The following is a 54,992-nucleotide window of genomic DNA, read 5'->3' on the forward strand; positions in this document are numbered from 1 at the left end:
AGGAAGGCGGGCATGGGCGGGGGCGGGCTCATTCGCGGCGCAGGCGGCGCTGCGCCAGCAGCAAGCATAGCGCCGCGATCACCAGCGGCACCGCCACATGCGCCCACGCCGCGCCCTGCGCCTGCAAGCCCACGGCCATGCGCGCCAACTGCCCGAGGTGCCACGCCGGCCACAGCGGCGCCAGCGTGGAGAACACCGGCGGCAGCACCGACAGCGGCATCCACAGCCCCGAGAGCAGCGACATCGGCAGGTACACCAGGTTCACCACGGCCGGCGCGGCGCTGGCCGGGGCGAAGCTGCCGACCAGCAGGCCAATGGCGCAGAACGGCAAGGCGGCGAACACGCCGACCGCCAGCAGCGCGCACGCCTGCATCGGCGCGAGCTGCACGCCGCCGAACAGGCCGCCCGCGATGATCAGCAGCGTGGCGATGGTCGCGGCGAACACCATCGCCATCGCCACGCGCGCCACCAGCCAGGCCGCGGGCGGCGCGGGCAGCGCGCGCTTGAGCGTGAGCAGGCCGCGCTCGCGGTCCAGCGCCAGGCCGATGCCGAAACCGAACAGCCCCGGCGCCATCGCGCCGAACACGGTGTAGCTGGCCAGCAGCGGCACGGACGCCTGCCCGTGGCCCAGCAGCACGCCGAACATCAAATAGAACACCAGCGGGAACGCCAGCGAGGGCACCACGAAGGCCGGGGTGCGCAGCACGCGCAACAGCTCGCAGCGCGCTTCGGCCAGGTAGATCGGCCACTGCGGTGCGTGGATGGATGAAGAGTTCATGCGGCCTCCGCTTCGCGGGTGAGATCGAGGAACGCGTCGGCGAGGCCGGCGCGACGAACTTCCAAGGCGCTCAACGCGGGGTCGGCCGCCAGCAGCCGCGCGACCACGCCTTCGGCCGGCTCGGCCTGGATTTCCAGGCCGGCCGCGTGCGCGGCCACCGCCTGCACGCCGGGCCAGCCGGCGACCTCGCCGGCGTCCAGCACGGTGCGGCAGCGCACCGTGGTGCGCGCGACGCGGCTGCGGATCTCGTCGATGCCGCCCTCGGCCACCACCGTGCCTTCGCGCATCACGATGACGCGGTCGGCCAGCGCTTCGGCTTCTTCCAGGTAATGCGTGGTCAGCAGGACGCCGCAGCCTTCGGCGACCATCTCGCGAATGGAGCGCCACAGCCGCTGGCGCGCCTCGATGTCCAGCCCGGTGGTGGGCTCGTCGAGGAACAGCAGGCGCGGGCGCCCGCAGATCGCCAGCGCGAACTGCACGCGGCGCTGCTGCCCGCCGGAGAGCTGGCCGTAGCGCCGGTCGAAGATGTCCTCCAGCCCGGCCAGCGCGACGCAGTCGGCGATGCTGCGCGGCGCGGGGTAATAGCGGCGGGTGAGGTCGAGCAGTTCGCGCACGCGCAGCATGTCCGGCAGGCCGCAGGCCTGCAGCATCACGCCGACGTCGCGGCGGGCGCGGCGGTCTTCGGCGGCGGCGCCGGAGAGCAGCGCCTGCCCGGCATCGGGCCGCAGCAGCCCGAGCAACAGGCCGATGCTGGTGCTCTTGCCGGCGCCATTGCCGCCGAGCAGGGCCACGACCTGCCCGGCCTCGACCGCCAGGTCGATGCCGCGCAGCGCATGGCGCGGGCCGAAATGCTTGTGCGCGCCGCGCAGGCAGGCCAGGGGCGCGGGAAAAGCGAGGGACATGACCGGCTCCGGTGGGTGGACGCCGCCAGCGTCGGGCCGCGCGCGCCGCGGCGGCAGTCACCGCTGTCAGGCATCGTCGGTGACAGCTGTCACTGGCCGGCGCGCGGCCGTGGGATCATGCTGCGCCCCGTCCCGTCGCAGCCCAGCCGGCATGAAGTGACTTCCGGCAACTTGCACCGGGGCGTCGCGGCGGTCACATTCCGTCCCATTCCACGTCACGTGTACATGATGAACACCTCTGCTGATCTGCTGAAGGAACTCAAGATCGACCGCAAGGCGCCCGCCGGGCGCGAGCCGCCCCCGTCGCGGCGCGGGTTGTGGATGGGCCTGGGCGTGCTGGTGGTGCTGCTGTTGCTGGCCGGCGGCGCGTGGGCGCTGTTCGGCGGCAAGCCGCCGGTGGAAGTGCGCACCGCGCCGGTGGTGGCGATTACCGCCGGCGGCAGCAGCGCCTCGGTGCTCGATGCCTCCGGCTACGTGGTGGCGCGGCGCATGGCCACGGTCTCGGCCAAGATCACCGGCAAGGTGCGCGAGGTGAAGATCGAGGAAGGCATGCGCGTGGAGGAGGGCCAGGTGATGGCCACCCTGGACCCCATCGACGCCGACGCCGCGCGCGACCTCGCCGATTCGCAGGTTTCCGCCGCGCGCAGCCAGGTGGAGAACGTCTCGGCGCAGCTCAAGCGCGCCGAAGCCGACGCGGTGCGCCTGCAGACCCTGGTCGACCAGCAGCTGGTCTCGCGCTCGCAGTACGACGAGGCGGTGGCGCTGCGCGACGGCCTGCGCGCGCAGCTGCAGACCGCCCAGCGCAACGTCAAGGTGGCCAGCAACAACCTCTCCATCTCCGACCTGGGCGTGGACAACACCATCGTGCGCGCGCCGTTTGGCGGCGTGGTCACCGCCAAGGCCGCGCAGCCGGGCGAGATCGTCTCGCCGCTGGCAACCGGCGGCTTCACCCGCACCGGCATCGGCACCATCGTGGACATGGAATCGCTGGAAGTCGAAGTGGAAGTGGGCGAGGCCTACATCGGCCGCGTGCAGCCGAAGATGCCGGTGGAGATCGTGCTCAACGCCTATCCGGACTGGAAGATTCCCGGCGAGGTCATCGCCATCATCCCCACCGCCGACCGCGGCAAGGCCACGGTCAAGGTGCGCGTGGCGATGAAGGTGAAGGACCCGCGCATCGTCCCGGAAATGGGCGTGCGGGTGAGCTTCCTGGAAGAAGCCAAGCCGGCGCAGGCGCAGCAGCCGCAGGGCGTGCGCGTCCCCGGCGGCGCGCTGGTCGAACGCGAGGGCGCCACCGTGGCCTTCGTGGTCGGCGAAGAGAACCGCGTCGCCGTGCAGCCGGTGAAGACCGGCATCGCCATGGGCGATGACCGCCAGGTCCTGTCCGGCCTCACCGCCGGCGATACCGTCGTGCTCGACCCGCCGCCCGCGCTCAAGGACGGCGACAAGGTCACCCTCGCCGGCGCGCAAGCCGAGTAAAACGCCACGCCCGCCGCCACCGTTCGTCGCTTTCGCATCGTTCGTCGCTGTCGCTTTCGCGTTGCCACAAGTCGCTGGTTTTGCCGTTACCCCGATCGCGGTCGCGCCGGGCCGGTGCGCGCTGTCGAAACGGCGCCGCGCCGGACGTCGCTGGCGTAAGGAACCGCGCCGTCCAACGAACCACCCTGCATCCGCCGCATTCATAGAGGAAAGCCCATGTCCGCCCTGGTTACCCTGCGCAATGTCACCAAGACCTATCAACGCGGCCCGGAGAAAGTGCAGGTGCTGCACGGGATCGACCTGGAGATCGAGCGCGGCGATTTCGTCGCGCTGATGGGCCCCTCCGGCTCGGGCAAGACCACCCTGCTCAACCTGATCGGCGGCCTCGACAGCCCCACGGGCGGCGAGATCGAGATCGAGGGCGAGCGCATCGACCGCCTGAGCGGCGGCCAGCTCGCCAGCTGGCGCAGCCACCACGTCGGCTTCGTGTTCCAGTTCTACAACCTGATGCCGATGCTCAACGCGCAGAAGAACGTCGAGCTGCCGCTGTTGCTCACCCACCTGGGCGCGGCGCAGCGCAAGCGCAACGCGGAAATCGCGCTGACCCTGGTCGGCCTGGCCGACCGCGCCAGCCACCGGCCGAACGAGCTCTCCGGCGGCCAGCAGCAGCGCGTGGCGATCGCCCGCGCGATCGTCTCCGACCCGACCTTCCTGATCTGCGACGAACCGACGGGCGACCTGGACCGCCACAACGCCGAGGAGATCCTCAAGCTGCTGCAGCAGCTCAACCGCGAGCACGGCAAGACCATCATCATGGTCACCCACGACCCGAAGGCGGCCGAATACGCCACCCACACCATCCACCTGGACAAGGGCGAGCTGGCCGATGCCCCGGCCGCGCACTGATCGGGGGATGCCATGAAATATCTTTCGCTCGTATGGGCGCAGCTGTTCCGCAGCAAGACGCGGACGATGCTGACGCTGTTCTCGGTGGTGGTCGCCTTCCTCCTGTTCGGCCTGCTCGACTCGGTGCGCGTGGCGTTCACCTCCGGCGGCTCGGTGGAAGGCGCCAACCGCCTGGTGGTGGCCTCGCGGCTGTCGATCACCCAATCCCTGCCGGTGCGGCTGGAACCGCAGATCCGCAGCATCCCCGGCGTGCGTGACGTCACCTACGCGATGTGGTTCGGCGGCATCTACCGCGACCCGAAGGACTTCTTCCCGAACTTCTCGGTGGCGCCGAACTTCTTCGACGTCTACACCGAGTACGACGTGCCGGCGGACCAGCTCAAGGCGTTCCAGAACACCCGCACCGGCGCGGCCGTGGGCGAGGCGCTGGCCAAGAAGTTCGGCTGGAAGGTGGGCGACACGATCCCACTGCAGGCGACCATCTTCCCGCGTGGCGGCAGCAACGACTGGCCGCTGGAGCTGAAGCTGATCTTCCGCGCCAAGGACCGCGCCAACGTGCAGGCCGAAAACCAGTTGATGATGAACTGGAAGTACTTCGACGAGTCCAACGACTACATCAAGAGCCAGGTCAGCTGGTACACGGTGAAGCTGGCCAACGCCGACCAGGCCTCGCGCGTGGCGCAGGCCATCGACGCGCTCTCGGCCAACTCCGACCACGAGACCAAGACGCAGACCGAATCGGCGTTCCAGCAGGCCTTCATCAAGCAGTTCGCCGATATCGGGCTGATCGTCACCTCGATCATGGGCGCGGTGTTCTTCACCCTGGTGCTGCTCACCGGCAACACGATGGCGCAGGCGGTGCGCGAGCGCATCCCGGAACTGGCCACGCTCAAGACGCTGGGCTTCAAGGACGGCACGGTGCTGGCGCTGGTGATGTTCGAATCGGTGCTGCTGGTGGTGCTGGGCGGGCTGCTCGGCATGGGCCTGGCCTCGCTGGCGATCCCCGGCCTGGCCAAGGCCTCCGGCGGCGCGCTGCCGGTGCATTTCGTGCCGGCGCAGACGTGGGTGATCGGCCTGGTGCTGATGGTCGGCATCGGCGTGGTGGTGGGACTGCTGCCGGCGTTGCGCGCGCAGCGGCTGAAGATCGTCGACGCGCTGGCCGGACGCTGAGGAGCACACGCACATGAAGAAGCAATGGATGTGGAACCTGCTGTCGATCGTGCTGCTGGCCATCGCGCTGGTGGTGTGGATCGTGCTGCCGTGGTTCGCGGTGCTCGGCGTGGCCGTGGTCATCGCGCTGTGGCTGCTGCTCACGCGCACCGGCCGGCTGTCGCTGGCGGCCGCGCGCATCGGCATCGCCAGCCTGCCGCAGCGCTGGGGCGCGACTTCGGTGATCGTGGTCGGCATTGCCGGCGTGGTCGGCGTACTGGTGGCGATGCTGGCGATGGGCCGCGGCTTCCAGGCCACGCTCGACAGCACCGGTGACGACACCACCGCCATCGTGCTGCGCGGCGGTTCGCAGGCCGAGACCAACTCGGTGATCATGCGCGACCAGGTGCCGCTGATCGCCAGCCTGCCCGGCGTGGCGCGCGGCGCGGACAACCGTCCGCTGGTGTCGCCGGAGCTGTCGCAGGTGGTGAACCTGGTCTCCAAGGCCGACGGCACCGACGTCAACGCGCAGTTCCGCGGCGTCGGCGAGCAGGCGTGGACGGTGCACGACAAGGTCAAGATCATCGAAGGACGGCAGTTCAAGCCGGGCCTGCGCGAGATCGTGGTCGGCAAGGGCGCGCAGTCGCAGTTCCGCGGGCTGGAGGTGGGCAAGTCGCTCAACCTCGGCAACCAGGCGTGGACGGTCGTGGGCGTGTTCACCAGCGGCGACGCGCATGACTCGGAAATGTGGACCGACACCGAGACCCTGGCCAGTACCTACAACCGGCGCGCGTACCAGTCGATCAGCGTGCGCACCACCGGCGCCGACGGCTACAGCCAGTTCAAGACCGCGATGGCGGCCGATCCGCGGCTGAAGCTCGATGTCTCCACCACCCGCGAGTACTACCGCAAGCAGGGCGGCAACCTGAGCAAGGTGCTGGAAGTGCTGGGCAAGTTCATCGGCACGATCATGGCGTTCGGCGCGGTGTTCGGCGCGCTCAACACCATGTACGCGGCGGTCGCCACGCGGGCGCGCGAGATCGCCACGATGCGCGCGATCGGCTTCCGCGGCCTGCCGGTGGTGGTGGCGGTGATGCTGGAGACGATGCTGCTGGCCCTGCTGGGCGGCGTGCTGGGCGGCTTGATCGCCTGGGCGATCTTCAACGGCTACAGCGTCTCCACACTGGGCAGCAATTTCAGCCAGGTGGTGTTCCAGTTCCGCGTCTCGCCCGAGCTGCTGTGGACCGGCCTGAAGTGGGCGCTGGGCATCGGCCTGGTCGGCGGCCTGTTCCCGGCCCTGCGCGCGGCGCGCCTGCCGATCACCGTGGCGCTGCGCGAGGTCTGACGGCCCGCACCTGCCCCGCGCCCCTGTCCGGGCGCGGGGTGAAGGCGGCGCCGACCTCGCCCAACCGTTCCCAACGGTCACATGGTTGTCATGCAAGCGCGGTAGAAGCCGCCCCGCGACGACGCTAGGCTGCGGCTTCTGTTGTTCCCTTCGGAATGCCCCCACCATGTCGCGCCCGTTCTTCGTGGCCGGCCTGCTGGCCCTGCTTTGCGCGTGGCTGGCCGGCACCGGCTGCTCCTCCACCTCGCTCAGCTCCCGCCTGGTCGCGCCCGGCGGCGCCTCGCCGCTGCTCGGCATGCTGGATTCGCAGGCCCTGCTCGCGCAGATCCCGAACCGCAGTGGCACCCTGCCCGGCCGCGACGACGTGCCGATCTTCTGGCGCGCGTTCGAGCCAGGCGACTACGGCTTCAAGTACCACTTCAGCCGCAGCCTCAACACCGGCGGCTTCACCCGCAACGCCTTCAAGTTCGATCTCAAGCCGCACCTGGCCGCGCAGCCGCGGGTGGCGCCGCGCGGCACGGTGATCCTGCTGCACGGCTGGATGATGGATGGCAACTCGCTGCTGCCGTGGTCGCTCACGCTGGCGCAGGCGGGCTATCGCACCATCGCGCTGGACCTGCGCAACCACGGGCAGTCCGGCAGCGGGTTGTCCGGCTACGGCACGCGCGAATCGGACGACGTGGTGCGCGTGATCGGCGAGCTGCGCGAACGCGGCGAAATCACCGGGCCGCTGTACCTGTTCGGCGTCTCCTACGGCGCGGCCACCGCGCTGTTCACCGCCGACAAACTGGGCGACCAGGTCGCCGGCGTGGTGGCGGTGGAATCCTTCGCCAACGCCGGGCGCGGCATCCGCGACATGATTCCGCACATGCTCGCCGAAAGCCCGCAGGGCTGGCAGGCGCGCGCGGTGTCCGGCTACATGCGCTGGCGCTATGGCCACCAGAACCTGGACCAGGTGATCGCCGCCGCCGACCAGCAGCTGGGCCTGGACCTGGACAAGCTCGACGTCGCCCCGGCGGTGATGGATGCACGCGCCTGCGTGCTGTTGCTGCATGGAGATGCCGACCACCACATCCCGGTGGCGCATGGCCGCCGGCTGGCGACCTCGGCGCCGCGCGCGCACTACCTGGAATTGCACGACGAGGACCACCTGAGCCTGCCGATGCGGCTGGACCTGCTGGCCCCGATGGTGGAGGAATGGTTCGAGGCCAACCCGTCCCCGCAGGCACAGTGCCCGGCGCCGCTGCAGCTGCCGGCGGGCGGGGAGATCCGCGCCTCGCTCAATCCGGCCTATCCAACCAGCCGAGGCTGACGGCTGCCGCGAGGTCGGCGGGGGTGTCGATGTCCAGCGCCAGGTCGGGGGCGGGCACATGGCCGAAGGCGCGCGCCGGATCGCGGGCGATCGTGCGCAGGCCTTCGTCGCCGGCAAAGCGCGCCTGCCGCCAGTCCTCGGCCGCGACCACCGCCGGCAGGCCACGCACGCCGGCATAGGCGCTGAAGGCGCCACCGGCGGGCGCGTGTTCGGCGGCGTCGAGCAACTGGGCCAGGTGCGATACGCCCAGCGCGGGTTGGTCGCATCCGAGCACCAGCACGCGACGGTAGCCGGCCTCGCCCAACGTGGCCTGCAGCCGCGCGAGGCTCGCGCCCAGGCCTTGCGGCCAATCGGCAACTTCCACGATCTCCACCGCGATGCCCTGTAGCTCTCCGCGCAGATGCGCGGCCTCGGCCCCGAGCGCCACGAGCACGCGGCTCGCCCCGCTGGCATGCGCCAGCCGCGCGCTTCGCCGCAGCAGCGTTTCGCCGTCGCGCCGCAGCAGCTGCTTGGGCCGGCCCAGGCGGGTGCTGCCGCCCGCGGCCAGCACCACGGCGACGAAGCCCATGCTCATGCGGGTGCGTCCGCCTCGTCGCGCCAGCGCTGCAGCTGCGCGGCGATGCTCAGTGCGATCGCCTGCGGCCCCTCGCCGCCCAGCGCCAGGCCGACCGGCGAATGCAGCCGCGGCAGCAACGCCTCGCGCTGCGCGGGCGAGAGCAGCTGGAACAGGTCCTGCTGGCGTCGGCGCGGGCCGAGCAGGCCGATGAAGGGCACCGGGTGAGTGACCAGGGCATCGAGGGTTTCGCGGTCGAGCTCGAAGTGGTGGTGCATCACCAGCGCCGCATCGGCCTGCAGGCCAGCGGCCAGCGCCTGCGAGGGCGTGGCCTCGATGGGGTGGTCGGCCAACGCGCCTTGGCCGCGCCAGCGCGGCCGCTTCTCCACCAGCGTGGTGATCCAGCCCAGCTCGCGCAGCCACGGCAGCAGCGTCGCGCTTTCCGGGCCGGCACCGAACAGCACCACCGAAGGTGGCGGGGCAATGTGCACTGCCAGCGATGCGGGCCGCTCGCCGCCGAACGGCAACGACCATGCGCGCGAGTGGCTGCCGACCCGCGCCTCGATGTGGCCTCGTTCGTCCAACCGCAGGTGCAGCCCACCCTCGCGCGCCAGCCAGCCACGCGCGAGCGCATCCCAGCCTGGCATCAGCGGCAATGGCAACAGCGCCAGGTGCAGGCGCCCACGGCAGCCTACCGCCGCGCCGGAGAGCAGGTCCTCGTCGCCGCGTGTGTCGATCTCCATCCATGCGGCTTCTCCGCCCTGCAACGCGGCGTCGGCGCGCAAGGCGATATCCGCTTCCAGGCAGCCGCCGCTGAGCCAGCCCTGGCGCACGTCCTCGCCGCCGAACAGCGCCAACGCGCCGGGTTTGACGTAGGTCGAGCCTTCGGTGGCGAACACCACCGCCAGCGTGGCGGGTTGCCCGGTGGCCGCGGCCGCCAGGCTGGCTTGAAGGGCATGTCGTGCAGCCGTCATCGGGGAAGCGTCCCCTCTCGCTATGCGCCAGCCGCCAGACTAACGCGCGGCCTGCATGCGCGGCGTGCGCGTGTCCCTAGGCGGCGGCGCGCCGGCGCGACTGCCACAGGCCTTCGCCGAGGAACAGCGCCAGGCCGATCCAGATGGCGCAGAAGCCCAGCGCCCGCTGCGGGTCGAACACTTCGTGGAAGACCCACACGCCGAGCAGCAGCTGCAACGTCGGCGCGATGTACTGCAGGATGCCGACCAGCGAGAGCGGGATGCGCCGCACGCCGTAGGCGAAGGCGATCAGCGGGACCGCGGTGACCACGCCGCCGAACGCCAGCAGCAGGTCGTCGCGCAGCGACCAGCCCTGCAGGAAGCCACCGCCGTGGCCCTGCTCGCTCCACAGCACGAAGCCGAGCGCGGGCAGGAACAGGTACAGGCTCTCCACGCCCAGGCCGGCCACCGCATCGACGGCGACGATCTTGCGCAGCAGCCCGTACAGCCCGAACGACAGCGCCAGGCCCAGCGCGATCCACGGCGGCGCCCCGGCCGACCAGGTGAGCCAGGCCACGCCCAGCGCCGCGCAGCCCACCGCCAGCCACTGCAGGGTACGCAGGCGTTCCTTGAGCACCACCACGCCCAGCAGCACGCTCACCAGCGGGTTGATGTAGTAACCCAGGCTGCTTTCGATGACGTGGCCGGCGTTGATCGCCCAGATGTACAGGCCCCAGTTGAAGCCGATCGACACCCCGCTCAGCGCCAGCAGCCCGAGCGCGCGCGGCTGCGCGGCGATGCGGCGCAGCCAGTCCAGCCGCGTGGTGAGCAGCAGCCAGCCGACCACCAGCAGCGTGCTCCACACGATGCGGTGGGCAATGATCAACGGCGAAGGCACCGCCTTGAGCAGGTGCCAATAGACCGGGAACAGGCCCCAGATGACGAAGGCGCCCGCGGTGATCGCCACGCCCTGGCGGCGCTGGCGCAGTGCGGTATCGGTCATGGCGGTCACTTGCGCGCGCGCGACAGGGTGACCACCACCACGCCGGCAAGGATCACCGCCATCGCGCCGAGGTCGCTGGCGCCGAAGCGCTCATGGCCCAGCCAGGCGCCCAGCGCCACCGCGATCACCGGGTTCACGTAGGCATAGCTGCCGGCCAGCGCCGGGCGCACGTGGTGCAGCAGCCAGACGTAGGCGGTGAAGGCGACGATCGAACCGAACACGCACAGGTAGGCGACCGCCAGCAGGCCCTGCCGGGTGGGCAGCGCATGCGGGCGTTCGCCGATGAGCAGGCCGGCGAGGAAGATCAGCACGCCGCCGCAAATCATCTGCCCGGCGGCGGTCATGAACGGCGACGGCAGGTCGCGGCCGCGCGACCAGATCGAACCGAAGGCCCAGCCAAGCGGGGCGATTAGCAGCAACACCAGGCCGGTGGGCGTGGCGGTCAGGCTGCTGCCGGCATTGAGCCAGACCACGCCGAGGAAGCCGATCACGATGCCCAGCCACTCGCCCCGGCTGGCGTGCTGGCCGCGCAATGCCGAGAACAAGGCCATCCACAGCGGCACCGAGGCGACCGCGGTGGCGGCCAGACCGGAGGACACGTCGCGTTCGGCCAGCACCACCATGCCGTTGCCGAGCAGCAGCAGCGTGGCGCCCATCATCGCGATGTTCGGCCACTGCGCGCGCGTGGGCGCGGGCACGCCGCGCCAGCGCAGCACCGCGTACATCAGCGTGCCGGCGATGATGAAGCGCCCGCCGGAGACCATCGTCAGGGGCAGCGCGCCGCCCTCCAGCGCGAGCCGGATGCCCAGGTAGGTCGAGCCCCAGACGAGGTAGACGATCAGCAGGGCGAGGACGACGAAGCCGCTGCGCGCGCCATGCGCGCCAGCGTCGGCGGGGGAGGACATGCGAACCCGTGGGAAGGCCGGAAAGGAGGGAAATTCTAGTCCTTTTCCCCGGCCTTACAGCGCGCGCGGTGGAACGACGCGCGACGCCGTTGCAACGCTGCCGCGCTCAGCGGCGCGCGGCGGCGCTGCGCTCGCGGGCGTCCTTGAACTCGCTACCCTCGCCCCATGCCGGCCAGGTGCGGCCATTGGCCAGTTCCAGGCCCAGGTCGTGGACCAGCTGGGTATCGGCGGCATGGCCGCGCGCGTCCCACTGGGCGGTCCAGCGGTCACAGGGCTGGTGGTAGCAATCGCGGAAGTACGCATCGCGCAGGGCCTTGCCCGCCGCCACGCCGCCTTCCACGCGGTCCAGGCCGGGGCCGATGGTGATCGCCGGCACGCCGACGCGGGCGAAGGCGAAGTGGTCGGCGCGGTAGAAGAAGCCGGCTTCCAGGTTCGGATCCGGGCTGTACTGGCGGCCATGGGCTTCGGCCACGCGCTTGAGGTCGCCCTCCAGCGAGACGCGGCCCAGGCCCCAGGAGGCGATGTCGCGGGTCGGGCCGTCGGGGCTGAACATCTCCATGTTCAACACGGCCACGGTGCGGTCCAGCGGCGCCAGCGGGTGGGCGGCGTAGTAGCTGGCGCCGAGCAGGCCCTTCTCCTCGGCGGTGAGCGCGATGAACAGCAGGCTGCGCTGCGGGCGCGGGCCGGCCGCGAAGGCGCGGGCCAGTTCAAGCACGCTGGCCACGCCGGTGGCGTTGTCCACGGCGCCATGGCGGATGCGGTCGCCGTCCTTGTCCGGCTCGCCGATGCCGAAGGCATCCCAGTGCGCGGAGAAGATCACCGTTTCGTCCGCATGCGTGGTGCCCGGCAGGCGCGCGACCACGTTGTGGGTGACCACGCGCTCGCGCTTGAGTTTGAACTGCGCGCTCAGGCGCGCGTCGCCCAGCGGCACCGGGCGGAAATCGGCCTGCATGGCCTGGCGCTTGAGTGCGTCGAAATCCAGCCCGGCGTCGCGGAAGATCGCCACCGCCTGCTCGCGCTGCAGCCAGCCGCGCAGCGGCGTGTGCATCGCGCGGGCCTGCGCGTCGTCGCGCTCGATGTCGAACAGCGGCGACAGGCCGGAGCTGCGCACGGTGTTCCAGCCGTAGGCGGCCGGCGCGGCCTCATGGACGATCAGCACGCCGGTGGCGCCGCGGCGCGCGGCTTCCTCGAACTTGTAGGTCCAGCGGCCGTAGTAGGTGACCGCCTTGCCATCGAACGCGCCCGGGGTGGGGGCTTCGAAGTCGGCATCGTTGATCAGCATGACGGCGACCTTGCCCTTCAGGTCGACGCCCTTGTAGTCGTCCCAGTGGCGCTCCGGCGCGCTGATGCCGTAGCCGACGAACACCAGCGGCGCGTCCTTCACCGCCACTTCGGTGCCGGGACGCAGGCTCTGCAGGGTGATGTCCTCGCCGTTGCGCAGCGCGCGGGTCTTGCCGCCCTGCTGCAGGCTGGCCTCGACCGGGCCCTCCACCGACACGCGCACCAGCGGCACCGCCTGCGTCCAGCCACCGGCGTCGCCACCGGGCTGCAGGCCGGCCTGCTTGAACTGCGCGCTGAGGTAATCCAGCGTGCGCTGCTCGCCGGCGGTGGCCGGCGCGCGGCCTTCGTACGCGTCCGAGGCCAGCACCTGCACGTGGCGCGAAAGTGCCTCGGCATCGATCTGCGTGGCCGCATCGTTCGCCGCGTGGGCGACGCCTCCGACGAACAGGCAGGCGGAGAGCAGCAGGATGCGCATCGGATTCACGGCAGTGGCTTTCTTGGACGGGGGACGCACAGTGTAGTGCGCGCGACGCCCCGCGCCGAGCGTCATCAGGCCGCGCGGCGTGCGCGATCGAGCCAGCTGGCCAGGCCCTGTGCATTGAGCTCTATGTCCATCGCCAGCACGCGCGTCACCGCCTCGTCGTCGAGCGGGATGCCGTGCGCGTGCGCGCGTTCGAGGTACAACTCGGTGAGCGCGGCGACCAGGCAGCGGTGGCGGTCGGGGCGTTCGTCGCAACTGCGCGCCAGCGCGGCCATCGCGTCGATCTGCTCGATGAGCGCGCGGCCCAGCGCCTCGGGCGGCGCCACGCGGCCGTAGTGCGTGAGGTACATCGCCTCGGGGTCGTAGGACAGCAGGCGTTCGATGGACGCGCGCATGGCCTCGGGCTCGAACTGCACCGGCGAGGAGGTCGGCACGATGAAGGGCCCCTGCGCCGAATCGAGTTCGCGATAGGACAGGCCGAAGGTATCGCCGGTGAACCAGCTGCGGCTGCGCGCATCCCACACGCACAGGTGGTGGCGGGCGTGGCCGGGCGTGTCGAGCGTGAGCAAGGGGCGGCCAGCCAGCGAGATGCTGCCGCCGTCCTCGGCGATGACCACGCGCGCTTCCGGCACCGGCAGCACTTCGCCATAGCTGCGCGCGATCTCCTCGGCGCCATAGACCTCGGTGGCGCCGGCGAGCAGCCGCGCGGGGTCGATCATGTGCGGCGCGCCGCGCGGGTGCACCAGCAGCTTCGCGTTGGGCAGGTGCTGGATCAGCGCGCCGGCACCGCCGGCGTGGTCGAGATGGACGTGGGTGAGGACCAGCCAGTCCACGTCCCCGGGTGCGAGGCCCGCGGCCGGCAATGCGGCCAGCATCGCCGGCACGGCGAGCGCGGTGCCGCAATCGATGAAGGCGCCGCGCCCCTGCTCGACGAGCAGGTAGGCGGCATCGAAATCCGGCCGCTGGAAGCCGGTGTCGAGCGTATGGATGCCGTGGTCGGCCATCTGGCGTCCTGTGGGGTCGCTGGATGGCGCCATTCTAGGCGGTATGGGCGCGGGCTGCGGATGCGGCTTTCGTCGCAGGGAACTCAGCCTGCCTCGCGCAGCGCCTGCAGCGCTTCCAGCACCGCATCGGTCTCCGCTTCCAGCTTGAACAGCGGCGACTCCAGCGCATCGGCCGCGGCCGCCTGCTTGAGCACGGCGATCGTCTGCCCCGCCTCGCGCGGCGAATCGAAGCCCTCGCTCTGGATGAGCAGCACGCCGGCGTCGTCGGTCAGCTTGAAGTAGAAGCGGCCATCCGCCTCGCGGTACTGCTTGAACACCGGCAACGCGGCCTTGGCCTTCTTCTGCTTGCCTTCCTCGCCGCCCTGCGCGGAAAGATCGCGCAGGCCCACGGCATGGCGCAGCTCGGCCAGGAACGGCTTGGCGAACTGCTCGCGCAAACGCTCGCCGCCGCGGCGCAGCGTGGCCTCGATCGCGGCCGGGTCGGCCATCAAGGCCTCGTAGCGCTCGCGCAGCGGCGCGATTTCCGCATCGATGCGCTCGAACAGCTGCTGCTTGGCATCGCCCCAGGAGATGCCGTCGGCGAAGGCCTGGGCGAACGCGGCGGTTTCCCCGGCGCTGGCGAAGGCCTGGTAGAGCTGGAACAGCGCCGAGCCTTCGGTGGTCTTCGGCTCGCCGGGCGCACGCGAATCAGTGAGGATCGAGAACACCAGCCGGCGCAGTTCCTCTCGCTTGGCGAACAGCGGGATGGTGTTGTCGTAGGACTTGCTCATCTTGCGGCCGTCCAGGCCCGGCAGCGTGGCGACCTGCTCGTCGATCAGCGCTTCGGGCAGCACGAAGAACTCGCGACCGTAGACATGGTTGAAGCGCTGCGCGAAATCGCGCGCCATCTCGATGTGCTGCACCTGGTCGCGGCCCACCGGCACCTGCTTCGCATTGAAGATCAGGATGTCGGCCGCCATCAGCACCGGGTACATGAACAGCCCGGCGGTGATGCCGGCATCGGCGTCCTCGCCCTCGGCGGTGTTCTTGTCCACCGCGGCCTTGTAGGCGTGCGCGCGGTTGAGGATGCCCTTGCCGGCGATGCAGGTCAGGAACCAGTTGAGTTCGTTGATCTCCGGGATGTCGCTCTGCCGGTAGAACCACACCTTGTCCGGATCCAGGCCGCAGGCCAGCCAGGTGGCGGCGATCTCCAGCGTCGAGCGCTGGGTGCGCCCCGGGTCCTGGGCCTTGATGAGGCTGTGCAGGTCGGCCAGGAAATAGAAGCTCTCCACGTCGGTGGCGCGGCTGGCCGCGATCGCCGGGCGCACGGCGCCGACGTAGTTGCCCAGGTGGGGCGTGCCCGAAGTGGTGATGCCGGTGAGGACGCGGGTGGTCATGTGGGGATTGGCCAGGGGAACGAGATACCCCGCCAGTTTAACCGCAGGCCCGGATTCCCATCGCCACATGCGGGCCGGAAAGCCGGGTTCCGGGCATGGAAAAGGCGGGCTGCCGGAGCAGCCCGCCTCTGGAACAACGCCGGGCGCAAGCCCCGCGCCGGACTCAGTAGTCCTTGTATTCCTTGCGCAGCGCGTCGTCGAAGTCCTTGACCTCTTTCTCCGCGCGGTCGCGATCCCAGCCATAGCGTTCCTGCAGCTTGCCGGAGAGGTACTGCGCGTTGCCCTCGGCGACGTCGAAATCGTCGTCGGTGAGGTCGCCCCACTTCGCCTGCATCTTGCCCTTCAGCTGGGTCCACTTGCCGGAGATGATGTCTTTGTTCATGGCGCACTCCTGTGTGTCGTTGTCGTCGATGAACGGCCCACCGGCCGCGTGCGATCAGATTCGCGGGAGCGGCGTTGGCATCAGGTCAACCGGCGTCAAGGGCTTCCTCATCGCCATGAACAATTCAATGCGAAGGTGAAGCGCGCGCAAAAATCTTCGCGCAAAAGAAAAGCGGGCCGAAGCCCGCTTCTCCCCCTCCCACGCGTCGACTTACTTCGCCGCGTCCTGCACCTTCTCACCGGCCTTCTGCACGTCCTTGCCGGCGCCAGCCACGGTGTTGCAGCCGGACAGCACGGCCATGGAGAACATGCCCAGGACCAGCAGGGTCATCACTCGCTTCATTGCTTCTCTCCTCGGTTGGATGGCGACGTCACCGTCGCGCTTGCATCGGTTGGTATGCGTTGGATCGGGTTAACCGGTCAGCACTTGCCGTCGCTGCACTTGTTGGCGGTGTCTTCCACCTTTTCGCCGGCCTTCTGCACATCCTTGCCGGCACCGGCCACGGTGTTGCAGCCGCTCAGCAGGCCCACGGAAAACAGCGCAAGCATCGCCAGGGTGATCAGTCGCTTCATGTCCTTCTCCGGTCGGCGCGGCCCTGCGGAAAGTCAGGCGGGCCGCTTGGCGCACAATCTGACTTTCCGACCGTCGAGCGGATGTGAACGCGGTCGGCTTCGTCAAAGCCCCGGGCGGGAAGCGTTCAGCCAGCGGCGTCAGTCGCGCATCAGCGTCGATTTGCCGAACAGGCTTTCCACCAGGTCCACCGCCAGTTCCGCGGTGAGGTTGCGGTTGTCGATGACCGGGTTGAGTTCGACGATGTCCAGCGAACCCAGTCGCCCGGTGTCGGCGATCATCTCCATCACCAGCTGCGCCTCGCGATAGTTCGGGCCACCGGGCACCGTGGTGCCGACGCCGGGCGCGATGCTCGGGTCGAGGAAATCGACATCGAAGCTGACGTGCAGGTGGGTGTCCTCGTCGAGGCCGGCGAGCGCGGCTTCCACCGTGCGCTTCATGCCGTTCTCGTCGATGTAGCGCATGTCGTAGACATCGATGCGGTGCTGCTTGATCAGCCGCTTCTCTTCCGGGTCCACCGAGCGGATGCCGATCTGGCGGACCTGCTCGGGCTGCAGCGCGGGCGCATCGCCGCCGAGATGGGTGAGCTCGCGCGGGCCCAGGCCGCACAGGCAGGCCACCGGCATGCCGTGCACGTTGCCCGAAGGCGTGACCTCGCTGGTGTTGAAATCCGAGTGCGCGTCCAGCCACAGCACGCGCAGTTTGCGGCCCTGCGCGCGGCACCAGCGCGAGACCGCGGTGATCGAGCCCATCGCCAGGCAGTGGTCGCCGCCGAGCATGATCGGCATGCGGCCGTCGGCCAGCTCGGCGTAGGTGGCCTCCATCAGCGCGCGGTTCCAGTCCACCACTTCCTGCAGATGCCGGTAGCCGGCGACCGGCGCGGCCCACGGGTTGCGCGGGCCGTCGATGTTGCCGATGTCGCGCACGTCCACGCCGCGTGCGACCAGCGCCTCGCCCAGGCCCGCGATGCGCAGCGCCTCGGGCCCCATGCGGGCGCCGCGATGGCCGGCACCGATGTCGGTGGGCACGCCGATCAGGGACACGGGGGGATAGCGGGTGGACATTCCTTGGCTCCGTTCAGTGCGATGCGGGACAAGGAGTCTAGACGCCGGGCGAAAAAGCGCCTGCGGCGATGCAGCAGCGCGGGGCGTTGAAGGGCGCGTTTTGCGGGCGGGGGAAGTGGTGCCGCTTATCCGAATCGAACGGATGACCTACTGTTTACAAGACAGTTGCTCTACCAACTGAGCTAAAGCGGCACGTCGCCTGCGACGGGCGCGGGCATTCTAGCGCAGCGCCGCGCAGTCCAGCGATCGCTGGCCGAGCACGGACAGCGCGCGTAGCCGGGCCTCGTCCGCGCCGGCGCGCGCTTCGATCCACCAGCGCGAGCCGGTGGCGCCGCCACTGGGCACCACCTCGGCGCGGAAGCCGGCCGCGGCCAGTTCGGACTGGCGCCGCTCGGCGCCCTCGCGGCTGCGGTACTGGCCGAGCGCGATGTCGTTCTGCGTGCCGTTGCCGACGATGTAGTAGTCGCTCAGCCCCGCCGCCTTGATCTTCGCCACGGCGGCCTGGGCGGCCTCGCGGTCACCGACGCCGGTGAGCATCACCTTGAAGCTGCTGGCCTCGGCCACCTCGCGCACGCGCGGCGTGCGCAAGGCCTCGCCGGCGGCATTGCGCGCGGCCTCGGCGGCGGCCTGGTTCGGGAACGGCCCCAGGCGCAGGCAACGCTCGGCAGGCGACGGCACCACCGGCTTGGCCGGCGCGGCAGCCGCTTGCGGAGTGGGCGCGGCCGGTGCGGCGGCGGCCTGCACGCGCGGCGGATCGATCTGCTGCAGCGAGGCCACGCCTCCGCTGACGGCCGGCGGCGGTGCGGGCGGGCTCGCGGCCGGTCGCGTCGCCCACCACAGGGCGACACCGGCGTTGAGGATGGCGAGCACGACGATCAGGGCGCGGACATACATGCGGCGATTCTAACCAGCCCGGGCCGCGTGGCGACCAGCCAGGTCAGTCGGCGGCGGTCGGATGATGCGCGGCCCATACCGCCAGGCCGTCGAGCACCAGCGAAGGATGATGTTCGGCGCCGGGCAGCAGCGGCAGCAGCGCCGGCGCGCCACCCCCATGCAGCAGCAGGCGTACCGGAGCCAGATCGAGGCTGGCCTGCTGCAGGCTGCGTTCGATCAGGGCCACCGCCGCGCCATCGCAACCGGACGCCAGCGCGTCGGCGGTGTCGTTGGCGAACTCGGCGTAGTCGCCGCCGCTGGCCGGCAACTGCGCGGCACGCTGGTGCAGGGCTTCGCGCATGGTGGTGGGCGAGGCACTGATGCGGCCGCCGCGATGCAGGCCGTCGGCGTCCATCAGGTCCACGGTCAACGCGGTGCCGACGCCTGCCACCAACACCGAGCCGAGCGCGCGCGCGCCAAGCAGGGCGAGGAAGCGATCCACGCCGAATTTTTCCGGCTGCGCGTAGGCCACGCGCACGCCCGCGCATTCGGCCAGCGTGCGCGCGATGCGGACATGGGTGAAGCGTTCGCGCAGGTGCGCGATGACATCGGCGGTGAGCGCCGGCGCGGCGACGCTGGCCACCCAGGCGGTGCCGCCGGAAGGCAGCGCGGCGGCGATGTCGGCCGACATCGCCTGCACGCCGTGCGCCCAGGCCTGCACGTCGCCGGCGCGGCCATCGCTGCGCAGCGGCGCGAATTTGAAACGGGAATTGCCCAGGTCGAACAGCCAATCGCTCATGCGGGTCTCACGCTCACTTCGCCGGCATGGAACAGGCGTTCGCCGGCGTCCAGGCGCACGCGCAGCGCGCCGTCGGGCGCCAGGCCCTGCGCGATGCCTTCATGGAAATGTCCGGCCTCCTCCACGCGCACGCGCCGGCCGGCCAGCACGTCGAGCGCGGCGTAGCGCGGCAGGAACGGCGCCAGCCCCTGGACTTCGAACAGCGCCAGCGCCGGCAGCAGCTGCGCGAGCAGCGCGGCGACGATGTCGTTGCGCGACACCGGTGCGCCGGCCAGCGTGTCCAGGTCCACCCAGGGCTGGCCGATGCCGGTGGCGAAGGCTTCGGGCATATGCACGTTGACGCCCAGGCCAATCACCGCACGCGCCGGGCCGGCCACTTCGCCGCCGCCTTCGATGAGCAGGCCGCCGAGCTTGCGGTCGCCGGCGAGCAGGTCGTTCGGCCACTTCAACCCGACATCGGCGAAACCACAGCCGCGCAGCGCCTCGGCCGCGGCCACGCCAACGGCCAGGCTGAGGCCCGCCAGTTGCGCCAGCCCGCCGCCGAAGCCACGCGACAGCGAGAGATAGATATGCGCCGCCAGCGGCGAGGCCCATTGGCGGCCCCGCCGGCCACGGCCACCGGTCTGGCGTTCGGCCAACAGCACCGCGGCGCCCTGCGCCGGCACGGGCCGGGCGAGGAGTTCGGTATTGGTGGAGTCCACGGTCCAGGCGATTTCGAGGCGGTCGAGCGCGGCGGCGGCCTCGGCCGGCAGCGCGGCCACGATGCGGTCGTGGTCGAGCAGTTCGACCGGATAGCCCAGGCCATAGCCCTCGCCGGCCCGGCCCTGGATATCGATGCCGGCCGCGCGCAGGTTCTGGATACGCTTCCATACGGCGGCCCGGGTCAGGCCGAAATCGCGCGCCAGGGCATCCCCGGACAGGCGGCCGAGGGCTAGCCGGGCCAGTAATGCGCGATCGTCCACGACCTCTCCGAAACACTCCGCCCGCAGGGCAAACGGCGGAATTATGGGGCAAGCGACCGGGGTCGCCCAGCGCCGCTTGCCAGCCGGCGTGAAAAGCGCGTTAGAATCGGGCGCTTGGGCCCCCCTTCCGGGATGTCGACGATGCGCCGATCCGCCTGCTTGCTCCTCCTGCTGACCCCGGCCGTGGCCTGGGCGTCCGGCGGCATGGCCGCGGCGGACCATGGCACCTGCGTGACGCCGGGCTCGGCGGCACATGGTCCTGCGCCCGACGTCGTGCCCGTGCCGCCATCGCATTCGCCGGGCCATCGCCCGACGACGATCACGCCCAGCGGCGGTGGCGATGACAGCGAACTGCTGCCGCCGCGCGGCCGCATGCCGAAATGGCACAGCTTCCTGCCGGGCATGTTCCGCTGATCCAGCGTTTGCTGGGCTGGCTGCGCCGCCCGCCTCCGACGATCGACGACGCAACGTGGGCCCAGGCCCGCGCGCACTGTCCGTGGATCGACGCCCTCGATGCCGCACGCGAAGAGAAGTTGCGTGCGCTGGTCGCGCGGTTCCTGCACGAGAAGACGATCTCGCCAGTCGACGGGCTGGCGCTGGAGGCATGGCAGGTCGTGCTGCTCGCCGCGATGTGCTGCTTGCCGCTGCTGGAAGTCGGCCCGGGCGGATGGCGCGGCTGGTCGCAGCTGATCATCTACCCGGATGCCTTTCGCGTGCACCGCAGCCATGTCGATGCAGCCGGCGTGTTGCACGAGTGGGAGGACGAACTGATCGGCGAGGCGTGGGACCAGGGGCCACTGATCCTGTCGTGGGCCGACGTGCAGGCCGATCTCGCCGAGCCGCATGCCGGCTACCACGTCGCCGTGCACGAGATGGCGCACAAGCTCGACGTGCTCGATGGCGCGCTGGATGGCACCCCGCCGTTGCCGCGCGAGTGGCAGCGGGAATGGGCGAAGGATTTCCAGGAAGCGTACGACGCATTCTGCCAGCGCGTGGATGCCGGCAAACGCACGCGCATCGACGCGTATGCGGCCGAGGCGCCGGAGGAATTCTTCGCGGTGGTCAGCGAATACCACTTCTCCGCGCCAGGCGTGCTGGCCGAGGCGATGCCGAAGGTCGCCGAGCACCTGCGCAGGTATTACGGCGCGTCGCCATTCGAAGGGCGCGGCTGAAAGACCCTGCGTTTACAGCCCCGGCGGCAACGTCACTTCGAACCGCGCGCCACCCAGTTCCTGCGAGCGGGTCACGTGCAGCTCGCCGCGATAACCCCTCACCAGGTCCTGCACGATCGACAGCCCGATGCCGTGGCCCTGCACGCGCTCGTCGCCGCGCACGCCACGCTGCAGGATCTTCGCCACCGCTTCCGGCGCGATGCCCGGGCCATCGTCGTCCACCGCCAGCATCAGGCCCGCCCGCTTGCTGCTGCCCGCACCGGCCGTCGGCCTGGCGGTGAGCAGCACGCGGCTGCGCGCCCACTTGAAGGCATTCTCCAGCAGGTTGCCGAGAAGCTCCTGCAGGTCGCCTGGCTCGCCGTAGAAACGCGCGTTCGGGTCGATCTCGAACTCGCACAGCACGCCCTTGGTCGCATAGACCTTCTCCAGGCCGCGTACGATTTCCTCGGCGTTGGATTCGATCGGCACGGGCGCGGCGAACAGCTTGTGGCCGCTGGAGGCTGCGCGCGCCAGTTGGTAGGAGACGAGATTGTTCATGCGCCGCAGCTGCACGTCGAACTCCTCGCGCAGGTCGGCATCGCCGGCGCCGCTGTCCAACTGCGTGCGCAGTACCGCCAGCGGCGTCTTCAGGCTGTGCGCGAGGTCGGCCAGCGTGTTGCGCTGGCGGTCGAGGTTCTCGCGCTCGCTTTCGATGAAGGCGTTGATGCTGTCGGTGAGCGGCTCCAGCTCGCGCGGATGGTGCTCGGTCATGCGCAGCGCTTCACCGCGCTGCACCTTGCTGAGCTCGTTCACCACGCGTCGCAGCGGCCGCAGGCTCCACTGCAGGATGAAGGTTTGCAGCAGCAGCAGGAAGATGCCGGTGATGCCCAGGTAGAACCACACCGCGCTGCGGAACACGCGCAGCTGCGCCCCCAGCGAGCGCGCATCCTCCATCACGTAGATGGTGTACGGAATCTCGTGGCCGGGCTCGGGTTCGTAGATCACGCCCTGCCCGTAGCGATAGACCTGGCCCTTGCTGCCGTCGATCTGCACCATGTCCAGCGGGCCGGTGAACTCTTCCTGGCGCGGGCCGAGCATCGGGCCGGATACCGGCAATACCGGGCCTTCGGCCGACATCGACGACCAGCGTTCGTCCGGACGGATGACTTCGGCATACAACCCGCCGCCGGGGACGTCGAAGCGCGCGTCCGGCGACTGCTCGCGGATATACAGCGAGCCATCGCGCAGGAAGTCGATGCTGCCGTTGTAGGCGGTGGCGTAGTTTTTCAGGCGGCTGCGCAGGTTATCCATCGCCGTGTCGGCGAAGGCGGCATCCAGCGCGTAGCCGGCCAGCGCGAGGAAGGCCACCAGGCTGATACTGGCGGCCAGCAACTGGCGTGCCTGCAGCGAGCGCGGCCGCCAACGCTTGAACCACCGAAGACGGACGCTCACGCTGCTGTCTGTTCCGTGACGCGAGGGATCAGCCCTCGGTGCGCGGGATCGCGAAGCGGTAGCCGCGGCCGCGCACGGTCTCGATCGGCTTCAGTTCGCCGTCCGGATCCAGCTTCTTGCGCAGGCGGCCGATGAAGACCTCCAGCACGTTCGAGTCGCGGTCGAAGTCCTGCTGGTAGATGTGCTCGGTGAGGTCGGCCTTGGAGACCAGTTCACCGGCATGCATCATCAGGTACTCCAGCACCTTGTACTCGTAGCTGGTGAGGTCGACATTGCTGCCGTTGACGCTGACCGTCTGCGCGGCCAGGTCCAGCGCGACCGGGCCGCATTCCAGCGTGGGCTTGCTCCAGCCGGCGGCGCGGCGCAGCAGCGCGTTGACGCGGGCGAGCAGCTCTTCGACATGGAACGGCTTGACCAGGTAATCGTCGGCGCCCTGCTTGAGGCCTTCGACCTTGTCCTGCCAGCTGGAACGCGCGGTGAGGATCAGCACCGGGAATTTCTTGCCCTCGTCGCGGAGCGCCTTGATCAGCTCCATGCCCGACATCTTCGGCAGGCCCAGGTCGATGATGCCGACGTCGAACGGCACCTCGCGGCCCATGTACAGGCCCTCCTCGCCATCCTGCGCCGCATCGACCGCGAAGCCTTCGCGCTTGAGGCGCGCGGCAAGGGTCTCGCGCAGGGGGGCTTCGTCTTCGACCAGAAGGATACGCATGAACTCTCCCTAGTTACGTTTGGCTGGCCGGCGGCCAGGGGAAACTGAAGTGGTTAAGCCACTATCGCCAGTCACGGGTTATCGCCGCGTGGTGGCGTCGCCGGTTCGACCGGGCGTGGAGCGCGCGGCGGGGCGCGGTCCGGTGCCGGATCGTCCATGTAGCGGACGCGGCCACGGTCATCCATGTACTTCACACGGTTGATGTTGCGTCCGTCGAAAGGCACCTGCTCGGCGCCGAGGATCTGCCCGCCGGTCGTGCGCTGCACGCGGCGGATGGCGTCGGACAGCGAACGGCCGTCCGCATTGCCGGCGCGCCCGCCACTCCGGGGAAACGCATCGCGCGCCTCGGGGGGGCCGCGGTCCTGCGCCGCCACGGCAGGCAGGGCGGCCAGCGCCAGCGCGGCGGCCACTGCGAGACTCGAAAGGCGGAGGGAAGCAAGCGTCACGGCCAGAATCCTAGCGGAGCGGGAGAAATCGTTCAAAAATCGTGAAAGCCGGATTCCGCGGCAGTGCCGAGGAACCCCAGAAAACGAGGCAAATTCTTGATTTTTCGGGGTGAATCCGATCTGAACTTTTCTGACCCGTCGCTCGCCTCGTTCAGACAAATGAACGATCAAGCATAGCCATTCTGTGACGCGTTGCAAGCTTCCGGCCTTGGCCGGAAGCCGCCTCAGGCCGCGACGCGGCGGCCCTGGGCTTCGGTGACGGCGAGCGCCTCGGCGACCAGCGACCAGTCGGCGCCGGGGCGATGCGCGCCTTCGCTGAGGATCTGGCGGAACGCGCGGCCGCCGGGTTGGCCGAGGAACAGCCCGAGGATATGGCGGGTGATGTGCTTGAGCGCGAGGCCTTTTTCCAGCTGCGCTTCGACGTAAGGACGCAGCGCGAGCAGCAATTCGCCGCGCGGGCGCGGCGCGGTGCCGGTGAGCGCGGCGTCGAGGCGATGCAGCACGTAGGGATCGTGATACGCGGCGCGGCCGAGCATCACGCCATCGACGTGCGTCAGGTGCGCCTGCGCGGCTTCAACTTCGGCGATGCCGCCGTTGAGCACGACCGGCAGCTGCGGGCGCTCCTGCTTGAGGCGATAGGCCCAGTCATAGCGGAGCGGCGGGATTTCGCGGTTTTCCTTGGGCGAAAGCCCCTTCAGCCATGCATTGCGCGCGTGCACGACGACCATGCGGCTGCCGGCACGGACGACCTGGTCGACGAAGTCGGCGAAGACGTCGTAGTCGTTGTCCTCATCCACGCCGAGGCGGCATTTCACCGTGACGGGAATGGTCGTGGCTTCCGACATCGCCGCCACGCACTCGGCCACCAGCGACGGCTCGCGCATCAGGCAGGCGCCGAAACGGCCGGCCTGCACGCGGTCGGACGGGCAACCGCAATTGAGGTTGACCTCGACGTAGCCCCACTCACCGGCGATGCGCGCGGCCTGGGCGAGCAGTTCCGGTTCGCTGCCGCCGAGCTGCAGGGCCAGGGGCTGTTCTGTGGGGTCGAAGCCGAGCAGGCGCTCGCGGTCGCCATGCATCACCGCGTTGGCGTGGACCATCTCGGTGTACAGGCGCGCCGACGGCGCCAGCAGTCGGTGGAAGACGCGGCAATGGCGGTCGGTCCAGTCCATCATGGGGGCCACGGACAGGCGCAGGGAATCGTCGTAGCGCTGCGCGGCGCTGGCAGGGGAGAGCGAGGAAGCCATGCCGCCATTCTACCGGGACGTACCCGCATCGCCCGACCGGGCCGTTCAGCCGCCCCGTCTGTAGGGCAACGCCGCGCACCTGCGTCCTGCTCAACCTGCATTCGAACGATCGCATGGAGGCCGCGCGCCGCCGACACGAAAGTCTCTCCGTCGTCGCGTGCCACGGCGGGGCAGGCATCCCGGCGGCAATCCTCGAAGAATGCATAAGGAGCAATGCAATGCGAGTACTGAGCAAACAGGACATCGCCGCGGTGGCGGGTGGCAAGCTGGAGTGCAGCGTCGGCATCCCGTCCGGCGTGTCCTGCAAGGGTAGCCCCGGCGATTTCAGGAACGCCGGCATGCGGCTGTGGGCCCTGAGCGCCACCAACCCCGTCAGCGGGCCCGGCATCGTCATGCGGATCTACAGGCGCCTGAGCTGACCCTCCTGGCCCGGGGCCTCGGCCCCGGGCTTAACGGATAGGCCTGATGCGTGTTGCGTTTGATTCCAGGAACGTCGAATCACGCCGCCGCAGCGTCGTAAGCCACCCGTGCCTCGCGAATCTGCGGATGCGCCTGCTTCGCCCATTCGATCAACGCACCCAGCGGCACCAGCATCGAACGCCCCAACGGCGACAGCTGGTACTCCACGCTCGGCGGCTTGGTCGGGTGCACGTGGCGGGTCAGCAGGCCATCGCGCTCGAGATCCCGCAGGCCCTGCGTGAGCATGCGCTTGGAGATATCAGGCAACGCGCGATGCAACTCGCCGAAGCGCAGCGGGCCCGTGCCCAGTGCCTCCAGGATCAGCGTGGTCCATTTCGCGGCCACACGGTCGAGCACATCGCGTACGGGGCAATCGTTGATGTCCATGTCGGCGAACAATGGGCGGGCGCGGAGCGGGGAAACAGCCATGGGTGGTTCCTTCTGGGTAACCAGGGGCGGAGAAACTGCCTTCTTGCGCCGCCCGATGCGGTCTCTATTCTAGACCAACACCCGCTTTCGACCCCACTGGAGCTCCTCATGGCCACTCCCCGTTACCTCGTCACTGCCGCTACCGGCCAACTGGGCCGCCTCGTCGTCGCCGAACTGCTGCAACGCGTTCCCGCCACCGAGCTGGCCGTTGCCGTGCGCGACCCGGCCAAGGCTGCCGACTTCGCCGCCCAGGGCGTAAGCGTGCGCCAGGCCGACTACACCGACCCGGCCTCGCTGGAAGCCGCCTTCGCCGGCATCGAGCGCGTGTTGCTGATCTCTTCCAATGCCGTCGGCCAGCGCCGTGAACAGCATCGGCAGGCCATCGATGCCGCCAAGCGCGCCGGGGTGAAGCATGTCGCGTACACCAGCCTGCTGCATGCCGATACCAGCCCGCTGGGGCTCGGTGAGGAACATCGCGATACCGAAACCGCGCTGCGCGAGTCGGGCCTGGCTTACTCGCTACTGCGTAACGGTTGGTATACCGAAAACCTCACCGGCACGGCCAAGCAGGAAGTCGAGCATGGCGTGCGGGCAGGCAGCGCGGCGCAGGGCCGTTTCAGTACGGCATCGCGCGCGGATTACGCGGCGGCCGCGGCCATCGTGCTGACCAGCGCGCACCCGGCACAGGTCTACGAACTGGCAGGCGATGACAGCTTCACTTTGACGGAATACGCAGCGGCGCTGTCGCGCCTTTCCGGCAAGACGGTGCAGTACCAGGACCTGCCGGAAGCGGAGTACCGCCAGCTGCTGGAGCAGGTCGGCCTGCCGCCGCCGGTGGCCGCGTTGCTGTCCGATTCCGATGCCGGCGCCGCGAAGGGCGGGCTGTTCGATGACAGCCACACGTTGAGCCGGCTGATTGGGCGGGCGACGACTTCGCTGGATGCCACGTTGAAGGCTGCGCTGCAGTAAGGAGCTCGCGCTAACCGATCACCCTGCGGAACGGCGGCAGCGCATCGATGATGCGGCGGCCATAGCGTCGCGTCAGCAGGCGCGAATCGAGGATGATCACGCGGCCGTGGTCGCTGGACGTGCGGATCAGGCGGCCAGCGAACTGCGTCAGCGTCCGCAGCGCGTGCGGAATCGCGATCAGGTTGAACGCATTGTGGCCGCGGCTTTCCAGCCACTCGCCCAGCGTCGCGGTCTGCGGATCGGTCGGCACCGCGAACGGCACCTGCGTGATCACCACCGTCGTGCAAGCCTCGCCCGGCAGGTCCAGGCCTTCGCCGAAAGAGTTGAGCCCGAACAGCACCGACCCCTCGCCCGCGGCGATGCGCCGCAGGTGCTCGGCGATCACCTGGGACTTGTTGCCCTCGCCCTGCACCAGCACGCGATTGCGCTGGGTGATCGGCAGCAGGTCGGCGACCTTCTCCATCTTCCAGCGCGAAGTGAACAGCACCATGCTGCCCTTGCCCCAGTCGAGTTCGCGCACCAGGTAACGCGCGACTTCCTTCGGATGTCCTTCGCGGTCGTCCGGCGTCACCGGGAAATTCGGTACGACCAGCTCGGCCTGGTTGAACAGGTCGAACGGCGAATCCAGCGACACCATCTCCGCGTGCTCCGGCAGGCCGGTGTCGATGGCGAACGACTGGAAATCACCGCCGCCGGTCAGCGTGGCGGAGGTCATCACCACCGAATCGACTTCGTTCCACAGCAGCGAACGCAGCACATGCGCGGCCGAGACCGGCGAGCAATGGCAGATCAGGTCGCCTTCGCGCGAGAGCGTGACCCAGCGCGCCATCGGCGGCTGGCCTTCCTTGTCCTCGCGACGCCAGCCACTCCACAGCGCGTGCTGCTGTTCCACCATCTCCAGCGCCAAGCCGAAGCTGCGCTGCAGGCGCTCGCGTGCGGTGTCTTCCGGCTTGCCCTTGGCCACCAGCCCATGCGCGGCATGCACCCAGTTGAGCAGCGCACGCGTCTGCTCGCCGAGTTCCTCGATCGCCGGCCCCCAGGCCGAAGGCAGCTGGCCGTTCGGGGCGCGCCACATCGGGTCGCGGTCCGAAGCATCCGGCGTCCAGGTCCGGCTGACCTCGCCATGGAAGGCCTTCAGCCGCTTGGCGACATCGGACGCCAGCTCCACCGCCTCGTTCGGCAGCAGCGTGCCGATGCGATCCTTGTCCACCGCGCGATACGCGGCGGCGATGAGGATCTGCAGGCGGCCGGTGCGCTTGGCCATGTCGTCCAGCGGCAGGTTGGCCGCGCCCTGGTCGATGGCCACGCCGGCGACGTGATGGCCTTCGTCCAGCACCAGCAGCATGTCCGAGGGCGCGGCGATCAACGGCTGGCCGTTCTCCGCATCGCCCAGCTGCAAGGTGGAGAGCAGCAGCGCATGGTTGGTGACCACGATCTGCGCTTCGCGCACATCGGTACGCGCACGCAGCACGGGGCATTGCGTGGCGAAGCTGCAGCGACGCCCCGCGCAGCCGGAGGCCGGCGTGGTGATGCGCAGGCGCAGCGGCACCGAGACCGGCTCGGGCGCCTGGTCGAGGTCGCCGTTCCACGCCTGTTGCGTATAGGCCTTGGCCAGGCGCCGCGCGACTTCGGTATCGGCCGGGCTCAGCGGGCGGTCGTAGACGGCATGCGCGTCCTCGAACATCGCTTCCTGGCTGGTCTCGCCCTGCAGCTCGGCGGCGTTGCGCGTGCACAGGTACCGGGTACGGCCCTTGGCCAGCGCCACGCTCGCCTGCAGGCCGGTGGCCTTGAGGAAGGCCGGGATATCGCGCTCCACCAGCTGCGATTGCAATGCCACGGTGCCGGTGCTGATCACCAGCTTCTTCTTCGACGCCAGCGCGATGGGCACGCCGGCAGTGAGGTAGCCCAGGCTCTTGCCGACGCCGGTCGGCGCCTCGGCCACCGCCACGCCACCGGAGGTCGCGAGCGCGCGCGACACCACGCCGATCATGCGGCTCTGCGAACGGCGCGTGGTGAACCCGGGGGTGTTGGCCTGCAGGCGCGTATAGGCGTCGCGGATGCTCGCCTTGAGGGTTTCGTCGAGTTGGCGATTGCCGGCGGGCTTGGCCGCGGCGTCCGCCGTCGGTGCGGCCACTGCTTCATTCATGCGGGCATTTTCTCATGCCCGCGTCGCAACGCGTGGGACAAACGGTTCAGTCGAGCACCGGCGCGGCCGGCGGCGTACGCGCCAGGGCCCAGCAGAGCAGCAGCAGACCGCCGGCCAGCAGCAGGTGCACCACCAGGCCGCAGGCCCGCATGATCGGCGCCAGCTGCACCAGCGAAGTCGCCCCGCCCTGGCTCAGCAAGGCCATCGGCAACATGTTCAGCAGCGCATCGACGAGCACGCTGGCCAGGCACAACGACAGCCCGAAGAACCCCATGCGCCGCGACGGCGTGCCGCGCGCACGCAGCAGCAGCGACATGCCCACCGCGATCGCGACGAACATCGGCAGGCGCCAGAGCAGGGCATCGACCAGGGCGAGCAGGGCGGCCATCACCATCGGTCAGTCCTCCCCCACCAGCACGCGGCCATGCGCGCGCAGGTCGGCGTAGATCTCTTCGGTGCGCGGACGCGTCCCGTGCCAGAGCTCGAAGGCTTCGGCCGCCTGCTCCACCAGCATGCCGAGGCCGTCGATCACGTCGCGGCACTGCGCCGCACGTGCCCAGGCCAGGAAGCCGATCGCCGCCTCGCCGTAATTGAGGTCCACCGCGGCGGTCAGGCTGTCCACCAGCGAGAGCGGCAAGACGAAGGCGCCCTCCTCCTGCCGGCCAGCGGCGGTGGCGTTGACGATCAGCTCGAAATCGCCGAGTTCGTGCAGGTCTTCCCAATAGCGCGTGTAGGCGCGGCCCGGCTCGCCAAGCGCATCGGCCAGCGCGTCGGCGCGGGCCGGGCTGCGATTGACGATGACCATGTCGCGCACGCCGGCATCCAGCAGCGCCGGCGCCACGCCGCGCGCGGCGCCGCCGGCACCGAGCAGCAGCACCCGGCGGCCGCGCAGGTCCAGGCCATGGCGCTCGGTGAGGTCGCGGACCAGGCCGGCGCCATCGGTGTTGTCGCCGAACCAACCGTCTTCGCGTCGCACCAGCGTGTTCACCGCGCCGGCACGCACCGCCCGCTCGCTGCGGCTGGCCGCCAGCGCATGGGCGTCTTCCTTCAGCGGCAGGGTCACGTTGGCGCCCTGGCCGCCGCGCGCGGCGAACTGCGCCAGCGCCTGCGCGAACTGCGAAGGCTCGGCGTCGATGGCCACGTACTCCAGGGCGATGCCGAGCTGGCGCCCGAACGCGGCGTGGATGCGCGGCGACAGCGAATGGGCGACGGGGTGGCCGAACACGGCGAAGCGGGACGGGGTCATGGGGCCTCTCGGGTTGGCTAGACTGGGGCGCTTCGACTTCGGGGAAACGGACATGCGCTTCCGGCTGCCACTGCTCGCGCTCGCAGCGAGTCTACTCTGTGTGTCCACGGCCTCGGGGCTGTCCGAGTTCGGGATCGAGGGCATGGGCGTGGTCTCCACGCCGGCCAACGAGGTCCGCGGCACGGTCGCGCCGGACGGCCAGCGTATCGTCTGGGGCAGCACCGACCGTACCGGCGGCGCCGGCGGTTGGGACCTGTGGCAGGCCACGTTGCGCGATGGCCGCTGGCAGGACGCCAGGCCGCTGCCGGTCAACTCGCCGGCCAACGACTTCGACCCGTTCTTCAGCCCGGACGGCCGCTGGCTGTACTTCTTCTCCAACCGCAAGGGCGGCCGCGGCGGCGATGACCTGTATCGCGCGCCCGTGCTGGCCGACGGCGGCTTCGGGCCGGCGGAAAACCTCGGCGCGGGCGTGAACACGCGCGGCGACGAGTGGGCGCCGACGGTGTCCGCCGATGGCCAGCGCCTGCTGTTCGCCAGCGATGGCCACGGGGGCGCGGGGCGGCATGACCTGTTCGTGGCGCGCTGGGATGGCCAGGCGTTCGTTGACCCGCAACCGGTGCCCGGCCTGGCGAGCGCACAGGATGAGTTCGATGCGGCATGGCTGGCCGATGGCCGCGCCATCGTGTTCGCCCGCTCGGACGATCCGGCCAAGCAGCCGACACGGCTATGGATCGCGCAGTGCCAGCAGGGGCGTTACGTCGACCCGCAGCCGCTGGCGCTATCGTTCAACGACGCGCAAGGCACCACGCTGGGGCCGGTGGTCGATGCCAGCAAGCCGGGCGAGCTGCTGGTCAGCGGGAGTGCGCGGGCGCCCAAGGCCGGCAAGCTCGACGTCTATCGGATGAAGGCCCCCGCGGCCACGGGCGACGCGAGCTGCATCACCCGCTGAAGGCGGCCATGCGGCACACGGCAGTTTGAATTCGCATCGCAACCGGTCCGTGCCCGCCGACACATGCGTGATGCGCTGTGCGTCTCCTATCATGCTCCCTTGGGTCCACGTGCCGACCGGCCAGGATGGCCACGGGAAGGGTGAATGATGTTCTGGGATTGGCGCTGGTTCGTGGTGCCGGGCAGTGCGTTGTGCGTGCTGCCGCTGGTGCTGCTGTTTGGCGCGGCGCTATGGCCACAGGTGGAGGCGCGCCAGGCGGTGCTGCGCTGGTGGGCGGCGGTGGCAGTGGGCGTGCTGCTGGCGGCAGGCAGCAAGATCGCTTTCTACGGTTGGGGAACGGGCGTTCGCGCCTGGGACCTCACCTGCTTCAGCGGCCACACGGTGCTGGGGTTTTCGCTGTGGCCGGTGGCGGTGGCGGTGTTGGTGCCGGCGCGGCAGCTTCGCTTGCGCCAGCTGGCAGTTCTCGCTGGCGTGGTGTTCGCCTTGCTCATCGCCATCTCGCGCGTGAAGCTGCGGGCACATCCGGTATCGGAAGTGATTGCCGGCGTGATGCTGGGCGGCGTGGTGGCGGCCATCGGCCTGCATGCACTGTGGCGCCACGCGTTTGCACCGCGGATCACGGGCACGGTATTCGCGCTGCTCGTGTTGGGTGCAGGCCTCTACGCCCTCCCCGGCTGGCGCTTTCCCATGCTGCCGACGGAGCGTTGGCTTGCCCGCACCGGTGCGGCGCTTGCAGGTCGTGACGCGCCCGTGGACCGACGTCGATGGCGTGACGTGAGCATTCTTTCACCGGCGACGGAAACCTCTCTGTCACGATGATCCCCGACAGTGGCGCCAACGAAGCGCCGCCACGGGAGAATGACATGCTTTGGTTTTTTGCCGGGCTCTCGCTGGGAACCTGCTTGGGTGCAGTCGTTGTCGGCCTGTGCCTCTCGGCCTCGGGGCGCAGGCCCCAGCCTGCGCGCATCCGCCGCGTACCCGCGCATCCGTTCCAGACGCGGGTCTAGACCTTCGCCAGCCTCAGCCCGCGCCGCAGTGCGCGGGGCCCAGCGACCACGCGGGCTGGTCGCGATGCCAGCGCCAGGCGCTGTCGATGATCGGCGCCAGCGTGGTCCATGTCGGCTGCCATCCCAACACCTCGCGCGCCTTGCGGCTGGAAGCGACGAGTCGCGCGGGATCACCCTGCCGCCGCGGCGCCATCTCGAACGGCACCGGCGTTCCGGTCACTTCGCCGGCGGTCGCGATGACTTCGCGCACGGAAAAGCCCTGTCCGTTGCCCAGGTTGAACGCGTGCGCACCGGCCTCGCGCGCGAGGAAATCCAGCGCCAGCCCATGGGCCTGCGCGAGATCCTCGACATGCACGTAGTCGCGCACGCAGGTACCGTCCGGCGTGTCGTAGTCGTCGCCGAACACCTTCAGCGTGGCGCCGCTGCCGAGGGCTGCGCGCAGCACATTCGGAATCAGGTGGGTTTCGCACAGGTGTGCCTCGCCGATGCCGTGCTGCGGCAGCGCGCCCGCGGCGTTGAAATAGCGCAACGCCACCGAGCGCAAGCCATACGCATGCGCGGCATCGGCCAGGATGCGCTCCACCATCAGCTTGGTCGCCCCGTACGGATTGATCGGCATGGTGGGATGCGACTCATCGATCAACGCGGATTCGGGATTGCCGAACACGGCCGCCGTGGAGGAGAACACCAGGCGTTCGACCCCGTGCTCACGCATGGCTTCGAGCAGGTTCAGCGTGCCGGCCACGTTGTTGCCGTAGTACGCATAGGGCTGGGCGACCGATTCGCCCACCAGCGAGCTGGCGCAGAAATGGATGACCGCATCGAAGCGACGGCTCGCGAACACGCGCGACAGCGCCGCGGGATCACGTAGGTCCGCTTCGATCAGTTCGCCCCACTTCACCGCACCCCGATGGCCGGTGGCCAGATTGTCGAGCACGGCCACCTGTTGGCCCCGCGCGTGCAGCCATTGCGCCATGTGGCTGCCGATGTAGCCGGCGCCCCCGCAGATCAGAATCATCCCCTGTTCCCCTTGCTTGTTACCGCTACCGCTTCAAGCCGGACGCCTGGCCCCATGCCGACGTCCGGGCACGTCAGGCCGGCTTGACGCCGGTGAGCTTCCGCTTCAACAAACCCTTGGCCTTCTCGACCAGGTCCTCGCCTTCCAGGTTCACCACCGGCAGGTAGGCCACCCGTTCAACGGGAATGTTGTGCAGCGTCCACACGTTGAGCAGCCGCTCACCGAGGAAGCCGAACACGCGGCCCTGGTACGGGCCATATTCCTGCCACGCGATGCGCTTGCGCATCTCGAACAGGATGTCGAACAACCATCGGCAGTACGCGTCGAAATGGGCTTCGCGCATGACGAACATGTTGTAGAGCGAAACGCGCGTGCGCGAGAGCGTCTCGTCGAACGCATGCAGGTACTCCGGCGACCGTTCGCGGATCACCCGCTCCAGCGCCACGAGATCCTCGCCGTTGTGCGCATTCTGGTAATGCTTGCGCACCGACTCGATCCAGTAGTTGCGCGGCCGCGAGAGCACGATGTCGTGCCGCGCCAGCAGGCCGGAGAGCTCGGCGGACGTGGCCACGCGCTGGCCGGCCACCTCCACGCCCTCGCCCAGCGGGCGAAAGTGGCGCCGGTAGTGCGAGAGCCCATAGGCTTCGGCACGCACGTTCTTCCACATCCAGTACAGGCCGGTGAGCTCGCAGAACGAGCGGTTCAAGTCCGAGATGTTCTCGCCGCTATCGTCGCCGGCGAACGGCAGTGCGGCCGGGGCGATCGCGCGCCCGACCTGCACCGGCAGGTAGCCTTCGTCTGCCGGAAACTCGTAGGCCTTGTGCGCGGCCACCATGATGGCGAGCTTCTTCATGGTCAGATCGGCTCCACGAAGAACGCCGGCGCCGGCGTGCCCTGGCGCACGTGCTCCAGGAAGGCATCGGAGGCGGCCAGCGCTTCGGCGATGGTTACGTCCATGTCCAGGTAGCGATAGGTACCCAGGCGCCCCACGAAGGAGACCTTCTGCTCCTGTCGCGCCAGCTCGATGTAGCGGCGCAGCTGGGCCTGCTCCTCGACCAGGCGGATCGGGTAGTACGGAATGTCATCCGGCCCGCAGGCACGGCTGTATTCCTTGAACGCGATGGTCTTCTCGTGAGTTTCCCACGGCGAAAAATACTTGTGTTCGGCAATGCGGGTGAACGGCACGCCTTCCTCGCCGTAGTTCATCACCGCGCAGCCCTGGTAGTCGCCCTCTGCTCGGATGGGTTCGAAATCCAGCGTGCGGTATCCCAGGCGGCCCTCGCTGTAATCAAACCAGCCATCGATCGGGCCGCTGTAGAAGACATGGTCGTAGCCCGCGGCGGCATCACGTCCCAGGCGGGTATCCAAGCTGACGGTGATCAACGGATGCGACAGCATGCCTTCCACGAGCGAGGTATAGCCGTCGCGCGACATGCCCTGGTACTTGTGGTTGAAGTAGTTGTCGTCGTAGTTGAAACGCACCGGCAGGCGCTTGAGGATGCTCGCCGGCAACGTGCTCGGCGCCAGTCCCCACTGCTTCTGGGTGTAGCCCTTGAAGAACGCCTCGTACAGATCACGGCCGACGAAGCGCAGCGCCTGCTCCTCGAAATTGGCGGGATCGACGATGCTGCTGTCGCCCAGCGAGGCGAGCAGCTCGCGCGCCTGTGCGGGCGCAAGCGTCTTGCCGAAGAACTGGTTGATCGTATGCAGGTTGATCGGCAGCGAGTACACCGCGCCACCCACGGTCGACTTCACCCGGTTCACGTAGGGCATGAAGGTGCCGAACCGGTTGATGAACTCCCACACCCGCTCGTTGTCGGTATGGAAGATGTGCGGGCCGTACTTGTGCACCATCACGCCGGTTTGTTCGTCGCGCTCGGTGTGGCAGTTGCCCGCCAGGTGCGAACGCGCGTCGACGACGTGCGAGGCAATGCCGGCCTGGGCCAACTGGTGCGCGATGACGGCGCCGGAGAAGCCCGCGCCGATGACAAGAACCTTTTTCAAACCTCACCTCTCTCGGCGAATCTGCGCGAAGCAAGAACCAGGAATGCTGCCGAAAAGAAGGCCAGCGGAATGAAGTACTGGAACAGGAAGTAGGTCCCCATGAACGTCATGGAGAACAGCAGGAAGCAAAAGAAGTAGATCGAGAGATCGCCCATGTACGGGTCGGCGGCGCGCACGCGGCGGTAGCGGCGACTGAACCACATGAACGCCACCACGAAGCTCAACAGCGTAAGCGGTACCCCGTACTCGACCATCAACAACAACGGAATGTTGTAGATGTGGAACTTCCCGTTGTCGAGGTACGCCTGGATCTCCCAGTTGCCATAGGAGAAGCTGGGAACGTACTTCTCCACGCCCTCGTGGTACAGCTGGCGTCCCCAGCCCCAGATGGGGGCTTCATGGATCATGCCGAGCGCGACAATGATGCTCGCCGACCGCGTGTTGGTCGACGTGTTGTCCATGTTCGCCAGCTTCTCCACGTACTTGGTGTACATGTCCGAACCCATGATCGAGCCCAGGACCACCGGCAACAGGACCAGCACGCCGATCGCCAGTGCATTGATCGCCACGCGCCAGGACTTCCGGATCCACCAGATCCAGCCCAGGGCAAGGGCCAGCATCAGCAGGCCACTGGAAGACTTGCTCACGGCAAGGAACAACAGCACCAGCAGCATCATGACGCCCGAGCCCGGCCGGCGATACTTCAGCGCCGCCAATGCGAACGGGACGTACAAGGTGGCGAACGCCAGCATCAGGTTCGGCGTTTCCTCGAAGGTGCCGTTGATGCGGAACTCGGTCGTGGCGTAGGACCCCTGGCGATAGAAGAAGTGCACATCGGCCTTCGACGTCGCGAACGGATCCCACCGGGCTTCATAGATCGGCGCGAGCAGGTTGTTCAATGCGCCGGCGGGCGTGAAACCGTAAGCAGCCAGGCCCTGAAGGACCATGAAAGGCAGCAGGACGTAGAAGGAGATCTCAACGCTCCTCAGCATGCCGTCGCGGGTGTGTTCGTAATCCCGGGAAAACTTGATCGAGAATATCTTGAACAGCATGTTGAACAGCAGGAATGGAAACAGCATGCCGGTGCATGCGGAAACCAGGTCCATGAGGCCGGCATCGCGGTGTCGAAGCTCGATGGACAGGACCTGCTGGAAGCAGAAGATGAACGCCACTGTCCAGAACACCACGCCTGGCAGAGCCTTGCGGGGGCGGCGCAGGAACATCAAGACCCACTCGGCCGCGATGTACCACGACACGAGGATCTGCCCTTGGTAGAAGGGCACGAACTCGAGCACCTTCTTCTGGATGAGGGTCACCGGCAACAGCCATTTGACCCAGATGTTGGAGAACCGCATAGGACGCCAGGTCAGTAGGCTCGGCCAGCCAGGCCGAGGGACAAATAGGATTTATCGAGCGACACATCCACCATCGAATGGTCCGGCTTGCGTCGGTCTTCGGGCGGCAACCGAATGTAATCGCCATAGACGCCCGCCAGGTACTCGTCATATCCGGAGGGCCCCATGAACCGGTAACCCGCATAGTCGAATGCATGCTGGCCATCGAAGACCGCGCGCCGGCAGACCTCGCGCATCCCCCATCGGCCCAGCAGGTTGCCGACGTATTCGGAGGATTCGTAGGGCTTCAGCCGGAGCACCGCATGCAACGTCGCGTGCAACGTCGACTTCGGCACCAGGTGGGCCAATGCACCCGCCAGGCGCCGGCCCAGCAACGTCCAGCGCCCCTGCTTGGCCGGCGCGTAGGCGCCACAACGACAGGCGAACAATGTCTTGAGCGCACGCGCCGCGCGCACGTGGAGCTGCTGCGCAAGGTGGTTGCGGAAGGTGCCGTCGATCGGGAACACGTCCACCCAGACGCCGCGAACGAACGGGACGGCGAGCGACTCCTTTACCGTCGTGCTGCCGTCATAGCACTTGGCGAATGCGTAGATGTAGTCGGGATCGCTCTCCAGCGTGGAGACGACATGCGGCATGCCGATCTCGCGCGCCAGCGCCACGAACCGGTCGTAGTCCGGGCGAGGCATGCCCAGGTCGATGTCATCGTCCCAGGGAATCGGGCCGCCATGGCGCACGGCACCGATCAGTCCGCCACCGATCAGGTAGTAGCGCAGGCCATGTTCGCGGCAGAACGCATCGATGCGATCCACCGCGCGCAGGATCACCTGCTGGATGCCCTGGATGTCCGCCGCTTCGCTCATTTGATGTTCTTCACATCGAAGATCTGCCCGGTGTATTCGGACAGCAGCACCAGCAGCGACTTCTCCGCCACTTCACGCGCGGACAGCAGGCTCCCCGCCGGCTCCACGCCGAACGCGCGCGTGCGCATCGGCGTCGCGGTCCGCTCGGGATTGATGCAGTTCACCCGCACGCTCTGCGAATGCCACTCATCGGCCAGCGCCTGGGTCAGGTTCACGATGGCGGCCTTGGACGAGCTGTACAGGCTGTACATCGCACGCCCATAGGTATACGAGCTCGAGGTGAAGTTCAGCAGCTGGCCCTGCGACGCGCGCAGGTGGTCGAACGCCACCAGCGCCACGTTGACCGCGCCGACGTAGTTCACCTGGATCGCGTGGGCGATATCCGCCGCCGCCATGTCCACCAGCGGCTGGCGGTGCAACACGCCCGCCGAGTTGACGATGTAGTCGATCCGCCCATGCGCGGCCTCGGCGGCCTTCAGCGCCGAACGCACGCTCTCGATATCGGTGATGTCCGTGCCCGTGCTGGTGCCCAGCGCGACCACGCGGGCCTGGTAGGCCTCGGCCACGCGGGCCATTTCTTCACCGATGCCACTGGTGCCACCGAACACCACCAGCACCTTGCCCTTCAACCCGGACAGGGTGAACTGGATCTTCTCGCGCGTCTCGGCCAGGGTCGAGCGCAGCTGGCACAGCTTGTCCAGCACATGAAGGTCTTCCTCGTAGGTCAGCTTCATGTTGCTGGTGTCGCCATCCACCAGGTAGATCTTCTCCTCCGGCAGGTACTTCAGCACCACGCCGCAATCGTCGGTGGTGACGAAGCCCGGATCCTGCAGCGCGCGCTCGTAGGCCGCCTCGATCGTCGCGTGGGCGAACGCCTGCGGGGTCTGGCCATTGCGCAGCACCGCGCGGTTCGGAATGTTGGCGATGGTGTTGGTGACGGGATCGGCCATGATGATCGTGTCGGTGGTCTTGATGACCACGTCCACCGCGTTGTACTTCCCGAGCGCGGCGACGACCTCGTCGATGATCTTCTGGCTGAGCAGCGGGCGCACCGCGTCATGGAAGATCAGCTGGACGTTGTAGTCCTTGCAGTAGTGCTTGGTGGCGCGGATCGCGGCCAGCGAGGAATCGTAACGCTCGCTGCCGCCGGCGATGACCGAGCGCACCTTGCTCAGCCGGCTGGACATCACCGTCTGCTCGATATCGGAGATGCAGTCCGCGTTGGAGACGATGATGATCTCGTCGATCGCCTGGTTCAGCTGGAACGCCTGCGCGGCATGCTCGACCACCGGCTTGCCGGCGAGCTTCATCATCTGCTTGGGCTTGTTGAAACCCGTGCGGCTACCCGTGCCACCGGCAAGGATGACCGCAATGTTCTTGACCTGCTTCATTTCGTACCTGCCACGGAAATACGTGTCTTGAAATAGGGGCGCGCGAAGTGGATGCGCCAGAGCAACGCACTGACTTCTGCCGCAAGCACCGCGCCCACCACGGCCAGCGCGGAGAACCAGTGGCCGGCATACAGCACGGCCAGGGCGAGTACCTGCACCAGTCCGGCGAACACGACGCTGCGGTTGGCGGCCGATGCATTGCCCATCGCGCCCAGGAAGGGATAGCCGAGGAGAATGGAGGGAATCGCGGCGCCCAGCGCCAGCATGAAGACGAAGAACACGCCGTAGCTCTGCGCGTATTCGGGGCCGAACACGAAGCCGATCAGCCAGGGGCCCAGGATGACGCCCAGCGCGATGCCCACCACCGCCAGCGCCGCGGCCGCGGCAAACAGCTTCTTGAACAACGCCACGTCGCGATGGCGCGCCATGTGCGGATACAACGCCTGGGTCACCGGCGAGTAGACGGCGATCGCACCGCGATAGAACTGTTCGGCCACCGAGTACAGCGCGACCTGCGCCGGCGTGGAGAACGTGCCGAGGAACAGGATGGCGCCCGCGCCATAGCTGGCGACCGCCAGGCGCGACCAGAAATACTCGGTCGAAGAGTGGAAGATCTTCCAGGCATAACGCCAGCTGGTCCAACGCGGCCAGACGCCGGCGCGACGAACGAATGCCAGGCCGATAGCGGCGGCCAGCAGGTGGCTGAGACCATTGAACCAGGCCACCAGCTCCAGGTCGCCCGCATCACGCGCCAGCAACAGGGTCAACGCGACGAACGACAGGCGCGAGGCCAGGACGTAGACGGTGATCGACCCCATCCGCTCCAGGCCCTGGAACAGCCATACCGGCTGCAAGGTGATGCCGATCACCGACAGCGAGAGCACCCAGAAGTAGTCGCGATGGGCGGCATACTCTTCGCGCAGCAGCGGATAGGCGAACACGCAGGCGGTGGCGAGCACGCACAGCGTGATCTTGCACGCGTACACCGCGCCGGCGATGCGCTGGATGCGCGAGGTGTTTCCGCGCGTGCGCGCGATCTGGTACACCGCCGACAGGCCGAACCCGTAGTCGGTGAAAATCGTCGCCACCTGGATGAAGGCGATGCCGAGCGCGAACAGGCCATAGCCGTCCTTGCCCAGGGTGCGCGTCAGGAAGGGCGCCAACAGCAACGGCAGCAGGGCGTTGGCCAGCTGGATGGCAAACAGCGCCCCGGCATTGCCGGAGATCTTCCTGAGTGCGCCGCCACTCATCGTGGCGCGCTTCGTCGCGAGGGGGCGTGCACCGCCCGGAACCCGTACTGCATGGCCAGACCTAGTACGCGTTCTTGTGCACGAACCCCTTGAACAGGGTCATGATCACGATCTTGATGTCGAACCACAGCGACCAGTTCTCGATGTAGAACAGGTCGCACTCGATGCGCTTGTGCAGGTCCGTCGAGCCGCGCCAGCCGTTCACCTGGGCCCAGCCGGTAATTCCGGCCTTCACCATGTGCTTCTTCATGTACGCAGGGATCTCGTGCTTGAACTTGTGCACGAACACCGGGCGTTCCGGCCGCGGGCCGACGATGGACATGTCGCCCTTGAGCACGTTGATGAACTGCGGCAGTTCGTCCAGGCTGGTCTTGCGCAGGAAGGCGCCCACGCGCGTGGCGCGGCTTTCGCCTGCCTTGGCCCACACCGCGCCGCTGCCGGTCTCCGCATCGACGGGCATCGAGCGGAACTTGAGCATCTGGAAAGTGCGGTTGTTCCAGCTCATGCGTTCCTGGCGGTAGAACACCGGGCCAGGCGAGCTGAGCTTCACCGCCACCGCGATCATCGCCATCAACGGGGCGATCATCAGCAGGATGCCGGCCGCCAGCACGCGGTCCTCGACGGCCTTCAACAGGCGCGCCTTGCCCTGCAGCGGCGTCTGCTGCAGGTTGATCACCGGCAGGCCGGCCACCTGTTCCACCGAGTGGTTCAGCAGGTGCATGCCGAACATGTCCGGCACGAACTTGATGTCGGCCGTCGCATGCTGGAGCTGGCCCAGCGAGGCGGCGATCTCCGCCTGCTCGCTCATCGGCAGCGCGATCCATACCTGGTCGATGCCGTGGCGCTCGACGTATTCGCCCAGGGCATCCAATGCACCCAGCGCGCCCACGCCCTCGAGCTGCCCGCGGTCGGCGCAGGTGGCGAACCAGCCGCGCACGTCGATGCCGGCCCAGGCATTGGCACGCAGCGTGTTGACGATGTGCTGCGCATCCGGGTTGGCGCCGACGATCACGGCGCTGCGCAGGTCCATGCCATGCGCGCGCACCCAGGCGGCGCCGGCACGCACGACCAGGCGCAGCGCGAGCACACCGGCGAAGCTGACGCCAAACCAGCCGCCCAGCCACAGGCGCGAGACGTCATCGGTGACCTGGATCGCCGCCGCGTAGGCCAGCAGGCCGCCGAAGATCACCACCCACTGCAGCAGCAGCTGGGCGGCTTCGGCCAGCAGGCTGCGGCCACGCCAGCTGCGGTAGAGCGGCGAGGCACCCAGCACCAGCAGCGCGAACAGCACGGTGATGCACACCAGCCGCCCATATTCCATGGGCAGCTGCAGGTTGCCGAAACGAATGGCATGGGCCGCCAGCGCGCCGGCGATGAGCACGAGCGGATCGCCCAGGCGCAAGAGCACGACAAAGGCCGTCGCGAATTTGTTGGTCGAACCGACGCGGGTCCCGAGCTGAAGCCGGAACGGCATGTACCACATGGCTTTCCCCCTAACCTATCCGTGCATCCGAGCAGCCAGGCCGACCTGCCGTCGCGGGCAGGAATGAAACTTCGACTTGGCGAATAGTTCGCCAAGCATAGCAAATGAGCGAGCGTTCACCAGTGCCAATCGTCGGGGTCGCGCTCATGGGTCGATGTACCCGACGTTGTCGAAGAAGAAGTCCCCGTTGCGCTCGCCGGTCATGGGGTACAGCGTGTACTTGCGCGCCAGGCGGGCACCGCCGTCGCGGATCAGCGGGTTCCAGAGCAGGGTCGCGCGGGCGCGGCTGGAGCGCGGCAGCAGGAAATCCATCGGCACCGAGACATAGATGCCCTTGTCGAAGCTGCCCTCGCCGAAATCCGCCGCCGAGACGTTGGTCTTGGTCGCATAGGCGCCCATGGTCACGCCGTTGCGGAACATGCGGGTCAGGTTGAGCGTCGCGCCCCAGTCCCCGGCCAGGTAACGGCCGGCCGAGGCCCAGGCCTGCACGCGCTGCTCGCCGCCGAAGGCGTAGTAGAACGTCGCGTGGCCGGTGGCGATGCGGTAATCGCGGAAATCGAAGCGCTGGTCGTAATCGCGCTGCTGCACCCAGTTGGCTTCCACGCCGAACGCCCAGCGCTCACCGAACGGGCGGTACAGCACTTCGCCACCGACGCCGCCGTACATCGGCTCCAGCAGGCCCGCGTAGGCCATGCCATAAAGGTCCGGGCCCAACGCGCGCACCGTGGTGAGCTGGAAGTTCGGCAGGGTGATGTCGGCGGTGGTGGCGTACAGGCGCAGGTCCGTGCGCACGCGCGGCAGCTTGCTGGGCGCGTCGTAGCGGAACTTGTCGAAGTTGTTGAGCAGGTTGCCGCTCACCGTGCCGGTCAACCAGGTGCCGGGGGTGAAGGACCAGTTGCCCGAGGCATTCAGGCTCACCTGGTAGAGGATGAAGGCATCCGGGCCACCCATGATCTGGCCGTAGCCCGGGGCAAAGCCACCGCTGAAGCGGGGCGGCTTGGCCTCGTACACGACGTCGCCGGCGCGCGAGCTGCCCGGGCGGTTCAGTTCGACATGGCGCGAGAGCGTGGACAGATCGATGTCGCGGCGGTCGTAGGCCTCCAGCGCTTCACGCGACACGCTGCTCTGGGCAATCGGCAGGCCCAGGCGGGTGTACTCCACGCTGTACCAGTCGATATCGGCGGTGGTGCTGTTGTCCAGGACGCGGGCGGCGCGGCCGAGCCCTTCGGGCGTATAGAAATAGCGGCCCTGCTCGCCGCGCACGATGATCTCGTGCTCGCCGACCTCGATCTGGCTGACGTTGATGCCGGCGTTGCGATTGAGGCGCTCGGCCACGTCATTCCACGACTCGCCGGGCCGCAGGGCGGCATCGCGCTGGCGATCCGGTGCCCACGGCTGTGCCGCGGCGGCCGATGCAGCGCGCTCGGGTGCCGGTGCCGCCGGAGCGGCCTCACGCGGGCGCAGCGGCTCCTTCGGCGGATCCAGCCAACGCGGCTGGCGCTGCGCGGTGGCCAGGTTGCCGCGGAAAGTCACCGCGGCCATCAGTTCGTTGCCGCGCTCCCAGCCCACCGCCAGCTGCAAGCCCGGCGTGACGCGGTAGTGCAGGCCGACATTGATGCGCGAATCCTGCTTGAGGCGCTTTACACGCGGCTCCTGGTCGTAGTCGTGGCCGTCGTATTCCACCTTGACCAGCAGCGGCTCCCACGGCGTCTGCCAGGCAATACCGCCGAACACGCCGACCGGACCGCGGAACATGGCATCGCTGTTGAGCTGGCCGGCGCGCTCGACTTGCGGGCGCGTCTTGAAACGATCGTCGATGGCGACCAGGGGATTCTCGAAGTCGCCGTTGCTGCCCAGATAACCCGTGGCCGCACCCAGGCTCGCATCCACAGGCCCGAAACGCTTGCTGAGCACCATGTACTCGCTCGAGAACAAGCCGGTGCCGCCCAGATCGCGCATGCCGAAGGCGACATCCGGCAACCAGCGGCTTTCCTTCCACAGGCGCAGCTTGAAATCGACCGACTTGTCCTTGTAGTTCTGGTCGCCGCTGAGCCATTCCGGGCCATAGGGCACGCCCGCCACGTTGATGTAACGGAACGAGGCTTCCAGCCACGGGAACGGCTGTAGCGACAGGTTGTAGCGGCTGTACGGCGAGACATGGCTGGCCGTGAAGCTCAGCTCACCCTCGGGCGCCATGCGCGCCACGGGCGTCTGCAGCAGGCCCGTGCCGCCCCATTCGCCCTGCGTCGGCGCGACTTGCGCATGGAGCTGGCCACTGATCGCCAGCGCGAGCAGGCTCAGCGCCGGAACCACGCGAGATGAAAGCATCCGCCGGCTCATGGCGTGGCCACGGGCAAGACCTGCGTGGCGAGGAACGCCGCGAGGTCTTCGTTGAAGGTATCGGCCTGGCCACGCAGCAGGCGTTCGTCCAGCGGCACGTAGACCACCGCACCCGGCGCCAGTGACTGCGGCTCGCCGCGATTCCAGGCGGCGATGCCCAGCTGCTGCACCTGCCCATCGGGCTGGATCACGAACAGTGCGTTGGGGTCGGCGTCGGCATCGGGTGCGCAATCGCGCAGGTAGGCCCGCGCATCGCGCAGTGCCTCGTGCTTCAGCGTGCACGACTGCGCCACGGCACCCACGACAGTGACGGTCGTCGGCCGCGGCGGATAGATGAAGCGATCACCCGCGGCAAGCACGCGGTTGCTCGCACGATCGGCCTCGAGCCGCCGCGGATCCAGCTGGCCCATGACGCGACCGGTCACCGGCAGCGATTGCACCCAACGGTGCAGGGCTTCCGAGCGCGCGCGCAATCGCGCGTCGCTGTCGCGGGCTTCAGCCAACGCCTGCAGGTCGAACAACAACCCCGCCTTCAGGCGGCGCTGCGCCGGCTCGGCCTGCACGCGCAGGGCGGCGGCGGCCAGCGGATAGCTGGACTGCGGGTCCGGCATCGCCGACAGCACGGCATCCGCGAAACGGCTTCCGGCCGGCAGCCGGATCGTGCCGGGCTGACGTACTTCGCCGGCCACCTGCACGTCCACGCTGGCCGCCATCGACGGCAGCGCATGCACCAGCAACAGGCCCAGCAGGCAGGCGCGCAAGCGCATCAGCGTGCCCTCCCGCGATAGGGCTTGAGCACGACGATCTCGAGTTCCGCGCCGGGCGCGATCATCTGCCGGCTCTTGCGGATATAGCCGGTGTCGGCTTCGGCCCAGTACACGTTGCGCGCACGCACGCCGGGGCCGCTCAGCGTTTCGTCGTAACGCACCAGCGCATGCGACGTGCCCAGGATGTCGACCTGTTCCAGCTCGCCGCGCACCAGTTCACCGGTGACCGGCACGCCGAAGCGGTAGCCGGCGCGCCAGTCGTAACGGCGCTGCACGACCACCGGCCGGTCGCCGACCTGCTGCAGGTGCTCGAACGGGTTGTCGCCCTCGATGCGCATGTCCTCGAGGTCGACCGACAAGCCCTGCGTACCGGCGAGCTGGCCATCGCGCAGGAACACCACGTGGCTGCCGGCGAACCACGACAGGCGGCCGGCATCGTCGTTGCCCAGCAACATCAGGGCGCGGATGCCACCGCCTTCGACGCGCAGCTGCGCATACGGGTTGGCCGCCACGGCGGCGGCGTCGGGCGTGGGATCCGGCGTGCCGCGCAGGATCGTGCGCGCAGTCTGGAAGCCGGTAAGCGAAACGGAGTTGCAGCCGCCGATCAGCAGCGCGGCCGCGCACACGCACGCCACGCGCCACCGCCACCCGCCGAAGGCGGGCGTACCGGGGGCGCTGGCGGGCGCTGGCGCGCCGCCACGCAGGGGATCGCTCGGGTACTGCAAGGCGATCCCTTACTTCAGGTCCGACGTGGCGCTGGCCGCGTTGCTGAGGATGCCGGAGAACGGCAGCAGCTGGGTCACGAAGCGGCTCCAGCGGGTGATGCCGGCGGCGCCGACGAACACCACGTCGCCCGGCAGCAGCTCGAACTGGCTGGCCACGGCGAAGGCGGCCGGGGAGCGCGCCTCGAGCTGGTACACCACCGACGGCGCCTGCTCCAGGTCATGGCTGCCGCGGATCACGTAGACCGCGTTGCCATCGGACGTGGACTGCGCCAACCCGCGCGAACGACCCAGCGCCTGGCTGAGGCTGATGCTGCCGGTCTTGAAGTTCTGCGCACCCGGCAGGTTCACCTCGCCGACCACGAACACTTCCTTCGCATCCAGGAACGGGATGTAGATGTGGTCGTTGGCCTTCAGGTAGATCGGATTGCCGCCCAGCGAGGTCAGGTCGAGCGAGTAGGTCACGCCGTCGCGGGTCAGGCGCACGCCGGACAGGTCGGCCTCGGCCGGGTTGAAGCCGGCGTTGCTGACGGCATCGTTCAAGGTCAGCGGCACCACCGTGAGCGGTACCACGGCCGAACGCGCGGTCGCGCCGGTCACCCAGACGCGCTGGCTGGCGTAGGTGAGCACCGAGACGTCGACCTGCGGGGATTCGACGTAGCGCGCGAGCTTGGCAGCGAGTTCGTCGCGAAGCTGGTTCGGCGTCATGCCGGCCGCGGTGAGCTTGCCCACGTAGGGATAGAACAGCGTGCCGTCACCCTGGACCAAACGGCCAGCGGCATTGAGCGCCTGCTGCGGGCCCGCCGGCACGGTGAGCTCGGGATGTTCCCAGACCGTGATGTACAGGATGTCGCCCGCGCCAATGCGATAGGGCTGCGGTGCGTACGCGGTGAGCGCATCCGGAATGCCATTGTCACCGCGCGCGGCGCGGTCCATGGCGATCAATTTCGGGGTAATGGCGACCAGATCGATCTGGTCGTTGCCTTCCGTACGGATTTGCGCCGGGCCGGGCGCGGTCTTGGCCAAATGTTGTCCGGGCGACCAGACACAGGCGGACAGGCAGGACATCGCCACCAGGGCGATGGCGAAGGGGCGCAAGGGGTTCATCTTCGTTCCGATACAAGCGGCTGCTGTTGCGGCAGCCGTTAAAAAGCCCGCCGGGTCGTCCCCGACGGGCTGTCAGGACTACTAGCGCAGGCTTAGTTGGTGCCGGTGGTGCCGGTGCTGCCCGTGGTGCCGGTGGTACCGGTACCGCCGGTGCCGCCCGTGCCGCCACCGCCGCCGCCACCATTGCCGCCGCCGTCGTTGCCGCCGCTGCTGTCGTTGCCGTGGCCGTCGCTGCCGCCGCTGGCGGCCGCCGCGATCACGCCCGCGGCGATGACGCCGCCGACGACCAGAGTGGTGGTGCTGACGCCACCGGCGGTGGCACCGCCGCTACCGGCGGCCGCACCGTCCTGGGTGGCTTCGGTGGCGGGCTTGGGGGCCGCAGTCTGGGCAAAAGCCATGGACTGCGCGCCCAGGAAGGCAAAGGCGGCCACGGCGGCCAGCGAGAACTTCATGTTCATGAGGGATCCCCATCCAGAAAAGTGAGTAGCGGATGAACATTAGGTGTCATCCCGGTGTCATGTCAATTCCGGAAAACCCCTACAACCGTGAAAAGTTGGGATATGCGACGAATGTCAGCGAATCTGACATCGCGGGGTCAAGCGCTTCAGGTACACTGCGCCGCTTGTCCGGCGCTTTACCTGGGCCGGCAAGGGGGAAGCGTCAGCGGAAGACGCATGCGCGTAAACAGGGGTCGTAGTGTTCAGGAAAGTGCTGTTCGTCTGTATCGGCAACATCTGCCGAAGTCCCACCGCCGAGGTCCTCATGCGCCACCACGTGGGCGCCCGTCCCGGCGTGGAAGTCTCTTCGGCTGGGCTGCAGGCCCTGGTCGGCCGTCCCATGGATGCCACCGCCGCGGAACTGCTGCGCGAGGCCGGCCTGGATCCGGATGGGCACCGGGCACGCCAAGCCACGCCTTCGGTGCTGGCCGCGGCCGACCTGATCCTGGTGATGGAACAGTCCCACCAGGCACGCATCGCCCGCGAAGTCCCCCAGGTCAGCGGCAAGACCTTCCTGCTGGGCAAGTGGGAGAACCGCGAGGTGCCGGACCCGTATCGCCAGCAGCGCATCGCCTTCGAGCATGTCTACGGACTGATCGACAGCGCCGTCGCCCGCTGGGCACCCCACATCAAGTAATCGCCGCAAGGCGTCAGCGTCAGAACCAAGCCAGAAGCCATGACCAAGCAAACCGGTACGCGGACCAACCGCGATGAAGACGAAATCGACCTGCGCGAACTGCTCGGCGTTCTCGTCGATCGCAAGTGGTGGATCATCGCCACCACGCTGGTGTTCCTGGTACTGGGTACCGCCTATGCATTGCTCGCCTCGCCGATCTACCAGGCACAAGCGATGGTGCAGGTCGAATCCAAGATGCCGAGCATCCCGGGCCTGGCTGATCTCACCTCGCTGACCGGCAGCGGCAGCACGGCGGCCACCACCGAGGTGGCGTTGCTGACCTCGCGCACCGTCGTGGGTACCGCCGTGGACAACCTCCACCTCGATACCGAAGTCGAACCCAAGCGCTTCCCGCTCATCGGTGGCTTCCTCGCCCGGCGCTTCGAGGCGAAGTCCCCTGACGAGCTCGCTCCCCCGAGCTTCGGCATGTCCCGCTACGGCTGGGGTGGCGAGACGCTGGAGATCCACAAGCTGGAGGTCCCGCCCGCGCTGATCGACGAGTCCATGACGCTGGAAGTGGGCGAATCCCCTGACAGCTTCGTGCTCTACGACAACGATGGCGAGGAACTGCTGCGCGGCAAGGTTGGCGTGCCTGTGAAGGGACGCACCACCACGCTGGAAGTAGCTTCGTTGCGCGCCAATCCCGGCACCCGCTTCGAGGTGGTGCGCAGCCGCCGCCTTGATGCCATTGCCAAGCTCCAGGAAGAGATCAAGGCGGAGGAGCAGGGCAAGGAATCCGGCATCCTGCAGATCACCTACGAAGACAAGGACCCGCTGCGCGCCGAGGCCCTCGTGCAGAACGTGGCCGAAGCCTACGTCCGCCAGAACGTGGAGCGCAGCTCGGCCGACGCCGCCGCCCAGCTGCAGTTCGTGCGCGACCAGCTGCCTTCCGTGCGCAAGCAGGTGGAAGACGCACAGGCCGCCATGGCCGCCTACCAGTCGCGCGCCAATTCGGTCGACATCACCATGCAGACCAAGGGCCTGCTGGAACAGGAAGTCGCCGTCGAGACCAGCATCCAGCAGCTGCGCCTGAAGCAGGCGGAGATGGATCGCAGCTACACCCGCGAACACCCTGCCTACCGCGCGCTGCTCAAGCAGATCGGCGACCTGGAATCGCGCAAGGACGGCTTCCGCCGCGAGGTCAACGCCCTGCCGGACACCCAGCAGGAACTGCTGCGCCTCACCCGCGACCTGCAGGTCAGCAACGAGCTGTACACCGCCCTGCTCAACCAGGCGCAGCAGCTGGACGTGGCCCGGGCCGGCACCGTCGGCAACGTGCGCATCGTCGACCCGGCGGTGGTGGACATCAGCGAGCCGGTCAAGCCGCGCAAGGCGCTGGTGGTGCTGGTGTCGCTGCTGCTCGGCGCGTTCCTGTCGATCGGCGCCGTCTTCCTCCAGCGCATGCTCAACCCCGGCATCGAAGACCCCGCGCAGATCGAGGAACTCGGCCTGCCGGTCTACGCGGCCATCCCGCTCAGCGATTCGCGCGCCCTGCCCAAGCTCAAGCGCACCCGCAGCGGCCAGCAGCGCATCGTCTCCGACGGCCGCTCGCACCTGCTCGCCGCCGCCGCGCCGGCCGACCTGGCGGTGGAGGCGCTGCGCAGCCTGCGCACCAGCCTGCACTTCGCCATGCTCGAAGCGAAGAACAACATCCTGGCCATCTCCGGTCCGCGCCCCGGCGTGGGCAAGACCTTCATCTCGGCCAACCTGGCCGCGGTGATCGCCCAGGGCGGCCAGAAGGTGCTGGTCATCGACGCCGACATGCGCAAGGGCACCCTGCACAAGGTGCTGGGCGTGACCCATACGCAGGGCCTGTCCGACGTGCTGGTCGGCAAGCTGGACGTGCGCGCGGCGATCCACGCCGTGGACGGCCTGGAGAACATGCACTACGTCGTGCGCGGCGACATCCCGCCGAACCCGGCCGAACTGCTGATGCACCCGCGCTTCCAGCAGATGCTGGAAGAACTGGCCCGCGAGTACGACCTGGTGATCGTCGATACCCCGCCGATCCTGGCCGTGACCGACGCCGCGCTGGTCGCCACCCATGCCGGCTCCAGCCTGCTGGTCACGCGCTTCGGCCTGAACCAGCCGAAGGAAATCCTGCTGACCATGCAGCGCTTCGAGCAGAACGGCGTGCAGGTGAAGGGTGCGATCTTCAACGCGGTCGAGAAGCGCGCCACCGGCTACTACAGCTACGGCTACTACGAGTACAGCGCTAAGGAAGCCTGAGGCTTCCACGCCGATGCATCCAAAGGGGCGCCGCGAGGCGCCCCTTTTTGTTTCCGCCATGCATCAACGCTCGCTTTCGCCTTCCACCACGGCGACCGGCTCGGCGGCCTTCGCCCCGTCCCAGCGCACGACGAACGCATCGCCCGCCGCGTCGCGTGGCAGCGCGCGTATGCCCACCTTTCCGTAGCGGCACAGGTCCACGTCCTCGTAGCGCAGCGTGCGGCCATCGGCAAAGGCGAAGCGCAGATCGTAGCGGCAGCCCTGGCGCCGCAGCGCGACGGTCTGGCTGTCGCCACCGCCCCGCAGCCGGTCGTCAAGCGGCACTTCGGTGAACGACGCGCTCGCATGCGGCGCAACCTGCATCGAGATGATGCTGTCGTCGGCATGGTTGACCAGTTGCACGTAGCGCGGCGGGGCGGCGATCGCCGCCATCGGCAGCAGGCAGGACAGGCACAGCGGGAACAGGCTCGGGCGCATGACGGCGATCTCCATTCGGTCGGGTCGGCCGCGCGGACGCGAGGCCTTGCGCGCATCTGGCGCGCGATCGACCCGCGCAGGGAACGGAAGCGGGACGGATCGTCGTGGCGGCGGGACGAAACGTAGTCCGGAGCCGGTCACTTTCCCGCCCCCGCCCCGCGTGCTTACGATGCCGCACGACCTGGAGGAGCCGCCGCCATGAACATCCGCCTGGGGCAGACCGAAGTCCCGCTAGCCCGTTACCTCGGGCTATGGACCCTCGTGGTGGTGGTCTTCGCGACACAGGGTCTGTTCCAAGACGCCCTGCTCCACGACAACGTGTGGTCGCCATTCGATTACCTGCGCTGGTCGGCGATCCAGTGGTACACCTGGGCCGCGTTCGCGCCGCTGGTATTCCGCTTCGGCGAACGCTGGCCATTGCCGCGTCCCCTGCGCCTGCGCTCGCTGGGCCGCCACTTCGTGCTGTCTTTCGCGCTCACGCTGATGGCGATGGTGGTCGGCGCGATCGTCAGCGCGGGCGAGTTCGGCGACCAGTTGGTCCAGTTCATCGGCAGGCACTTCGCCATCGGCATGTTCACCTACTTCGCGCTGCTCGCCGTGCAGCAGGCGCTGCACTACCGCAGCGAGAGCACGCGCCGCGAGATAGAAGCCTCGCGCCTGTCGACCGAACTGGCGCGCTCGCGCCTGCAGGTGCTCAAGACCCAGCTGCAGCCGCATTTCCTGTTCAACACGCTGCACGCCATCGTCACCCTGCTCGACGAGGACAAGCGCTCGGCCGAGGACATGCTGCTGCGCCTGAGCGAACTGCTGCGCGCGTTCCTGGAGGAATACGACGGCCAGGAGATCCCGCTGCGGCGCGAACTGGAACTGCTCGACCTCTACCTGGGCATCCAGCGCCGCCGCTACGGCGAGCGCCTCGACACCCGCATGTACATCGACCCGCAGGCGCTCGACTGCGCGGTGCCCAGCCTGATCCTCCAGCCGCTGGTGGAGAACGCGATCCGCCATGGCATCGGCCGCCATGCCGGCGGCGACTGCGTGGAGATCGAGGCCACCCGCGAGGGCGACACCTTGCGCATCGAAGTACGCAATCGCAACAGCGTGCTGGAATCCGAACAGTCGCCGCACCCGGAACAGGAAGGGCACGGCATCGGCGTGGCCAACACCCGGCTGCGCCTGCGCGAGCTCTACGGCGAGGCCGCCGAGCTGCGGCTGGACGTGACCTGGCCGCGCGGCGTCGCCTGCCGGCTGCGGTTGCCCGCGCATGAAATCGAAGCCTTCGACGACGCCCCGGAGCACGTGCCGGCATGAGCCTGTCGGTGCTCATCGTCGACGACGAGCCCATCGCCCGGCATGCGCTGGCGCGGCTGCTGCGCGAGCATGCCGACATCGAGATCGTCGGCGAATGCGGCGACGGCGCTTCGGCACTGGCCGCGATCCGCGCGCATTCGCCGGACCTGGTGTTCCTCGACATCCAGATGCCGGAGATGACCGGGCTGGAAGTCGCCGCCACGCTCGGTGCGCAGCTGCCTGCCACGGTGTTCGTTACCGCCTATGAGCAATATGCGGTCCGGGCGTTTGAAGCGAACGCGGTCGATTACCTCGTCAAACCCTTCAGCCGCGAACGCTTCGCGCAGACCCTGCAACGCGTGCGCGAGCGACTCGGCCGCGGCGCCGACGATCCGCGCCGCGTCGCCGAAGCCCTGGAGGCGTTGCGTCGCCGCGAGGACTACCTGGAGCGCGTACCCGTGCGCGTGGACGACCGCGTGGTGCTGGTACCGGTCGATGACATCGTGTGGATCCGCGCCAACCGCAACACCGTGGAGCTGCATCTGAAGGAGGCCACGCACGAGGTCCGCCAGACCATGTCGGCGCTGGCGGCACGGCTGGATCCGCGCCGGTTCGCCCGCGTGCATCGCTCGGCGATCGTCAACGTGCGGCGCGTGCGCGAGATCCATCCGTGGTTCAACGGCCACCACGTGCTCACGCTGGATACCGGCCAGCAGCTGCGCATGAGCCGGTACCAGCACGAGCTGTTCATGCGCCTGGTGACGACCGGCGGCAGCGAATGACGTCGCGCTGCCACCGGCCGCGGGCTCAGGCGTGCGCGGTGGCCGCCGACGTGTCGGCCCAGGTGGCGATGTCAGCCTGCACGCGGTCCAGCTCCTGGCGGGTGATATCCATCGCATCGGCGCCCACCACGAAGTGCACCGTGGGCCGCGGATCGGCCGCCACCGCGAGCAACGCATCGGCGAGCTTGTCCGGGTCGCCGGCCTGCTGGTGGCTGTAGCCGTCGTACTGCGAGCGCAGTGCGGAGGAGGCATCGGCGTAGTCGGCCACGCCCTGGTCGCCATAACGGATGGAGCTGTTGTCCAGGAAGTCGGTGCGGAAGAAGCCCGGCGAAACGCTGGTGACGCGGATGCCGAACGGCGCCAGCTCCGGCGCGAGCGACGCGGAGAAGCCCTGTACCGCGAACTTGCTGGCGCAGTAGACGGACGCGCCGGCAAAGCCCGCCAGTCCGCCCACCGAGGAGATGTTGAAGATCTGGCCGGCCCGCTGCGCGCGCATCGTCGGCAGCACCGCACGGGTCACCTGCATCAGGCCGAACACGTTGGTGTCGAACTGCGTGCGGATGGCCTCGTCGGCGATCTCCTCGAACGGACCAAGCTGTCCGTAGCCGGCGTTGTTCACCAGCACGTCGATGCGACCGAATCGCGCGAGCGCGCCATCGACCGCCTGCCGGACCTGCGCCGCATCGGTGACATCCAGTGCCACGGCGAACAACTTCCCGGCATGGTCACCGCCGAGCGCCGCCTCGACGGACGCCGGCCGACGCGCCGCGGCGACGACGTTGAAGCCGGCGCGCAGCGCTGCGCGCGCGATGGCCGCGCCGAGCCCGCGGTTGGCGCCGGTGATGAACCAGGTGGGGATGACGCGATCAGTGGGGTTGGTGGACATGGCCACACTCCTGTGGGGAACGTACGGCCAAGGTAGGCGCCACCCCGCCGGGCGCGGTAGACCGATTCCGGAGCGTTCTTGCACAATCCTGCCCACCTCCTCCACCGGCCCCACCCCCGTGGACACGCGTACCACGCTCGCATTGGACGAGCTTTCCGACCTGATCCATCGCCACGCCCGGCCCGGCGAGTTCGCCGCGTTTCCCGGCGCGATGCTGGTGCGCGCCGACCGCCCCAGCCCGGTCGTCTCGGTGGTCGCCGAACCGATGTTCTGCCTGGTCAGCCAGGGCGCCAAGCGCATCGTCATGGGCGAGCGCGCGCTGGCGTTCGGTCGCGCCGATTCGCTGGTGGTGACGATGAGCGCGCCGGTGGCTAGCGAGATCGTGCGCGCCAGCGCCGCATCGCCCTACCTGGCCGTGGGCTTCGCGCTGGATACCGCCTTGCTGGCGGAACTGCTGCTCACGCTGCCCGAGCCGGCGCCGGCGCGCGCCGCACCCGAGGTCGGCATGGTGGACCTGCAGCCGGTTGCCCACGACCTGCTCGACGCGGCCGTGCGCGCCCTGCGCCTGCTCGACCAGCCCGAGGCCGCGCCCGTGCTGGCGCCGCTCATTGCGCGCGAACTGCATTACCGCCTGCTCACCGGCCCGCATGGCGCGGTGGTGCGCGGGCTCGTGCAGGGCCGTGGCCTCAGCGCCCAGGTCGCGCGCGCGGCCGGGTGGATCCGCCGCCACTACCACCAACCACTGCGCATCGCCGAACTGGCGCAACTGGCCGCGCTGAGCGAATCCTCGCTGCATCGCGGCTTCAAGTCGGTCACCGGCATGACGCCGCTGGAATACCAGAAGCGCATCCGCCTGCAGGAAGCGCGTTCGCGCCTGCTGGTGGAAGGCAGCGACGCGGCGAGCGTCGGGTTCTCGGTGGGCTACAACAGCCCCTCGCAGTTCAGCCGCGAATACGCGCGCGAGTTCGGCCTGCCACCGGCCCGGGACGTGGCGCAGCTGCGCGCCGAATCGGGCGCGCTGGCCTATCCGGCCTGGTGACGCGGCTCAGTCCGCCGCGCCGTCGGCCAGTTCGTCGCGAGTCTGCGCGTATTCGCGGTTGAGATCCTGCGCACGCTGGTGGAGTTGCCGCCAACCCGCGCGGTCGTCGTGGCGCCCCGGCAGCGCCTCGCGCAGGAAACGGCTGGCCATCGCCTCGAAGCGGGCCGCATGGCCGCGCAGCGCATCGGAAAGCTCGAACGCGCCGCCGGAACGCAGCACGCTCCGGATCTCGCCGACGTGGACTTCCAGCCGGGCCAGCTCGCCCAGCGCCAGCCGGCGATCGGCCCGCAACGCCAGCGCCCTGCGCCGGCTCCACTGGCTGAAGAAGGTGCGCGTCGCACTCAGGTAGAGGGCATGCATGGCCGGGCACCATCGGGGCGGGGGCGGATGCGGCACAGGACACCAGATCGGCGTGGCGCGCGGAAATTCCCTGCCGCCATGACCTTATTCAAAAGGCCGCACGGCCGCCGGCACCGTCAACTCCAGACTATCAAGTACGGTTGACAGCCCTGCCCCCGCCGACCAGACT

The 54,992-nt window shown here is 68.7% G+C and carries 56 protein-coding genes and 1 tRNA gene; 16 read left to right on the plus strand and 41 right to left on the minus strand.

Annotated elements, in window-relative coordinates; genetic code table 11:
• Window positions 1-28: 28 nt before the first annotated feature.
• Window positions 29-778: an ABC transporter permease gene (locus tag ARC20_RS15150; protein WP_057648593.1), complete on the minus strand. Its 750-nt coding sequence runs from the start codon at window positions 776-778 to the stop codon at window positions 29-31.
• Window positions 775-1,680, minus strand: a complete 906-nt coding sequence (locus ARC20_RS15155) for an ABC transporter ATP-binding protein (RefSeq protein ID WP_057648594.1) — start codon at window positions 1,678-1,680, stop codon at window positions 775-777. Before ARC20_RS15155 ends, ARC20_RS15150 begins: the two co-directional genes overlap by 4 nt.
• 228 nt (window positions 1,681-1,908) lie before the next feature.
• On the opposite strand from ARC20_RS15155, the gene ARC20_RS15160 reads away from it, so the two are divergent.
• From ARC20_RS15160 to ARC20_RS15180, 5 genes are all read left to right on the plus strand, one after another.
• The gene (locus ARC20_RS15160; RefSeq protein ID WP_057648714.1) at window positions 1,909-3,159 is read left to right on the plus strand and encodes an efflux RND transporter periplasmic adaptor subunit; all 1,251 of its coding nucleotides are present in this window, start codon (window positions 1,909-1,911) and stop codon (window positions 3,157-3,159) included.
• 216 nt (window positions 3,160-3,375) lie between these two features.
• Window positions 3,376-4,065 carry an ABC transporter ATP-binding protein gene (locus tag ARC20_RS15165; protein ID WP_057648596.1) on the plus strand — a complete coding sequence of 230 codons (690 nt, stop codon included), beginning with the start codon at window positions 3,376-3,378 and terminating at the stop codon, window positions 4,063-4,065.
• A gap of 12 nt (window positions 4,066-4,077) precedes the next feature.
• Window positions 4,078-5,235, plus strand: coding sequence for an ABC transporter permease (locus ARC20_RS15170; RefSeq protein WP_057648598.1), 1,158 nt, complete (start codon window positions 4,078-4,080; stop codon window positions 5,233-5,235).
• 13 nt (window positions 5,236-5,248) lie between these two features.
• The gene (locus tag ARC20_RS15175) at window positions 5,249-6,559 is read left to right on the plus strand and encodes an ABC transporter permease (protein WP_057648600.1); all 1,311 of its coding nucleotides are present in this window, start codon (window positions 5,249-5,251) and stop codon (window positions 6,557-6,559) included.
• Between the two features lie 184 nt (window positions 6,560-6,743).
• On the plus strand, window positions 6,744-7,871 hold the full coding sequence (locus ARC20_RS15180; RefSeq protein WP_181360146.1) for an alpha/beta hydrolase family protein: 1,128 nt from the start codon (window positions 6,744-6,746) through the stop codon (window positions 7,869-7,871).
• Here the strand turns inward: ARC20_RS15180 and ARC20_RS15185 are convergent.
• The 15 genes from ARC20_RS15185 to birA form a co-directional block, all read right to left on the minus strand.
• A complete protein-coding gene (locus ARC20_RS15185) occupies window positions 7,840-8,445 on the minus strand; it encodes a nucleotidyltransferase family protein (RefSeq protein WP_057648603.1) in 606 nt (201 codons plus the stop codon). The two genes, ARC20_RS15180 and ARC20_RS15185, sit on opposite strands and share 32 nt — an antisense overlap.
• On the minus strand, window positions 8,442-9,398 hold the full coding sequence (locus ARC20_RS15190; protein ID WP_081418224.1) for an XdhC family protein: 957 nt from the start codon (window positions 9,396-9,398) through the stop codon (window positions 8,442-8,444). Before ARC20_RS15190 ends, ARC20_RS15185 begins: the two co-directional genes overlap by 4 nt.
• A 76-nt stretch (window positions 9,399-9,474) precedes the next feature.
• Window positions 9,475-10,380, minus strand: a complete 906-nt coding sequence (gene rarD, locus ARC20_RS15195) for an EamA family transporter RarD (protein WP_057648605.1) — start codon at window positions 10,378-10,380, stop codon at window positions 9,475-9,477.
• 5 nt (window positions 10,381-10,385) lie between these two features.
• Entirely contained in the window at window positions 10,386-11,285 is a 900-nt protein-coding gene (gene yedA, locus ARC20_RS15200; protein WP_057648607.1) for a drug/metabolite exporter YedA, read from the minus strand.
• 106 nt (window positions 11,286-11,391) lie between these two features.
• Entirely contained in the window at window positions 11,392-13,041 is a 1,650-nt protein-coding gene (locus ARC20_RS15205) for a M28 family metallopeptidase (protein ID WP_057648609.1), read from the minus strand.
• A gap of 74 nt (window positions 13,042-13,115) precedes the next feature.
• Window positions 13,116-14,051, minus strand: coding sequence for an MBL fold metallo-hydrolase (locus ARC20_RS15210; RefSeq protein ID WP_057648611.1), 936 nt, complete (start codon window positions 14,049-14,051; stop codon window positions 13,116-13,118).
• A gap of 83 nt (window positions 14,052-14,134) precedes the next feature.
• The gene (locus ARC20_RS15215; protein WP_057648613.1) at window positions 14,135-15,427 is read right to left on the minus strand and encodes a tryptophan--tRNA ligase; all 1,293 of its coding nucleotides are present in this window, start codon (window positions 15,425-15,427) and stop codon (window positions 14,135-14,137) included.
• A 163-nt stretch (window positions 15,428-15,590) separates the two neighbouring features.
• Window positions 15,591-15,809, minus strand: a complete 219-nt coding sequence (locus ARC20_RS15220; RefSeq protein WP_057648615.1) for a CsbD family protein — start codon at window positions 15,807-15,809, stop codon at window positions 15,591-15,593.
• Between the two features lie 210 nt (window positions 15,810-16,019).
• Complete coding sequence (locus ARC20_RS15225; protein ID WP_057648617.1) at window positions 16,020-16,151, minus strand: entericidin A/B family lipoprotein; 132 nt, start codon at window positions 16,149-16,151, stop codon at window positions 16,020-16,022.
• 77 nt (window positions 16,152-16,228) lie between these two features.
• Window positions 16,229-16,381 carry an entericidin A/B family lipoprotein gene (locus ARC20_RS15230; protein ID WP_057648619.1) on the minus strand — a complete coding sequence of 51 codons (153 nt, stop codon included), beginning with the start codon at window positions 16,379-16,381 and terminating at the stop codon, window positions 16,229-16,231.
• 138 nt (window positions 16,382-16,519) lie between these two features.
• A complete protein-coding gene (rocF, locus tag ARC20_RS15235; RefSeq protein ID WP_057648621.1) occupies window positions 16,520-17,443 on the minus strand; it encodes an arginase in 924 nt (307 codons plus the stop codon).
• A gap of 116 nt (window positions 17,444-17,559) precedes the next feature.
• Window positions 17,560-17,635: transfer RNA gene (locus tag ARC20_RS15240), tRNA-Thr, on the minus strand.
• A gap of 27 nt (window positions 17,636-17,662) precedes the next feature.
• A complete protein-coding gene (locus tag ARC20_RS15245; RefSeq protein ID WP_057648622.1) occupies window positions 17,663-18,337 on the minus strand; it encodes an SPOR domain-containing protein in 675 nt (224 codons plus the stop codon).
• 43 nt (window positions 18,338-18,380) lie between these two features.
• Entirely contained in the window at window positions 18,381-19,115 is a 735-nt protein-coding gene (locus tag ARC20_RS15250) for a type III pantothenate kinase (protein WP_057648625.1), read from the minus strand.
• Window positions 19,112-20,077 carry a bifunctional biotin--[acetyl-CoA-carboxylase] ligase/biotin operon repressor BirA gene (gene birA / locus ARC20_RS15255; RefSeq protein ID WP_057648626.1) on the minus strand — a complete coding sequence of 322 codons (966 nt, stop codon included), beginning with the start codon at window positions 20,075-20,077 and terminating at the stop codon, window positions 19,112-19,114. Before birA ends, ARC20_RS15250 begins: the two co-directional genes overlap by 4 nt.
• A 159-nt stretch (window positions 20,078-20,236) precedes the next feature.
• Here birA and ARC20_RS15260 point away from each other — a divergent pair, with 159 nt between their 5' ends.
• The gene (locus ARC20_RS15260; protein ID WP_237642606.1) at window positions 20,237-20,491 is read left to right on the plus strand and encodes a hypothetical protein; all 255 of its coding nucleotides are present in this window, start codon (window positions 20,237-20,239) and stop codon (window positions 20,489-20,491) included.
• Complete coding sequence (locus ARC20_RS15265; protein ID WP_057648629.1) at window positions 20,458-21,249, plus strand: M90 family metallopeptidase; 792 nt, start codon at window positions 20,458-20,460, stop codon at window positions 21,247-21,249. The genes ARC20_RS15260 and ARC20_RS15265 overlap by 34 nt, the downstream gene beginning before the upstream one ends.
• Before the next feature lie 12 nt (window positions 21,250-21,261).
• On the opposite strand, the gene ARC20_RS15270 is transcribed toward ARC20_RS15265, so the two are convergent.
• From ARC20_RS15270 to dusA, 4 genes are all read right to left on the minus strand, one after another.
• Window positions 21,262-22,635: an ATP-binding protein gene (locus tag ARC20_RS15270; RefSeq protein ID WP_181360147.1), complete on the minus strand. Its 1,374-nt coding sequence runs from the start codon at window positions 22,633-22,635 to the stop codon at window positions 21,262-21,264.
• A gap of 73 nt (window positions 22,636-22,708) precedes the next feature.
• Entirely contained in the window at window positions 22,709-23,392 is a 684-nt protein-coding gene (locus tag ARC20_RS15275; protein ID WP_057648635.1) for a response regulator transcription factor, read from the minus strand.
• Between the two features lie 71 nt (window positions 23,393-23,463).
• Complete coding sequence (locus ARC20_RS18675; protein ID WP_057648637.1) at window positions 23,464-23,838, minus strand: hypothetical protein; 375 nt, start codon at window positions 23,836-23,838, stop codon at window positions 23,464-23,466.
• 224 nt (window positions 23,839-24,062) lie between these two features.
• Window positions 24,063-25,085 (minus strand): tRNA dihydrouridine(20/20a) synthase DusA, encoded by a 1,023-nt coding sequence (gene dusA / locus ARC20_RS15285; protein ID WP_057648639.1) that lies wholly within the window; start codon window positions 25,083-25,085, stop codon window positions 24,063-24,065.
• Between the two features lie 218 nt (window positions 25,086-25,303).
• On the opposite strand from dusA, the gene ARC20_RS15290 reads away from it, so the two are divergent.
• Entirely contained in the window at window positions 25,304-25,504 is a 201-nt protein-coding gene (locus tag ARC20_RS15290; RefSeq protein ID WP_057648642.1) for a hypothetical protein, read from the plus strand.
• 79 nt (window positions 25,505-25,583) lie between these two features.
• Here ARC20_RS15290 and ARC20_RS15295 read toward each other — a convergent pair whose 3' ends face one another.
• Window positions 25,584-25,973 (minus strand): winged helix-turn-helix transcriptional regulator, encoded by a 390-nt coding sequence (locus ARC20_RS15295; RefSeq protein WP_057648644.1) that lies wholly within the window; start codon window positions 25,971-25,973, stop codon window positions 25,584-25,586.
• Window positions 25,974-26,081: 108 nt separating this feature from the next.
• Between ARC20_RS15295 and ARC20_RS15300 the strand changes: the two genes are divergently transcribed.
• Window positions 26,082-26,942 (plus strand): SDR family oxidoreductase, encoded by an 861-nt coding sequence (locus ARC20_RS15300; protein ID WP_057648645.1) that lies wholly within the window; start codon window positions 26,082-26,084, stop codon window positions 26,940-26,942.
• A gap of 10 nt (window positions 26,943-26,952) precedes the next feature.
• Here the strand turns inward: ARC20_RS15300 and dinG are convergent, their stop codons facing one another.
• The 3 genes from dinG to aroE are packed head-to-tail and all read right to left on the minus strand — an operon-like array spanning window position 26,953 to window position 30,334.
• Window positions 26,953-29,088 carry an ATP-dependent DNA helicase DinG gene (gene dinG, locus ARC20_RS15305; RefSeq protein WP_057648647.1) on the minus strand — a complete coding sequence of 712 codons (2,136 nt, stop codon included), beginning with the start codon at window positions 29,086-29,088 and terminating at the stop codon, window positions 26,953-26,955.
• A 46-nt stretch (window positions 29,089-29,134) separates the two neighbouring features.
• Window positions 29,135-29,482 (minus strand): hypothetical protein, encoded by a 348-nt coding sequence (locus tag ARC20_RS15310; protein WP_057648649.1) that lies wholly within the window; start codon window positions 29,480-29,482, stop codon window positions 29,135-29,137.
• A 3-nt stretch (window positions 29,483-29,485) separates the two neighbouring features.
• Window positions 29,486-30,334: a shikimate dehydrogenase gene (gene aroE / locus ARC20_RS15315; protein ID WP_057648651.1), complete on the minus strand. Its 849-nt coding sequence runs from the start codon at window positions 30,332-30,334 to the stop codon at window positions 29,486-29,488.
• A gap of 52 nt (window positions 30,335-30,386) precedes the next feature.
• On the opposite strand from aroE, the gene ARC20_RS15320 reads away from it, so the two are divergent.
• On the plus strand, window positions 30,387-31,283 hold the full coding sequence (locus ARC20_RS15320) for a TolB family protein (protein WP_057648654.1): 897 nt from the start codon (window positions 30,387-30,389) through the stop codon (window positions 31,281-31,283).
• A 144-nt stretch (window positions 31,284-31,427) separates the two neighbouring features.
• Window positions 31,428-32,102, plus strand: coding sequence for a phosphatase PAP2 family protein (locus tag ARC20_RS15325; RefSeq protein WP_057648656.1), 675 nt, complete (start codon window positions 31,428-31,430; stop codon window positions 32,100-32,102).
• Window positions 32,103-32,303: 201 nt separating this feature from the next.
• Here the strand turns inward: ARC20_RS15325 and galE are convergent, their stop codons facing one another.
• The 13 genes from galE to ARC20_RS18565 form a co-directional block, all read right to left on the minus strand.
• Window positions 32,304-33,308, minus strand: coding sequence for a UDP-glucose 4-epimerase GalE (galE, locus tag ARC20_RS15330; RefSeq protein WP_057648657.1), 1,005 nt, complete (start codon window positions 33,306-33,308; stop codon window positions 32,304-32,306).
• Window positions 33,309-33,381: 73 nt separating this feature from the next.
• Complete coding sequence (locus ARC20_RS15335) at window positions 33,382-34,161, minus strand: DUF4422 domain-containing protein (protein ID WP_057648659.1); 780 nt, start codon at window positions 34,159-34,161, stop codon at window positions 33,382-33,384.
• Window positions 34,162-34,163: 2 nt separating this feature from the next.
• Window positions 34,164-35,312 (minus strand): UDP-galactopyranose mutase, encoded by a 1,149-nt coding sequence (gene glf / locus ARC20_RS15340; protein ID WP_057648664.1) that lies wholly within the window; start codon window positions 35,310-35,312, stop codon window positions 34,164-34,166.
• Complete coding sequence (locus tag ARC20_RS15345) at window positions 35,309-36,667, minus strand: O-antigen ligase family protein (protein ID WP_057648667.1); 1,359 nt, start codon at window positions 36,665-36,667, stop codon at window positions 35,309-35,311. Before ARC20_RS15345 ends, glf begins: the two co-directional genes overlap by 4 nt.
• An 11-nt stretch (window positions 36,668-36,678) precedes the next feature.
• Entirely contained in the window at window positions 36,679-37,527 is an 849-nt protein-coding gene (locus ARC20_RS15350) for a LicD family protein (RefSeq protein ID WP_057648669.1), read from the minus strand.
• Complete coding sequence (locus tag ARC20_RS15355; RefSeq protein ID WP_057648671.1) at window positions 37,524-38,918, minus strand: bifunctional cytidylyltransferase/SDR family oxidoreductase; 1,395 nt, start codon at window positions 38,916-38,918, stop codon at window positions 37,524-37,526. The genes ARC20_RS15350 and ARC20_RS15355 overlap by 4 nt, the downstream gene beginning before the upstream one ends.
• Window positions 38,915-40,168: an oligosaccharide flippase family protein gene (locus ARC20_RS15360; RefSeq protein ID WP_057648674.1), complete on the minus strand. Its 1,254-nt coding sequence runs from the start codon at window positions 40,166-40,168 to the stop codon at window positions 38,915-38,917. Before ARC20_RS15360 ends, ARC20_RS15355 begins: the two co-directional genes overlap by 4 nt.
• A 61-nt stretch (window positions 40,169-40,229) precedes the next feature.
• On the minus strand, window positions 40,230-41,576 hold the full coding sequence (locus tag ARC20_RS15365) for an undecaprenyl-phosphate glucose phosphotransferase (RefSeq protein WP_237642607.1): 1,347 nt from the start codon (window positions 41,574-41,576) through the stop codon (window positions 40,230-40,232).
• Window positions 41,577-41,795: 219 nt separating this feature from the next.
• Window positions 41,796-43,979, minus strand: a complete 2,184-nt coding sequence (locus tag ARC20_RS15370; protein WP_237642608.1) for a YjbH domain-containing protein — start codon at window positions 43,977-43,979, stop codon at window positions 41,796-41,798.
• Between the two features lie 8 nt (window positions 43,980-43,987).
• Entirely contained in the window at window positions 43,988-44,758 is a 771-nt protein-coding gene (locus ARC20_RS15375) for a capsule biosynthesis GfcC family protein (RefSeq protein WP_057648690.1), read from the minus strand.
• On the minus strand, window positions 44,758-45,483 hold the full coding sequence (locus tag ARC20_RS15380; RefSeq protein WP_237642609.1) for a YjbF family lipoprotein: 726 nt from the start codon (window positions 45,481-45,483) through the stop codon (window positions 44,758-44,760). Before ARC20_RS15380 ends, ARC20_RS15375 begins: the two co-directional genes overlap by 1 nt.
• 9 nt (window positions 45,484-45,492) lie before the next feature.
• Entirely contained in the window at window positions 45,493-46,587 is a 1,095-nt protein-coding gene (locus ARC20_RS15385; RefSeq protein ID WP_057648692.1) for a polysaccharide biosynthesis/export family protein, read from the minus strand.
• 92 nt (window positions 46,588-46,679) lie between these two features.
• Window positions 46,680-47,045, minus strand: a complete 366-nt coding sequence (locus tag ARC20_RS18565; RefSeq protein ID WP_057648695.1) for a hypothetical protein — start codon at window positions 47,043-47,045, stop codon at window positions 46,680-46,682.
• Window positions 47,046-47,283: 238 nt separating this feature from the next.
• Between ARC20_RS18565 and ARC20_RS15395 the strand changes: the two genes are divergently transcribed.
• Together ARC20_RS15395 and ARC20_RS15400 are read left to right on the plus strand one after the other, a co-directional pair.
• Window positions 47,284-47,721, plus strand: coding sequence for a low molecular weight protein-tyrosine-phosphatase (locus ARC20_RS15395; protein ID WP_057648697.1), 438 nt, complete (start codon window positions 47,284-47,286; stop codon window positions 47,719-47,721).
• Between the two features lie 39 nt (window positions 47,722-47,760).
• Window positions 47,761-49,989 carry a polysaccharide biosynthesis tyrosine autokinase gene (locus tag ARC20_RS15400; protein WP_057648699.1) on the plus strand — a complete coding sequence of 743 codons (2,229 nt, stop codon included), beginning with the start codon at window positions 47,761-47,763 and terminating at the stop codon, window positions 49,987-49,989.
• Window positions 49,990-50,052: 63 nt separating this feature from the next.
• On the opposite strand, the gene ARC20_RS15405 is transcribed toward ARC20_RS15400, so the two are convergent.
• Complete coding sequence (locus ARC20_RS15405) at window positions 50,053-50,481, minus strand: hypothetical protein (RefSeq protein ID WP_057648700.1); 429 nt, start codon at window positions 50,479-50,481, stop codon at window positions 50,053-50,055.
• A gap of 183 nt (window positions 50,482-50,664) precedes the next feature.
• Between ARC20_RS15405 and ARC20_RS15410 the strand changes: the two genes are divergently transcribed.
• Together ARC20_RS15410 and ARC20_RS15415 are read left to right on the plus strand one after the other, a co-directional pair.
• Window positions 50,665-51,777, plus strand: coding sequence for a sensor histidine kinase (locus ARC20_RS15410; RefSeq protein ID WP_057648704.1), 1,113 nt, complete (start codon window positions 50,665-50,667; stop codon window positions 51,775-51,777).
• Window positions 51,774-52,538 (plus strand): LytR/AlgR family response regulator transcription factor, encoded by a 765-nt coding sequence (locus ARC20_RS15415; protein WP_057648706.1) that lies wholly within the window; start codon window positions 51,774-51,776, stop codon window positions 52,536-52,538. Before ARC20_RS15410 ends, ARC20_RS15415 begins: the two co-directional genes overlap by 4 nt.
• A 25-nt stretch (window positions 52,539-52,563) precedes the next feature.
• Here ARC20_RS15415 and ARC20_RS15420 read toward each other — a convergent pair whose 3' ends face one another.
• A complete protein-coding gene (locus tag ARC20_RS15420) occupies window positions 52,564-53,424 on the minus strand; it encodes an oxidoreductase (RefSeq protein ID WP_057648708.1) in 861 nt (286 codons plus the stop codon).
• Between the two features lie 118 nt (window positions 53,425-53,542).
• On the opposite strand from ARC20_RS15420, the gene ARC20_RS18045 reads away from it, so the two are divergent.
• Window positions 53,543-54,463 carry an AraC family transcriptional regulator gene (locus tag ARC20_RS18045; RefSeq protein WP_057648711.1) on the plus strand — a complete coding sequence of 307 codons (921 nt, stop codon included), beginning with the start codon at window positions 53,543-53,545 and terminating at the stop codon, window positions 54,461-54,463.
• Between the two features lie 6 nt (window positions 54,464-54,469).
• Here the strand turns inward: ARC20_RS18045 and ARC20_RS15430 are convergent, their stop codons facing one another.
• A complete protein-coding gene (locus ARC20_RS15430; protein ID WP_057648712.1) occupies window positions 54,470-54,823 on the minus strand; it encodes a hypothetical protein in 354 nt (117 codons plus the stop codon).
• Window positions 54,824-54,992 lie beyond the last annotated feature (169 nt).

Origin of the sequence: Stenotrophomonas panacihumi (genome assembly GCF_001431645.1) — a bacterium.
Lineage (GTDB): Bacteria > Pseudomonadota > Gammaproteobacteria > Xanthomonadales > Xanthomonadaceae > Stenotrophomonas_A > Stenotrophomonas_A panacihumi.

What these genes read in the sequence shown, in the direction of transcription:
- ARC20_RS15375 (WP_057648690.1), bottom strand. Translation starts at nt 44,758, where the DNA reads ATGCGCTTGCGCGCCTGCCTGCTGGGCCTGTTGCTGGTGCATGCGCTG.
- ARC20_RS15275 (WP_057648635.1), bottom strand. Translation starts at nt 23,392, where the DNA reads ATGCGTATCCTTCTGGTCGAAGACGAAGCCCCCCTGCGCGAGACCCTT.
- ARC20_RS15155 (WP_057648594.1), bottom strand. Translation starts at nt 1,680, where the DNA reads ATGTCCCTCGCTTTTCCCGCGCCCCTGGCCTGCCTGCGCGGCGCGCAC.
- ARC20_RS15210 (WP_057648611.1), bottom strand. Translation starts at nt 14,051, where the DNA reads ATGGCCGACCACGGCATCCATACGCTCGACACCGGCTTCCAGCGGCCG.
- ARC20_RS15300 (WP_057648645.1), top strand. Translation starts at nt 26,082, where the DNA reads ATGGCCACTCCCCGTTACCTCGTCACTGCCGCTACCGGCCAACTGGGC.
- dinG (WP_057648647.1), bottom strand. Translation starts at nt 29,088, where the DNA reads ATGAATGAAGCAGTGGCCGCACCGACGGCGGACGCCGCGGCCAAGCCC.
- ARC20_RS15230 (WP_057648619.1), bottom strand. Translation starts at nt 16,381, where the DNA reads ATGAAGCGACTGATCACCCTGGCGATGCTTGCGCTGTTTTCCGTGGGC.
- ARC20_RS15360 (WP_057648674.1), bottom strand. Translation starts at nt 40,168, where the DNA reads ATGAGTGGCGGCGCACTCAGGAAGATCTCCGGCAATGCCGGGGCGCTG.
- ARC20_RS15245 (WP_057648622.1), bottom strand. Translation starts at nt 18,337, where the DNA reads ATGTATGTCCGCGCCCTGATCGTCGTGCTCGCCATCCTCAACGCCGGT.
- ARC20_RS15225 (WP_057648617.1), bottom strand. Translation starts at nt 16,151, where the DNA reads ATGAAGCGAGTGATGACCCTGCTGGTCCTGGGCATGTTCTCCATGGCC.
- ARC20_RS15415 (WP_057648706.1), top strand. Translation starts at nt 51,774, where the DNA reads ATGAGCCTGTCGGTGCTCATCGTCGACGACGAGCCCATCGCCCGGCAT.
- ARC20_RS15420 (WP_057648708.1), bottom strand. Translation starts at nt 53,424, where the DNA reads ATGTCCACCAACCCCACTGATCGCGTCATCCCCACCTGGTTCATCACC.
- ARC20_RS15355 (WP_057648671.1), bottom strand. Translation starts at nt 38,918, where the DNA reads ATGAAGCAGGTCAAGAACATTGCGGTCATCCTTGCCGGTGGCACGGGT.
- ARC20_RS15170 (WP_057648598.1), top strand. Translation starts at nt 4,078, where the DNA reads ATGAAATATCTTTCGCTCGTATGGGCGCAGCTGTTCCGCAGCAAGACG.
- ARC20_RS15430 (WP_057648712.1), bottom strand. Translation starts at nt 54,823, where the DNA reads ATGCATGCCCTCTACCTGAGTGCGACGCGCACCTTCTTCAGCCAGTGG.
- ARC20_RS15295 (WP_057648644.1), bottom strand. Translation starts at nt 25,973, where the DNA reads ATGGCTGTTTCCCCGCTCCGCGCCCGCCCATTGTTCGCCGACATGGAC.
- ARC20_RS15205 (WP_057648609.1), bottom strand. Translation starts at nt 13,041, where the DNA reads ATGCGCATCCTGCTGCTCTCCGCCTGCCTGTTCGTCGGAGGCGTCGCC.
- ARC20_RS15290 (WP_057648642.1), top strand. Translation starts at nt 25,304, where the DNA reads ATGCGAGTACTGAGCAAACAGGACATCGCCGCGGTGGCGGGTGGCAAG.
- rarD (WP_057648605.1), bottom strand. Translation starts at nt 10,380, where the DNA reads ATGACCGATACCGCACTGCGCCAGCGCCGCCAGGGCGTGGCGATCACC.
- ARC20_RS15150 (WP_057648593.1), bottom strand. Translation starts at nt 778, where the DNA reads ATGAACTCTTCATCCATCCACGCACCGCAGTGGCCGATCTACCTGGCC.
- ARC20_RS15335 (WP_057648659.1), bottom strand. Translation starts at nt 34,161, where the DNA reads ATGAAGAAGCTCGCCATCATGGTGGCCGCGCACAAGGCCTACGAGTTT.
- ARC20_RS15325 (WP_057648656.1), top strand. Translation starts at nt 31,428, where the DNA reads ATGATGTTCTGGGATTGGCGCTGGTTCGTGGTGCCGGGCAGTGCGTTG.
- yedA (WP_057648607.1), bottom strand. Translation starts at nt 11,285, where the DNA reads ATGTCCTCCCCCGCCGACGCTGGCGCGCATGGCGCGCGCAGCGGCTTC.
- ARC20_RS18565 (WP_057648695.1), bottom strand. Translation starts at nt 47,045, where the DNA reads ATGAACATGAAGTTCTCGCTGGCCGCCGTGGCCGCCTTTGCCTTCCTG.
- ARC20_RS15350 (WP_057648669.1), bottom strand. Translation starts at nt 37,527, where the DNA reads ATGAGCGAAGCGGCGGACATCCAGGGCATCCAGCAGGTGATCCTGCGC.
- ARC20_RS15385 (WP_057648692.1), bottom strand. Translation starts at nt 46,587, where the DNA reads ATGAACCCCTTGCGCCCCTTCGCCATCGCCCTGGTGGCGATGTCCTGC.
- ARC20_RS15220 (WP_057648615.1), bottom strand. Translation starts at nt 15,809, where the DNA reads ATGAACAAAGACATCATCTCCGGCAAGTGGACCCAGCTGAAGGGCAAG.
- dusA (WP_057648639.1), bottom strand. Translation starts at nt 25,085, where the DNA reads ATGGCTTCCTCGCTCTCCCCTGCCAGCGCCGCGCAGCGCTACGACGAT.
- ARC20_RS15250 (WP_057648625.1), bottom strand. Translation starts at nt 19,115, where the DNA reads ATGAGCGATTGGCTGTTCGACCTGGGCAATTCCCGTTTCAAATTCGCG.
- ARC20_RS15345 (WP_057648667.1), bottom strand. Translation starts at nt 36,667, where the DNA reads ATGCGGTTCTCCAACATCTGGGTCAAATGGCTGTTGCCGGTGACCCTC.
- ARC20_RS15265 (WP_057648629.1), top strand. Translation starts at nt 20,458, where the DNA reads ATGGCACAGCTTCCTGCCGGGCATGTTCCGCTGATCCAGCGTTTGCTG.
- ARC20_RS15165 (WP_057648596.1), top strand. Translation starts at nt 3,376, where the DNA reads ATGTCCGCCCTGGTTACCCTGCGCAATGTCACCAAGACCTATCAACGC.
- ARC20_RS15410 (WP_057648704.1), top strand. Translation starts at nt 50,665, where the DNA reads ATGAACATCCGCCTGGGGCAGACCGAAGTCCCGCTAGCCCGTTACCTC.
- rocF (WP_057648621.1), bottom strand. Translation starts at nt 17,443, where the DNA reads ATGTCCACCCGCTATCCCCCCGTGTCCCTGATCGGCGTGCCCACCGAC.
- ARC20_RS15160 (WP_057648714.1), top strand. Translation starts at nt 1,909, where the DNA reads ATGAACACCTCTGCTGATCTGCTGAAGGAACTCAAGATCGACCGCAAG.
- ARC20_RS15405 (WP_057648700.1), bottom strand. Translation starts at nt 50,481, where the DNA reads ATGGAGATCGCCGTCATGCGCCCGAGCCTGTTCCCGCTGTGCCTGTCC.
- ARC20_RS15215 (WP_057648613.1), bottom strand. Translation starts at nt 15,427, where the DNA reads ATGACCACCCGCGTCCTCACCGGCATCACCACTTCGGGCACGCCCCAC.
- ARC20_RS15370 (WP_237642608.1), bottom strand. Translation starts at nt 43,979, where the DNA reads ATGCTTTCATCTCGCGTGGTTCCGGCGCTGAGCCTGCTCGCGCTGGCG.
- ARC20_RS15400 (WP_057648699.1), top strand. Translation starts at nt 47,761, where the DNA reads ATGACCAAGCAAACCGGTACGCGGACCAACCGCGATGAAGACGAAATC.
- ARC20_RS15190 (WP_081418224.1), bottom strand. Translation starts at nt 9,398, where the DNA reads ATGACGGCTGCACGACATGCCCTTCAAGCCAGCCTGGCGGCCGCGGCC.
- aroE (WP_057648651.1), bottom strand. Translation starts at nt 30,334, where the DNA reads ATGACCCCGTCCCGCTTCGCCGTGTTCGGCCACCCCGTCGCCCATTCG.
- ARC20_RS15310 (WP_057648649.1), bottom strand. Translation starts at nt 29,482, where the DNA reads ATGGTGATGGCCGCCCTGCTCGCCCTGGTCGATGCCCTGCTCTGGCGC.
- galE (WP_057648657.1), bottom strand. Translation starts at nt 33,308, where the DNA reads ATGATTCTGATCTGCGGGGGCGCCGGCTACATCGGCAGCCACATGGCG.
- ARC20_RS15185 (WP_057648603.1), bottom strand. Translation starts at nt 8,445, where the DNA reads ATGAGCATGGGCTTCGTCGCCGTGGTGCTGGCCGCGGGCGGCAGCACC.
- ARC20_RS15320 (WP_057648654.1), top strand. Translation starts at nt 30,387, where the DNA reads ATGCGCTTCCGGCTGCCACTGCTCGCGCTCGCAGCGAGTCTACTCTGT.
- ARC20_RS15175 (WP_057648600.1), top strand. Translation starts at nt 5,249, where the DNA reads ATGAAGAAGCAATGGATGTGGAACCTGCTGTCGATCGTGCTGCTGGCC.